Source organism: Butyrivibrio sp. WCE2006, assembly GCF_000701985.1.
Lineage (GTDB): Bacteria > Bacillota > Clostridia > Lachnospirales > Lachnospiraceae > Butyrivibrio.
On the sequence record NZ_JNKH01000025.1, the window covers coordinates 1 to 45998 of the forward strand.

The window sequence follows — 45998 nt, forward strand, 5'->3', positions numbered from 1 at the left end:
TGGGGTCTTAGCTCAGCTGGGAGAGCATCTGCCTTACAAGCAGAGGGTCACAGGTTCGAGCCCTGTAGGCCCCATTTTTGTGCATAACTATAAATAGATATAACATTTGACGCTTATTTTGGGAAACATCCTAAGATAAGCGTTTTTTAGTATTTAGCGATGCCAAAATAATCAAAATGAAGATAAAATCAGACAAAAATGGTATCATTAAAAATACGATGAAGTTATAGTTTGTAATAGAAACATAATGAGCATGCTAAAGGAAAAGGAAACACAGCTAAAGGAGCGTCTGGGAGAGGCAATCTCAATAATTCCCGGAAAAAGTGAAAGCTGGCTCATGCTTGCAATCGAGGGAGGTATCCCGATGTATTTCAGAGGGGATGATTCACAGCCCACAGCTTTTATTGAAGTTAAAATTTATGGGAACGCATCATCTGATGTATATGGAAAGATGACAAAGGAACTTACAGGTATATGCGGAGATGTTCTCGGAGTAGCACCGGATCATATGTACATCAGTTATTTTGGTTCGGATGATTGGGGATGGAATGGAAGCAACTTCTGAAAAACATTTTATTAATGTCGTTTTATAGCTGGAAGAATATTGTTTTGAGGCTATTTTATGTTGATAGGATTGGTGTAAAATAGCATGTAATTACATTATTGTGGGAGGTTAGGTATGAGAGAAATCATTGAAAGAAGAAGCAAATTATTAGTAGATAATCAAACCGCTATGTGTAAGGGCTTTATATTTGAACATAGTCTTACAAATGCTGTTGCAGCAGCTGCTTTTGTAGAAAAGGATAAGGCCGTAGATGTGGAGCTCATAAAGGAATCAAAAAAGCTGCTCAGTGAAAAAAAGGGGATTTTTTCAGAGTTCAGATCATATAACGAGATCATAATTTCTACGAAGATGGCATTAAGTGGTAATCCTGAAAGATATTTAGATGAGATTAGTGACGTCTATGATAAATTCAATAAGGGCAAGATTTTCGGTTCATCATACAAAGTGCTTGCTGCGATGAGCATAGTCGATCAGGGTAAATATTCAGAGGCTGATAGAATAATAGAAAAAACAAATGAAATTCTTGTTGGAATGAAAAAAGTGCATCCTTTTATTACATCAGATGAGGATACCTGTTTTGTGGTATTGCTTGCCATGACGGATAAGAGCGTAGAGGATATCCTGACTGAACTTGAAAAATCATATCAGATAATTAAGAAGGACTTTGCGTTCCATGATGATGCTGCATATTCACTGACACAAGTGCTTACAGCTTATGAAGGAAGCGTTGAGGAAAAATGTGAAAGGGCACTGAATCTGTATAATGCGTTTAAAGATGCAGGCGCAAAGTATGGAAAAGATTACGAGCTGGCATCACTTGGAGCACTGATAGATATCGATGTAGATAAAGAAGAGCTCGTTTCAGAAATTATCGAGGTTGCTGATTATCTTAAGGGTAAAAAGGGATTCGGTATGTTTGATATGGGCAGAGAGACCAGATTGATGTTTGGAACAATGCTGGTATCTCAATCATATCTTGCAGGTGAATACAAGGCAAATGCAGCTTCAATAGGTGGAGAAATAGGAAGAATAGTTGCGCTACAGACTGCCATCCTGATAACAATGATGCTTGTCATAACAGCGAGTGCAGCTGCAGCATCAACTTCACATTAAGGATTAGAAATCATACCTCTTTATTTCGCAATTTTTTATGCCAAAAGAGGAGAATTCTTCGTTAGTCATTTCTCTGAAATATGACTCGATGATACGGGCAAGACCATTATGGGCGACAAGGATATATTCTTTGTCGCTTTCTTTAATGTCATCCAAAAGACCATATATCCTGTGAGCGACCTGAAGCATAGATTCACCTGTGCCAAAGCGACTTGCCAGGTCTTTTTTTGCTTCATGAAATTCTGCACCATCCCTGGGAGTTGATTCATATCTTCCAAAATTTTGCTCAATAAGGCGAGGCTCGATTTCCATGGGTATCCTGGTAACTTCGGAAATATGTCTTGCGGTTTCTTTAGCCCTTATTAGTGGAGAGGTGATTATTAGGTCTGCTGTTACGCCCATTTCAAGGATTTTTCTTCCAGCCTCGATAGCCTGATCGTGTCCTTTTTCTGTAAGCTCTATATCTGTTGCACCACATATCTTATTTTCAACGTTCCACACAGTTTCGCCATGTCTTACAAAATAAAAATGGTTCATAAGTATTCCTTCCATATGTTACAGTAAAATTTTTGCATAATGATTATACTATTTTCCTGCAAATATAGAAATCTTGATTCTACATCTTTACTGTGAGATTAGGCAGTGAAGCTTCTCTTGTGCGATGAACCGACAGGTGCTCTTGATTCAGCTACTGCAAAGGAAACACTGATTCTTCTCGAAAAAATAAATAAAGAATTCGGCATCACTATGCTTATGGTCACTCATAATCAGGTGATTCCACAAATGATGAAGAAAAACTTAATCATGAAAGATGGAATAATAATTGAAAGCAAAAACAAATGAAAACCCTGTGCCTGCTGCAGAATTAGTAGGAATGTAAGAATTTCATAAATCTGCGGATTATCACATCAAATGCAAATACTGTTTGTTGCCCGGGACACTATAGTTCCGGGCAGTTTAGATATTGTCTAGCAAACCTTATATTCATGTTTGACATCAAATTTCTTTTCCAGTGCATTCATCATGATATTCACAGCCAGATTAGCTTTTTTATTTATATCATTATGTATGGTTAATGATTTTGGAGGCACTGTGTTTTCGCTATCTAGTGTTGAAATAACGATCAGATTAGCTTCAGAGATAAATTGCTTTACTTCAAGTCCAAGAAAAGTACCAAGAACGAGCACTTTTTTGTTTTCAAGTTTCTTAAAATCCTTATCAGACATCTCTGAATAAATAAAAAATTTGCCTTTAGGCATGGCCAGTGAGAGATACTGGAGATATCCCTCGTTGTAGTATTTATCAGTTATAAGATAGAAATCATTACCGAATTTTTCAGACGCGGTTTTTACCAAGGTTTCGATATCTGTGTGGATCTGATAAAAGAGAAAATCATTTATCATCATATCAAGACACAGGACAGGAACGTAATAATTACCGGACATTATCTTGAAATCATGTTCATTCAAATCTATGGCTATTATGCCATCAAGTCCGCTAACAGGTTCATAAGAATCAGCCGAAGGTTCCATAGGAATAAGAATAAATTTATATTTCATTCTTGCAAAGCGCTCAGCTAAAAGGCTAATGAGCTGCATAATCTCAGCACTTCTGGAAGGTGATTCGGGAGTTAAGGCGTAAACCACGCCGATAGAATATGTCTCCTTGCGTTCAGTTCCGGATTTGTATTTTTCGGGAATGCTGTAATTAAGCATATTAGCGACCTGAAGAACCTTTTTTCTGGTGGAGTCACTAATTTTTGCCCCCTTTTTATCGTTAAGTACATATGAAACGGTTGCAACTGATACACCGGCCTGTCGGGCTATGTCTCTAACGGTTGCTTTTTTTTCATTACTCATAAAGTGAAATCCCCTAATTATTTCGTTAAGTTAACAAGTTAACCCAATAATAGCAGATACATTTGATATTGACAAGTGGTTAATGCCGTGTTATTACTAATTTAACAATTAACTTAACAAGGTTAACAACGACGAACGGAGGATAAAAAATGAAAAATAATGTAATTGCAAAAAATCTGACAGTAGTATTAGCTGGGAGTTTACTGGCTACAGTGATCTTAGCAGGATGTGGGAAATCCACAGCAAAAGAGCCTGTGGCAGAGGATATCACAATAACCTTTATGAATCAGGATGAAACGTTAGGTACTGTATCTGCAAAAGCAGGAGAGGTTCTGGATGCAGCTTCTTATGAAAGCTATGAGGCAACAGATAATGGAGAGTTTAATGGCTGGTTTGAGACACCTACATATTTGGAATCAAGTAAGAAGGATTTAACGACTGATACTTTTACAAAGGATACAACTTTATATGGAGATTTCAGGGCAGACGAAGTTGCAGAAGATACAAGACTTTGGTATGTAGCAGGAACTTCTGCAAAGGGATCACTTGCTTTAAATAACTGGGCGGCAGACCTTAGCGATGACGAAAAAGCACAGTTTCAGTTAACTCCTACAGGGAATACAAATGAATTTTCATTGAGCATAGACTTGTATGAAGGTGATCAGTTCCAGGTCATTCATGACTGGTCATGGGACGGACAGAAGGGCTTTGGTAAGTTCACTGATATAGATCCTGAGCAGATGGAGAATGCAGGCGGTCTTGGCGGTACAGATGATACAGCTAATGTTCAGGTTAAGCAGGATGGTAATTACACAATTACTCTTAACACAAATCCCGATAATGAAGCACAGGATACTTTATCTGTTGTCAGAAATTCAGATCCGGTTACAGAAGCAGCAGAGTAAGGAGCAGGAATGAATCAGCACGCATTGCAACATATACCGGATTCATCATATTGTTTTCCTGTTTCTGACAATAAGATGATATTAAAACTAAGAGCAGCCTGTGATGATGAGATTAAGGTGTGGGTGCTCTACGAGAGCAAGTATAAAATAGGAGAATCCCATAAAAAGAAGCAGATGGAAAAAGAGCTGACAGGGAAGCTGTTTAATTATTATTCAGTGACACTGGAGCTTGCAGATACCAGACTGGCCTATGTTTTCTATATCTATGATGGAAAAGATTATTATTATTTTTCCGAGGATGGATTAACAAAAAGCTACGATTTCACCAAGGGATACTACAATTTTTTCCAATATCCATACATCAATGAAAATGATGTGTTAAAAAGGGTGGATTGGATAAAGGATGCCTGCTTTTATCAGATTTTCATCGACAGATTTGCCATTGGTGATAAAGACAAGAACACAGATTATATAAACCTGAAGTGGGGAGAAATCCCCAATCCTAAAAGTTTTGCCGGAGGTGATATAAAAGGCATAATTGAAAAGCTTGATTACATAAAGGATCTTGGCTTTAATGCGCTGTACCTCACGCCTATTTTTCAAGCTCCATCGAATCATAAATATGATACGGTTGATTACTTTGAGATCGATGAACACTTTGGAAATAAAGAGGACCTGAAAAATCTGGTAAGCGAACTTCATAAGAGAGGCATGAAGATAGTTCTGGATGCTGTTTTTAATCATGTGAGTGAGCTTAATGACAAGTTTCAGGATGTTATAAAAAAAGGAAAGGCTTCTCCTTATTATAAGTGGTTTGTCATAGATGGAGATTTCCCGTGTAAAGAGCCTCTAAATTACGAGGTATTTGCAGGATGTGATTACATGCCCAAGTGGAATACTTCAAATGAAGAGGTCCAGGAATATCTTATTTCGATAGCTACATATTATATAAATGAATTCGATATTGATGGATGGAGGCTGGATGTATCCGATGAAGTCAGCCATGATTTTTGGAGAAGATTTCGTAAAGATGTTAAAGCAGCAAAGGATGAAGTTGTAATTATCGGTGAAAACTGGCATGATGCCTCGAACTATCTTAGAGGTGATCAGTATGACAGCATAATGAACTATGCGTTTACCAAAGCGGCTCTTGACTATTTTGCATATAACAAAATGGATGCTAAAATGGTAGCTGCAAAATTAAATGATATTTTAGCAAGAAATACAGATACAGTAAATGACATGATGTTGAATTTGCTTGATAGTCATGATACCGACAGATTTTTCAGTGAAGTTTCAGAAGACAGGGATAAATTAAAAGCTGCTCTTTGTCTGTTATATCTTTTCCCGGGAGCGCCTTCTGTATTTTATGGGACCGAGGTTTATACACCGGGTGGATATGACCCTGATTGCAGGAGATGTATGGATTGGAAGGCAGCAACAGAGGATCTGGATGTTAAGGTTTTGATAAAGAAATTATCTGATGTCAGGCGTGAGTGTTTGTTTGAGTATGCAGGAACTAGAATTGAAGCGTCTGAAGACGGAAGAATTCTGGCAGTTAAGAGACACGGAAAAGTTTCAGATGCTGAACTTTTGATTAATCAGACTGATAAAGCAGGGATATATAAAAATATAGAAGTTAAGCCATGGAAATACAGGCTTTTTGTTGATGGAGGCGAAATATGATAAGACGGAAAAACAGAGCAGGGGTAGTAATGCTTGCAATGGTACTTGCAGGCGCTCTCACAGCATGTGGTAAAAGCGGGGCAACTAATAATGAGGCTTCCGCTGAAGGTGGAGAAATAACTCTTAGAATATTGGAAAACGACACTGCTAAAGAAAAAGGCTACCTTGACGAGCTTTTGAATGCATTCAACGAGGCATATAAGGACAAAGGAATAAAGGCTGTTGATGCAAACATGGAGGAATACAGTAATCTTGCAGAAAACGGCCCTTATGGTTATGGTCCTGATGTTATTTATCAGGCAAATGATAAGCTCATGGCTTACGCTGAGGACAAGCATATTCTTGCATTAAACAGAGAAGACTTTGAATGTGCAGATAAGATTCCTGAAGAAGCCTGGAATGCATTTACATTATCAGTTGACGGAAAGCAGTATACATGCGGAATTCCGGTTAATGTTCAGGAACCGATGCTTTTTTATAGAAAAGATCTTTTACCTGAAGGCTGGGAGAGTACTAATGATAGTGACAGCAATGGCACACCGGATTTTCTTGAGGATTGGAGCTCTCTTTACAAATATTCTGAGGAAATAGTAAACAGCTCTAATGGTGAAAAATATGGTCTGGTTGCACCCTGCAATGATTTGTACATGATGGCAGAGTTTTTCTTCTCCTATGGCGGATATGTATTTGGTAAGGGTGAAGATGGCACAGTGAATTCTGAGGATATAGGTTTTGATAAAGGAGATGCTGCAAAGGGCATGATAGCACTCAGACAGTTCGCAGGAATCATGAGCGAGGAGAGCCTTGATGATTCAATAAAGCAGAGCAGATATTCAAAGGTTGCAGATGGTACTTATTTTTGCTCAATTTCTACACCTGATACCTATGTGCTTTTCCATGACAGATTAAAAGAAGTATATCAGAACGAGGGTCTTAGTGAAAACGAAGCAGATGAAAAGGCGACCGAAAATCTTGGTATGGTGGAACTTCCTTCAAAAATGCCTTCTTCCGGTGATCTTTCCTCTGATGAAAAGGACAAGGATACTATCGTTATGGGAGGTGTAAATGGGTATGGAATAAGCGCCTATACCGAAAATAAAGAGGCTTGTATTGAATTCGTTAACTTTGCTACAGGCTATGACATGGTTGCAAAAAGGGCAGAGCTTTTGGGAATAGCTCCTACAAGATCTGATGTTGCTGGTGACATAGGTGGTGTAACATCAATGATATTTGAGAGCTTAAATGAAGGACATATTTATCTTATGCCTTCAGTAAAGGCTGTAGATCAGATCTGGGATCCTGTTGGAACACTCCTTAGCGATGTGGCCAAGGATGCGTTCAGAGAAAAGAAGAACGAAGCTGTAAAATACGCAGATGAAAATGCAATGCAGACTGCACTGGAGAGCACATCTAAGAGTATCTATGATGCAATCTATACATTGTCAAATTAAGGAGCAGTTGTAATGAAATCAAGTAGTATAAAAACTAAATGCTCCTATATAATAATGGGACTTGGGCAGTTCCTGTATGGTCAGCGCATAAAGGGACTGCTATACATGGGAATTTTGGGCTTATACCTGTGGTACTTATTCACCTCAGGTATAGGTGATATGACAGGTTTTTTCACTTTGGGCACTGTTGAAGCTGATCCATGGCTTGGAACAGAGGGCGATGATTCAGTTATCATGATGCTCCGGGGAATTCTCTCTTTTTTGATACTTGGTGCCGTTATAATTTTCTATTTAGCCAATATTAAAGACATAAAAGAGACAGAAAGACTTGCCGGAAGCGGCAAAATGTTGCCTTCCTTTTACAGATCAGTGCTGGCATTTGTGGATAAAAAGTTTTATGTTGTGGCGCTGTTTTTTCCTGTGATCGGGGTTCTGATATTTAATGTTTTGCCAATCATTTTTATGATACTCATCGCATTTACGAACTATGGTGGAAACATCGTTCCACCTAAGCTCATCGATTGGATAGGACTTGATAATTTCAGGCAGATATTCTCTCTATCAGGAATAAAGGGAACCTTTGTTAAAATTCTTGGCTGGAATATCACCTGGGCAATTTGTGCAACTCTGCTTAATTATTTTGGCGGACTTCTGTTGGCACTGCTGCTGAATAAAAGGTGTGTAAAGGGTAAAGCGATATGGAGAGCTTTTCCTATCATCGCCTATGCGGTACCGGGATTTATTACACTTTTAGGATTTAAATTTATGTTTTCCTATGGCGGACCAATTAACTATTACATCAAAGCTATGGGAGGAACAAGTATTGGATTTCTTGATATAGATGCCGGATGGAGAGCCAGAATAATAGGACTTTTGGTAAATGCATGGATATCAATACCTACATCGATGCTTCTCGCAACAGGTATTCTCTCCAACATGAATAATGAATTGTACGAAGCAGCTTCGCTTGACGGAGCAGGCAGATGGAAGCAGTTTACCAATCTGACATTACCGTTTGTTGTGTTTTCGACTACTCCGACGCTTATAACAAGCTTTGTTGGGAATTTCAATAATTTTGGCGTGTTCTACTTTTTAAGAGGCGGATTGTATCTTGATGATTATTTCCTTGCAAGTGATACAGACCTGCTTATTAACTGGCTGTACAACCTTTCCATAGATAACAACTATTATGGAATAGGTGCGGCTGTCAGTCTGATTATTTTCATTATCACGTCTGTAATATCACTTACAGCTTATGTAAATTCTTCAGCCTTTAAAAAGGAGGATACATTCAGATGAAAAAAGAGAAAATCTCTGAAGTTATTATTACATATTTGATTCTGATCGCGGTTTCATTAGTGTTTTTCTTTCCGGTATTCTGGCTGATCCTGGCTTCATTTTCTTCGTCAGGTTCGATATATGATTTTGACGGATTTTTTCCGAAGAGTTATAGCACGGCGACTTATGTGAAGCTTTTTTCAGATACTCAGATGTATGATTATCCCAGCTGGCTTAGGAACACGTTGTTTATAGCAGGCTTTTCATGTGTGATTTCTACAATTCTGGTGATACTCACAGCTTATACCATGAGCAGATTCAGGTTCAAAATGAGAAAACCACTTATGAAAACGACTCTGATATTAAGTATGTTCCCGAGTTTTATGGGAATGACAGCGGTTTATCTTATAATGATCAATTTCAATATGATAAATAACCTTTGGAGTCTGATTCTGATATATTCAGCCGGAGCGCCAATGGGATATTTGGTTCAGAAGGGATATTTTGATACTATAAGTAATTCTATATATGAAGCTGCGCGAATTGATGGAGCAACCAATCCGGAGATTTTTTGGAAGGTAACACTCCCTTTGTCCAAGCCGATACTTGTTTACACGGCTCTGACATCTTTTGCATGGCCCTGGAGTGATTTTATTCTGCCAAATATGCTTCTGAAAAACAGAGATCTATGGACTGTTGCTGTCGGTCTTACCCACCTGGGAGAGACTGAATTCTCAAGATTCGCTGCCGGAGCTATTTTTATTGCAGTTCCAATAGTAATTCTTTATTTTTCTCTTTCCAGATTCCTGGTTGCAGGAGTATCGGATGGTGCTGTTAAACAGTAAAAAAATACTTCAAATGTGGAGAACAGGCATAATAAGTTAAAACTTATGTGCCTGTTTTTTTTGTCTTTTGTGATGGACATAGCAGGCTGCTTGAAATTCAAACATTTCTAGTGTTTTGTCTGGGTGACTTTTGATTAAATTACGAAGTATCATTCTCAATAGGCTAGGAATCTGAATGAGTCGTAGCGGTGGCTACGGCGATTGAAGATGACGAAGCGTATTGAGAATTAGACAAGTAATTTATCAAATTGTCATTCAGACAAGACACTAGCCCCAATATATACTTCATCTGCTACAATAAAAATATTCATAGAAATTGTAAATAACCCTAATAACAGGAAGGGTGGTCAGGTGAACATCCTGATTTCCAGTGAGTATTGAAGGAATAGATTATGAATGAAAAGATAAGAGCACACTTGATATTCAAAGGATATGTACAAGGTGTTGGTTTTAGATATAGAGCATACCATGTTGCTACCGGATTGGGATTGACAGGATGGGTTAAAAATGAGTGGAATGGCTCTGTCACTGTAGAAGTTCAGGGGGACAGAGATTCCATTTATAGGTTTATCGAGCAGGTAAAGGAAGGTCGCTATATCGATGTGCTTGATATGACGATGGCTACAATACCCTTGGAAGAAGAGCATTCATTTCAAATAAAATATTAAACTGAAATTGTTTGGGCATATATAGACAAAAAGGTTGTGATAGGATAGTATAATTGCATCAAATATAATTGCGCATTTAAATCCCACAGTTAAAAACAGCTGTGGGATTCATTTTGTAAACATATAGTCGAGTTAATATAAGCAGCTACACTATACAGTAGCCGACAGATTACTGAACCAGGACTCTGTGAACTCCAAAAAAAGCTGTTCTTCAGGACTTAATTTTTTGTTTTTTGGATATGCCAAAGCCAGAGTCCTTGTGGGATGATTTTTTAACTGCATAAGAGATGCATATCCTGACATACTTTGGAGCCAGGATGTGGAAGGAACAAGAGCGATACCAAGACCCGCTTCAACCATGGAGCGCAGGCTTTTCATATCGTCAGCTTCAAAGGATATGCTTGGCTCAAATCCTGCATCTTTGCACAATGAGTCTGTGAATCTTCTTAGCTGATTATTCGGATCATATGCGATAAAAGACTCGTCAGAGAGTTTCTCTAAATCAACAACCTTTTTACCGGACAGATGATGAGATTTTGGTATAGCTGCCATTATTTCATCTTCCATCAGTACTTTATATTCATATTTATTGTCGTCTATTGGAAGCTGGAAAAAGGTAAAATCCGCTTCCTTATTTTTGACAGCATTCCCCTGCAAAAAGAAAATTCTTATACCGGGATAATTTTTCTCAAAATCAGGAACAAGATAAGTCATAAAATGTATTCCGCTTTGAATATTTATTCCAATACCTTTTACGGAAGGTTTCCTGAGGGAATTAATTCCTTCATCCAGAATGCTAAGTGAGCGGTCGACGGTTTCTAAAAAACGCTTGCCATTAGCATTTAATTTTATTGCCTTCCCGGATCTGTCAAATAGCTTGCAACCAAGCTCATTTTCAAGTTTTTTAATTGTAATACTTACAGCTGATTGCGGTATGAGATGATGCTCGGCAGCTTTTGAAAAATTCTCCAGTGTTGCAGCAGTTCTGAAATAGCGTAGTTCCAATAGATTCATTCGAGTCCTCTGTGAATATAAGTTTTGTGAAAAGGTGGTAAGTGCATTTTGTATTTAGCTCAGATATAAGATGAACTTAATACAGGATTAACCGCAGTATGGCTATAGATTTGCATATATATAAATATATATAAGATTATATAGGTTTTGATATTTTTTTTCAATTTTTCTCTTAGATATACTTTTATTGGCGCTTATAGGCAGCACATTACAGTAAAGTAGATGCACTTCCTGCGGGATTTTGCTGCCGAATCTGCGGTGGGAAGAGAAAAAAGGAGAAACTAATGTTTATGGGAGGAAAAAAGCGAAAGGGAAAACAACTTTTAGCGCGATTAATGCTTGCAATCGTCTTTGTGACGATGGTGTTACAACAGGGGACGTTAACATCATTTGCAGCAGAAAACACGCAGTTGGAAGAACTCGTGACAGGTAATGAATCACAGGATTTTGAGAATGTCGATGAAACAGGTATTTTTGATATCAATTCTCAAATAGGCGAAGAAGCCGAGTCTTACGAAACGGAAAGTGAAAAAATCGAAGAGAATGTCACATTATCCGGCACTGTGACCTCAGGAAATGGAGATGAAGTTATTACTGATGTTACTCCGGCAAATGAAGAAGTTGCAGAAAATGGAGAAGTTACAGAGACTGAAGAAACAACAGCAGATGATGCGGCAGAGGCTGAATCTTCAGGGGATGAAGAATTCACAACTCTGTCAGTCAATCTTGCTGATGATGAAGCTCCAGATACTGTAAAGATCCTCATGGTAGGAAACAGTCTTACCAGATATAACGATGTGGCAGGAAAACTGACAGCGCTTTATGCACTTGATGGAGTAACTGCACAGGTTGATACCAGAACACAGATGGGAGCATCCTTGTTTGATCAGGCTGATATCTTAAAGGATAGTACCAGAGAGGCTATTGTAAATGGTGGTTATGATTTCGTAATTCTTCAGGAAAAATCCTCAGGTTTTTCAGAAGCTCTTTTACGTCAGGGAGCAGAGGCTTTTTATCCATGGATTCAGGAAGCGCCTTCACAGCCACAGCTCGTTTTTTATATGCCCTGGGCAAATGAAGATGTTCTTAAAAGCATGCAGACAACAGTAACTGATGCTTACGTCTCAGTTGCAAAAGATTTTAATGCAAAACTCGCACCGGCAGGTGAAGCTTATTATGAGCTTTATTTTGATAAGAACAAAAAGTGGTACAGGAAGGGTGATAATGTTCATGGTAACGATCTTGCCAGCCTGATATCCGCAAGTACTATTTACTACACACTTACAGGAAAAGAAGAAGCATTCAGTTTTACTTCAGAAGATATCGATGCTTTAAAGGCTTTGGTAGAAAGTGCAGATTATAAAAATAACAGAGTTTCATATAATGCAGAAACTGTTAATCTCATTGAAGCAACATCACTTAAATATACAGGTATATATAAGGATCTTACAAATGTGCCGAGTCTTGAAGGAAGAGGCATGGACAGCAATACAAACCTTGCAAAGGGTAAGCAGGGTAGCGCTTCTTCTAACGGAAGAGGTTCAACGAGAGGAATCGGAGCAAGAAATGTTGGAAACCTTACAGATGGAAGCTACACATCATTTTTAGTATCCCATGAAGAGGATCCGGATATCTGGTATGCAGTAGATTTCGGAACGAGTACAAAACTTGATGAAGTAATTCTGTATTTTGGTGGAACAGGTACTTATGTAAACACTGAACATGCCGTGTTTACTGTAGAAATGTCTGATTCATATGACAGCGGCTATCGTGTTGTTGCAAGCGGTGAGAGTACTTCCACAGAACCACTTGATATAAAATTTGACGAAACAGAGGGAAGATATTTAAGAGTTCATGTTTCTTCATTCTCAGGACCTTATGTAAGTATGTTTGAGATAGAGGCATATTATCAGAGACCTGAGCAGACAGAGGAACCCGGGGAAAGTGAAATACCGGAAAATACAGATGAACCTGCAGAGCCTGAAAATCCTGCTCCTTCAAATGATGAGCATTCTGAGGAAGAAGAAAACGTAACAGTTAAGGCGTTTCCAGGTGATTTCCTTCAGGTTAAGGCAGGTGATCAGGTCGCAAATATGGCGCTTTATGATGGGAATATGTATGAAGCTATCCTGCCGCTTAATTCCGGAGATAACACCATCAGCATCATCGTAAACGGAAATGTTGTCAAGGAGAGACAGTGCACAGTTTCTGGCTCTTCGAAAAATGTAATTGTGAGATATTTTGCCGACAAGGATAAAATCGTGACTGGTTTTGACAGTCATAAGGATGCTAATGGCAATGTAGTTCAGGATATCAAGAAGACAGCGCATTGGACAGGAAACTTTTTCAACAGAACAGGCATAAACGAATTTAAAGAGTTTGGTGGCTGGGATCAGGCAAATACACCTTCCTGCCTTGATTATATTGGTGGTGGTGTGTTTAAGCGTACCTACACATACACAGTTCCTGAAAACTCTGTATCTTATGAGTTTAAGATAAACTTTGACGGGGCATGGAGTAACGGAGAGGTTCCTTCCTCGAATGCAACCGTAACATTCCCTGCAACCGATAAAGAAACAGATACATTTGTGTTATTTGTAAACTCAATTACAGGTGAGTGGTTTGACTCAATAAATAAAGGAAAGGTTACATATAAATTGGCAGATGGAAGCACATATGATCAGGAGGCAGGTAAAGCCAATGTAACTGTCAGCTTTGGAGAAGACAGAAAAGAAATGGTACAGACTTCTCTGAAGAAATACAGATTTACAGATTATCTTCCTGCAGGTGAGCATAATGTCAGCATCTATGTTGACGATCAGCTCCTTCAGACAACAGTTCTTAGCCTTAATGGGGCATCATCTGTTACAGCTGTATATGACACTGCTAAAGGACTTGAACTTATAAAGAAGGATGTGCCTGCTACTGAAGATAAGGATACGGATGAAGACACTGAGTCCGGAAATGATAATGAAAATGAAAATCCTGGAGAGCAGGGTACAATACCTGAAAACGAAAACCAGAATCAGGATGATTCGGCAGTAATTCCTGAAAACGGGAATGCAAGTCAGAATGATTCAAATTCAAACCAGAGTGGCTCTGAAGGAACTCCCGGAAACGGAAATACTAATCAGAACGGCTCCACAGGAAGAACAGAAGGTGGAAACGCTTCACAAACTGTACCTGAAGTAAAAACGCAGACCGGTAATGCACCTCAAAATGAATCTGTATCAAAATCAGAAGTTACTGAAGTAGTGCAGGTTCAGAATGTTGAAGAAAGCACTAAAGAAACCATTGATGAAAAGCAGAAGAAGGCAAGTGTTTCTGAGATAAGTGCCGGTAAAAAATCCTTTACGGTTAAATTCAAAAAATCAAAAACAAAAGTAAAGGGTATCAATGGATACGAAATTCAGTATAGTACAGATAAGAAGTTTGAAAACGGTACAAAGTCTGTTTTCGTAAAGAAATCCAAGACAAGCAAGAAAATCAGCAAACTTAAAGCTAATAAGAAGTATTATGTAAGGGTTCGTACCTACAAAGAATCCGGTGACCTGAAGATTTATTCTAACTGGGGAAAGACAAAGATCGTAAAAACTAAGAAATAAATCTCTAGAAGCAACTCCTAAGCGTTATGTTTAGGGGTTGTTTTCTTTTCATGTAGGAGTTTACATTGGTTTTCTATAATAAAAACGTTCCGATGGGATACACACTTAGCAAGGTATTATAAAACTACTATGAAAAAAACAGATGGAATGATATACAATATATTTGACTTTCTAATGTTTTTTACGATTGAATGGCATAAGTAGTCATCATATAAATTGGAGGATTTGAAATGGCAACACAAGGTGCGACTAAAGAGCGTTCCAAGAGTAAGATTAAGGAACCAAGACAATATAATGTGGTAATGCATAACGATGATTTCACTACAATGGAGTTCGTAGTGGAAGTTCTTGTTGATATATTTCATAAGGATGAGGTAACGGCAGAGGCTATTATGCTGAATGTTCATAAAAACGGACATGCTGTTGTCGGGAAATATCCCTATGATCTCGCAACAACGAAAGTAAATGCTGCCCTTACCAGAGCAAAAAATGAAGGTTATCCTTTCAGGATGACAGTGGAGGAGGCGTGATGAATTTATCAAAAGAAGCAATGGAAGTTTTGCAAAAGGCTGTGAATTTTGCAAAAGACAATAACTATGAATATGTCACACCGGAAATGCTGCTCCTTTTTATCCTGGAAACACCTGTGTTTACAGAAGCCTTTTTAGAGTGTGGTGGTGATATCAATCTGCTTTCGGCACAATTACTTTCATATTTGGAAGAATATGTTGAAAAAGTTAATGATAAAGATCCGGAGATTTCCTTAAGCCTTAATTATTTGATTTCATTTGCAGGACAGAGTGCTTATTCAAGCTCCAGCGACAAGATTCATATAAGACATCTTGTGCATGCCTTTTGGAATCTTGAGGAGAGCTATGCTTTGTACTACATGGAACAGCAGGGAATCATGGAGGCAGATCTTTTGCAGGAGATGGCTGATATAGAGGATTATCAGCTTGATATAGATCAGAGTATGCAGGATAAAACAGCCGTAGACAGGGAAAATAACTGGAAATTATATGCTCCGTGCCTTAATGAAACTTTGCAGGATGTTAATCCTCTTATAGGAAGGAAAGAAGAGCTGGAAAGGACGATTCAAATTCTTTGCAGAAAGGAAAAAAATAATCCGCTCCATATAGGAGAACCGGGAGTTGGAAAGACAGCAATAACTTACGGACTGGTAGAGCTTTTAAAATCAGGCGAAGTTCCGGATGCAATAAAGGGTGCAAAGGTATTTGCTCTCGATCTTGGAGGAATGCTTGCAGGAACCCAGTACAGAGGAGATTTTGAAAAAAGATTCAAGAAGGTTTTATCGGAAATAGGAAAAGAGGAGAAGCCCATCATATATATCGATGAGATTCATAATTTGTCCGGAGCCGGTGCTGTAGGAGAAGGCTCATTCGACGCTTCCAACATGCTAAAGCCTTACCTTTCTGATGGACATATACGATTTATCGGCGCGACTACATACGAAGAATATAAGAAATATTTTGAGAAAAACAAGAGCCTTATCAGAAGATTTCAGAACATTGAAATAAAGGAACCTTCCGAGGATGAGTGTGTCAAAATATTGAACGGACTTAAAGAGAAGTACGAGCTTTACCATGGAGTTAAATACAGTGATGATGTAGTAGAATACGCTGTAAAAATGAGCAGCAGGTACATAAATGAAAGATTCCTTCCGGATAAGGCAATAGACATAATAGATGAAGCAGGATCCTTCAGAAAACTTCATCCTGGTGTCAAAAATGACCTTACAGTAGATAAGAAAGTCATAAATGAGATACTCACAAAGATATGCAGAATCCCTATTGAGACCATAGAAACCGATGATCTTGCAGGGCTTGCAACGCTTGAAGAGAGACTTAAAAAGCGCGTTTATGGCCAGGATGAAGCTATAGAGCAGGTTGTAAATGCAGTTAAATTCTCAAAGGCGGGATTGTCTGAGGAAGGTAAGCCCCTGGCAAGTCTTTTGTTTGTTGGACCCACAGGTGTTGGTAAGACTGAAATAGCAAGGAGTCTTGCAGATGAGCTCGGGGTCAGGCTTGTGAGATTTGATATGAGTGAATATGCTGAAAAACACTCGGTGGCAAAACTCATCGGATCGCCTGCAGGATATGTTGGATATGAGGAGGGAGGAATTCTCACTGAAGCAATAAGGAAAAATCCTACAGCAGTACTACTTCTTGATGAGATAGAAAAAGCTCACCCTGATATTTTCAATGTGCTTCTTCAGGTTATGGATTACGCAACTCTTACGGATAATCAGGGAAGAAAAGCAGATTTCAGAAATGTCTGCATAATAATGACATCAAATGCAGGTGCAAATCTTCTGGGTAAAAGCGGAATAGGTTTTGTCAGTGACAATCACAATATGGGAGCCTTGATGGATGCGGTAAAGCAGACATTCCAGCCTGAATTCAGAAACAGACTCAGCAAAGTGGTTTCTTTTAACAGTATGGATGAAAAAATGGCGGAGAGAGTAGTAGAAAAGAAGCTTTCAGAATTGTCAGAGCAGTTAAAAGAAAAGATGATAGCAGTAACAGCAGACAAGAAGGCAAAGGAGCTTGTAAAAAAGCGCGGCATTAGTCAGGAATTTGGGGCCAGAGAAGTAGACAGAGTTATAAGAAATGATATAAAACCGCTATTTGTGGATGAAATACTATTTGGAAAGTTGAGTAAAGGTGGTAAAATTACTATTTCTGCTTCGAAGGGAGAATTTGTAGTTAAGACAAAAGAAATCGGTTCGTGAGGTTGATGAGCCTTTACAGATATTTTGAAATTTTATTGGAGCATTTAGTTAATGAATATTTTAAACGTAGAAAACATATCAAAAATATATATGTCAAAGCCTGTTCTCAGCGGGATTTCAGTTGGCATCAGTGATACGGATAAGATTGGAGTAGTAGGAACCAACGGAACAGGTAAATCCACACTTCTTTCAATTGTTGCCGGAGTTACCGAGCCTGACAGCGGACAGATAGTGGCAAGTAAAGGCCTTAGAATTGCGTATCTTCCACAGAATCCGGCTTTTGATATGAGCAAAAATCTTTTGGAAAACATCACAGATAAAATCTATGCCGGTGGAGATCACTGGGACAAAAAAGGTGAAATTAAAGCTAATCTTGCCAAGTTTGGAATAGATGATCCTGAATGTGATCCTTCAATTTTATCAGGAGGACAGAGGAAAAGAGCAGCACTTGTCGCTGCGATCATGACTCCTTCTGATCTTCTGATTATGGATGAGCCAACTAACCATCTTGATTCTGATATGATTGAGTGGCTTGAAGAGTATCTCAGACATTTCAGAGGCGCTCTTCTCATGATCACTCATGACAGGTACTTTCTTGATGAAGTTACCAATCAGATTTTGGAGATTGATAATGGCAATGTTTACCGCTATGAATCCAATTATTCCGGATTTCTTGAGTTGAAACAACAACGTCTTGATTATGAACAGGCTGCTGAGAGAAAAGCACAGGCTCTTTATAGAAAAGACCTTGCCTGGATGCTGAGAGGAGCAAGAGCACGCTCAACCAAACAAAAGGCACATATTCAGAGATTCGAAGAGCTTCGTGACAGGCAAAGACCTGAAGACGAAAGACAGGTAGAACTTAGTGCACTTCCCAGCAGAATGGGAAATAAAACTATTATCCTTGAACATATCTCCAAGTCTTACGAAGGTAAAACACTTTTTAAAGACTTTTCATATACTTTCAATAAGCTTGACAGAATTGGAATTATCGGGCCAAACGGCTGTGGTAAGTCAACACTTTTGAAATGCATAGTAGGTTTGATCTCACCGGATGAGGGTTCAGTAGAGATCGGACAGACTATAAAGATTGGCTATTTTGGGCAGGAAAACGAAGCCCTGGATGAAGAAAAAAGAGTTATTGATTATATAAAGGATACTGCAGAATTTATCAGAACATCAGATGGTCTAGTTTCTGCTTCTGTAATGTGTGACAGATTTTTATTCGGACCGGATATGCAGTATGCGCCGATTTCCAAGCTTTCAGGTGGAGAAAAGAGAAGATTATATCTTTTGAGAGTTTTGATGGAACAGCCGAATGTTATCGTTCTGGATGAGCCTACCAATGATCTTGACATTCAGACACTCAGGATCCTGGAGGACTTTCTTGACGGATTTGCCGGAATTATTATTACGGTAAGTCACGATAGATATTTTCTTGATCGTGTAGTTACAAGAATATTTGCTTTTGAATCTGACGGAACTTTGTATCAGAGTGAAGGCGGCTATTCAGACTATGCAGTTCATAAGAAAAACTCTGAGGAAGCAATCCGTACTGATAATGTAAATGCAGATAATCAGACAGAGAATAAGACAACTAAGGGAAAATACCGTGCGCCACGGGAAAAAACCAAGCTTTCATTTAAAGAACAGCGGGAATACGACAATATCGAAGCAGAGATAGAAGAGCTAGAAAAAAAGAGCACTGAGCTTGAGGGCAAAATAGCTGAAGCTGCCACGGACTATCCCAAACTGGTAGCACTGAGTAAAGAAAAAGAGGAGGTAGATGCTCAAATCGAGAATAAAATGAACAGGTTTGTTGAGTTGCAGGAGATGGTAGATAGGTTTGAAAGCATGAACCAATGATTATTTAAAGTATTAGACTTATGTGTGAAAAATAATGGACAGTAATAGAAAATTCAAAAATGTATAATTGATAATTGTTGAATGTTTTTTTGATTTATTATAGAATGTTTTCTTGAGGAAAGTTTATTTGGGAGGAAACTTAATAATGAAAAAATCTAAGCTGTTCACATTTTTATTTGTGCTGAGCATGTTTTTTTGTGTGTTTGGCACGTCTTCTATTACTGTTAAAGCTCAACATGAGTTTACTATCACCGATGCAACCACATCAACAATTTCATTTGATTGGAGCAAAGTTGCTAAGAGCTGGCTAAAAGATAAAGAAACTAAAAAGTATCAAGGAAAATTTAGAGATTTCAAGATTGATATATCTGAGTATAAGGAAAGCAAAAGGGCCTACGCAAAGCCAATAGTTCATACTGTAAAAAGTACGCAATTCCATCATACCGTAAAAAATTTAAAGGCTGGAAAAAAATATAGAATAGATATACATTTGTATATGGACTATAAAGGTGGCGGTGGCAGAGTCTGGGGAATATGGGATGAGGTATATACGACAAGACCTTCTTCCTATTCCATGAGAATTGCCGGTGTTACAGATCACAGTGTAGTTTTTGATTTTGCTGATGTTGTTAATACATTAAAATCCAATGTTGCTGCAGCAGGTGGTACAAATTTCTGGGTATCAGGGGTTACTTATTCATATGTTCCTCAAACCACAGATGCAGCTACTGCGATAAGGCAGGCCAGAAAAAAAGCTTTAGAAATTGGACCGATATATAATAACTACAACGTCAATAAGTCTGTATATGAAATTAGTGGATTAAATCCAAGTACCACATACGCATTTTCATGTTTATTTTCATATACTTATAATGTGAAGAACAAAAAAAATACCGCGGATTTCAAGATGGAATATGTGGAAGCAGGTAATATAGTAACAGCACCTAAAGAAGTGCCGAAGCCGGCACCCGCACCGACGCCTGCACCAAAGCCGAATCCGACACCTGCACCGAAGCCGAATCCGACACCTGCACCGAAGCCGAATCCGACACCTGCGCCAAAGCCAAATCCGACACCTGCACCGAAGCCGAATCCGACACCTGCACCGAAGCCGAATCCGACACCTGCACCAAAGCCGAATCCGACACCTGCACCGAAGCCGAATCCGACACCTGCACCGAAGCCGAATCCGACGCCTGCACCGAAGCCAAATCCTGCTCCAGCACCAAAGTCAAATCAGGAAACACAAAAGCCGCAGGAAGCAGCAAAGGTTAATAATACAGCATCCAGTGACAACAATTCTTCTATAATGGTTTTAGATCAGAAGAATACACTTGTTGCTGTAGATAAAGATCAGCTTAAGGCATCTAAGTTAAAGAAGAAAAAGCAGTCTATAACCATGAAGGTGACAAAGGATAAGGGTAAAATCAAGGTTAAGAATGCATCTTCTAAGAAGCTGAGAAAATATGCGAAGATTAAAATAAACAATTCAAAAAGAAAGATCAAGATAACCTTTAAGAAAGGTGCTCCTAAAGGAAAATACAAGTTTAATGTTGCAGTAGGATCAAAGAAAAAAGGAACAAAGAGTACAGAAACCTTCGAGGTTGTTGTTAAGTAATATAGAGGGACTGTGAAAAAATGGAAATCATTTTTTCACAGTCCCTATTAAGTTAGCAAATCACTTTACAATTAAATTAAAGGTCACATATTGTTGTGATCCACCCCAATAATACGGAACAAACTCAAAATACAGGTATGCTGTTTGATTTTTCTTTAGTTTAATTGTAGCAGTAGTGACTAATGGGTACTGACTGTTATTAACACCGATACTTCCAAACTTAGGTGCGTTTGTTTTAATACCTCGAGCCCACATATCCCTATAGGTCAGATATTTGCGTCTTCTTTTTTGTGTAGCCCGGGTCTGTAACATTATATGACCAAAGGTCGAATCTCCATTATCGGTATCAAGATTAGACAGTGTAATATTGTATCTTTTGGTTTTAGGTGCTGTAAACTTTACGTATCCATAATGCTTGCTCCCTAACTTGTATATGGTTACAGTATATTTCTTCTTGAGCTTTATCTTTTTTGCAATTTTTTTGACATTAGCTACTCTAATTACCCCGTCATGGGTTTTTAGTGTGATGTTCTTGGCCTGTGCTGTCACAGGATTTAACATCGTAATCAATGCAATAAACGCAAGTACCAGCCCAAAAGTCCGTTTCAATAAAGCTGTATTGAATTTTTGTTTCATAGTAATCCCTCCATATAAGAAAAAAACTTACATTGCAGCTAAATTATACAATCCTGAAATATGGCCAACAAGGTGTTTATGAACTTTTAATATTTCACCTTTTTAATAGGTATTGAAAAATTGAATAAAGAGTACAGAAACCTTTGAGGTTGTTGTAAAGTAATATAAACAGGTTATTATTAGTATATCACTGATAATAACCTGTTTTTTATCTTGTAGGGACTTCCCCCCGGATTTCCTGAATGATAAAAAAACGCTCCGCTATGGTAATTTCTTTTAATTTTATATTAAGATAGCAACCGATATTGAAAGGAGAATAAAGTGAAAACAGTTTTTATAACAGGTGCAACTTCAGGAATTGGAAGAGAATTTGCGAAAGTCTATGCATCAAAAGGCTACAGACTTATTCTTACAGGAAGACGTACTGAGCGTCTTAATTCCATTCGCAACAAAGTAGGAGAAAACTGCAGAATTATCACATCTGATCTGGCAGATGAAAATGGATGCAGACAGCTTTTAAAAGAAATCGAAGCTGAACATATAGATATTTTCATAAATAATGCTGGGTTTGGAACAGCAGGAACCTTTTTAGAAACGGATTTGGATAAGGAAATCTCAATGATTCGTGTCAATGATATCGCCATGCACATTCTGTTCAAAGGCGTCCTTCTCAAAATGAAAAACCAGGGAAAAGGAACAATTCTGAATGTTGCTTCATCAGCGGGACTGCTTCCTGCAGGGCCGTACATGGCGACTTATTATGCATCAAAAGCTTATGTTGTTTCGCTTACAAAAGCCGTAGCGCAGGAGCTTAAGGAAAACGGCAGTAATATTTATGTCTGCTGTTTATGCCCGGGTCCTGTGGATACGGAATTTAACAGCAAATCGGATGTAATATTTGCACTTAAGGGAATTACTGCGAAAACCTGTGTTACTGAGTGTCTAAGAGAAATGAAAAAAAGAAAAGTGGTTATAGTTCCCACGCTTAAGATGAAGCTTGCAGTTACGTTCCAGCATCTTCTTCCTGAAAATATGCTGATAAAACTTGTAGGACATCAGCAAAAGAAGAAAATTTACTGATAGTTACATAAAAACGCCGGACACCCCGGCGGAATGCTTCCTCTGACTGAAGCAGAAAAGGATACCTTACACAATCCAGCTTTACCATATAACCTCTATGTGGCAGATGCGACTATACTGCCAAAGGCTATGGGAAATCCGCCGATTCTGACTATCATGGCTTTGGCGAAAAAAATTGCTAAAATTAACTTGGAAATGTTCTTGTAAAGTGCCAGCAGGAAATCTGGTGCAATAATATAAAAGCAAAATGGCTTTTCTTTTAGGTAGATTAGTTTATAATTTTAAAAGGTATAGATTCTGTTTTTTCTGATGAAAAAACAAAAACCTATGACTTCTTGCGGGCAAAAGCGGAAATCGCCCGCAAGAATCCTGCTTTGCAGGACACGCCCCTCGCTTTGCGAGGACCTGGTCCAATACGATTCCCGTTTTTCTAAGGAAAAACAGGAATCTATGACTTTTTGTGGGCAAAAGCGGAAATCTATGAAAAATGTTTTGGGAGGAATTATAAATGTTTAGACCTGAGATTGCACCAAGAGGTTGGAATAGTTGGGACTGTTACGGAGCAGCTGTTACAGAGAAGGAAGTACGCCAGAATGCAGAGTTTATGGCTAAGCATCTTAAGCAATACGGTTGGGAGTATGTTGTAGTTGACATACAGTGGTATGAGCCAGGTGCTACAAGTCATGAATACAGGCCATTTGCAGATCTGTGCATGGATGAGTATGGCAGACTTATTCCGGCACCGAATCGTTTTCCGTCATCTGCAGACGGTAAGGGCTTTGCACCGCTTGCAGAATACGTACATTCACTTGGATTGAAATTTGGAATACATATCATGAGAGGAATTCCAAGGCAGGCAGTTCATAAGAATCTTCCTGTTCTTGGAACTGATAAAACTGCACGTGATGCGGCAAGATTTAACAGTATCTGCGTATGGAATCCCGATATGTATGGCGTGGTTCCGGATGAAACCGGCAGAGCATATTATGATTCTATTTTTAAATTATATGCACAGTGGGGTGTTGATTTCATTAAATGCGATGACATATGCAGAGAGCTTCCTCACGAAGAGGCAGAGATGATCATGCTCTCAGAATCACTTAATAACTGTGGAAGAGAGATGATTCTTTCTTTATCACCGGGACCTGCTCTTCTTGAAAAAGCTGAGTTGTATAAGCAGGTTGCCAATATGTGGCGTATTACAGATGATTTCTGGGATGACTGGAAGCTTTTGTATGCTATGTTTGAGCGTGCTGAAAAATGGAGTATACATGCAGGAGCTGGTCATTATCCTGATGCAGACATGCTTCCTATCGGACCTATCAAACAGGATTATGACAAGAATAATAAAACCGCATTTACAGAGGATGAACAGATTACAATGATGACTCTTTGGAGCATTATGCGTTCACCCCTGATAATCGGTGGAGAAATGACTGGATTTGATGATTTCACCATTAAACTGATCACGAATGAGGCAGTGCTCAGGATGCACGCAAATTCCAGAAATGCCCGCCAGATCTTCAGACGGGAAATAAACGGCAATGAGTATATACTTTGGACTGCAGATGATTGTGAAGGCGGAAAATATATAGCAGCCTTCAATGCCGGAGAAAAAGCCGGATGTCTGGAATTTGAACTTGCTGAGCTTGAAGACATATTGCCCGGTAGTAAGGCAACAGAGCTCTGGTCCGGAGAGAATACTGAAATAGGAAGTACATTTAGTACCAAGCTTCCTGCCCATGGTGCAAAAGTGTTTTACTTAGCTTAATAAAATAGGCTTTACCAGGTTGCCTACTCGCATTTACGTACCATGGAAGTGAACTTATACAAGGGAAAAGCTGGCGCCTTGTCACGGGAGTCGCCAGCTTTGTGTGTTGAAGAAAAGTTTCTGTTCTTTATGAGGGGTATCTAAGAGTGGGTATCTCTTTGATGGTTATATGATACCGCCAAAATCGTAACAAACAGTGATTAAATTGTGTACAATCTGTGAAATCAAAATATAAGTTGTAAAATCTACTTATTTATTACAGAATCACAAGAAAGTTAAATTATATTATCCTGCTTTATTTTTTTGAAAATAGCTTCTGCAAGAATTCTGTGATTATCTGCATCAATGTGAACTCCGTCTGCTTCACTTACCTCAACAAAATCTGCAGCATCAAGGAAATAAGTATTATACATTTCAGAAAGCTGCTTGTACCAGCCTGAAAGCTCCAAAGAAACCTTCCTGACATTATTTCTTCTGATGATTACTATAGCACTTTTCGCGGAGCAAAATAGTATGAATCAGCTTATTCTGGTAAAAAAGCAGTATTTGAGCAGTCTTTATTCATATGTGAATAGTAGGCCGTTTCATTTCTGGTTATAATTTATCTAAAATAAATTTAATCAATGGAGAAATGATATGGGAAATTGGGGCGACAATCTTGATTACGAGGCTATGTCAATAAAAGACCATGAGGGTCGATTTACGATAAATTTCAAAAAGATTTATATGGATGTGGATGAGATATCGCAGAGAACTCTTGAAGTAACTGATAAGCATCCAAAGGATTCCTTGCTAAAACTCTGGGCCGGTGCTATGACAGGAATATTTATATTCTTTATTTTTTCCTATCAGATACTTTTTCTGGTGACTATACCTTTCATTGTCTTTTATTTTATTGCGATTTTCAGGATAGCGGCTTGCTGGATCAGCTTTAAGTATAGTGCAACACAATTCTGGCTGATGACGATATTATCGGTTCCTGCATTATTTGCAGTATCGAGAGTTGTACAGTTTTTTATCGATAAATTTCTTTTGTGAATTGCATGTCATTATACTAGAGCTGCTGTCAAAAAAAGTCGAGTATTTGATGAGACAGCACTGTAAAACTCCCTCACTTTATGACAATATTATAAAAAGAGGAAAGCTGGCGCCTTGTCACGGGAGTCGCCAGCTTTGTGTGTTGAAGAAAAGTTTTTTATTCTTATGAGGGGTATCTAAGAGGGGGTATCTCTTTGATGGTTATATGATAGCGCCAAAATCGTAACAAACAGTGATTAAATTGTGTACAAATTGTGAGCTTGCTGAATGAAGGATAATGTTGGAGGATCCCGAGTCATATATATCAACTAATGAAAATCAAGGTTTGCAGTTGTGGTTTTTCATTTAAAATCATGTATAAATCAAAGCAGTTTTTAGCATAAATATGCAATCAAAACGATAATTTTTAGGAGAATATGATGGAAAAAGAGTTAAAGCGAGTATATAGATTTTATGGCTGGGAAGATGCTGACAAAGTATCTCCGGTTACTCCGGGATTTGAGAATATACGTGATTTGAGGGATATGTATGATTTGCTTACAGAGATATGGTCAAAAGAAACCTGTGCTCCCAGGATGCAGGATGAGTGGACGCCAAAGAATATGACGCTTGGGCAATGCTCTATAACAGCATTTCTTATTCAGGATATTTTCGGAGGCGGCGTTTACGGTATTGATCGTGAAGGTGGAAATTACCACTGCTATAACATAATAGACGGTAAGACATTTGACCTTACAAGTGAACAGTTTGGTGAAGAAGTACTTGATTATGAAAATAATCCCATTCAGTTACGGGAAATTCATTTTGAAAAAGAAGAGAAGCATCAGAGATATCTTACCTTGAAGGAAAAACTTGGAAAAAGACTGGATAAGCTCTCAATGCTTAAGTTGATAGACAAGGCAGCTAAAGGAGATATCGATGCGGCTGCAAAGCTTGCTGAGGCTTACTGTACAGGAAAATATGGTGATAAGAATCATATTAAAGCGAAAAATGGGCAGATTACGCTGTAAAACATGGGAGTAGTCGGGCCAAGGAGGTACTTTCAAAACTGTGAATACAAAGTATAAGTGTCAACTACCCATCACCTAAAGGTAATGGGCTTGCATCTACCCTGTAGTTTGTTGCAATAACTCCTACATTTTAGCGGTGTGACTTCCGTGGTGATGCATCATAGGGTGGTTGACAACACCCTTTACAGACAAGATATGCTCATCTGTAACTGTATCAGGTACTCTGTATGTAAACCTCACGGATTACATATTCCCATGCCATACAGTATACGCAAACGCTTGAGTATATTTTACGCCGTTGCAAGTCTTATAACGGCAACCTCATATATACTTGCCAATGTACGAAAGAGTGCCTTTGGCGAACAGCGCGCCTAACGGTTTTCTCTTGGAACTTGCTGTTATGTATATTATAGCACATATGTTCTTGGACAACAATTATGCGGTCATAACGGTTACGGATGGCTATGAAATCATCCCGGAGATCAAAGAGATAGAAGCGCCATAACCGAGGTCTCGGTTGCAAAGGCTGCAGCAGTTTACGATGATTACATATTCGGAATAGGAAGTAGTTATTTGCAGTTTCGGTCATATATCTTTTCCGGTCCTCTAGTTAATATATTTTTAAAGCTACATGACTGATGTATTAGTATGCCATGAGAAGAAAAGGGGATTTAAATTAATGATTAGATGTAATAAATGTGACGTTGAGATGCTTACTGCAAGTATTAACACGACATATCCGGTTTCACTTCCGGTGATGCTTGTAAACAGGGAGAAGGGACTCTTTGCAACTGAACACAAAAGTGAACTCTTATGCTACGTGTGCCCGGAGTGTGGTCATATAGAGTTGTATGCAAAAGATCCTCAAAAACTCAAAGAGGATTCGAAAAAAACTCTGTAAGCATGAAACTCAAAACAGGCACAATAATAGCATATTCTGTCAGAGGTTTTTCCGGGTTAAGGGGGTATGATACTAACGACTGTGTGCATAACCGGGAAATGTTATAATACAGGCGTTTCTTACTTTCATCGACTTACTGAAAGGATATGGAATCATGAAGAGTGTTGATCGCCGGAATCTGTCAGTCATTATATTCTACTTCAAAATCTTTAAAGAAAGCCTCTGTTCCGATTTCAGAAAAGAATCCTATAGATCCATGTGCATCTTTACCGTGTTTCATAAAATGAACCACAAGTACAGGATCTTTTTCTTCATTCAAATAAAACTGAGCTTTTTCATCATGAATAATGGCTGTCAGCTGTACCCACTCATTTAATCCATTATGAATCGGCGCTTCATAATTAGTGATTCCAAATTCTCTAAAATAAGCAAAAGTATATCCCGGATAAGAAAAGTACTGACATCCATGTGCCTTACGCACAGGATCATTTGTCGTCCCATTAGTTGGCCTTATATAAAAAGATTCGAACTCGCTATTATCCTGATTTACCCTAAAAACGATCCCTATGAATCCTCTGGCGAAATCCGGAGCGTCGGGAAGAAGCCTGCTCAACATTTTTACCCTGATGATACCATTATGGAAATCTATATTTCTCAGTTTGACAAAGGTATTCTCATCGAACTGCATGATTTTTTCCTTTTTTATGACCCTGAAAACCTTCTCTCCATCTAGCTTTTCCTGAGTAACTGTTGTGTGTACCGGAATAAATTCTTCCAAATCTTCATATCTTGTCATCATTGATGTGTTGTCCTTTCATCTATTTCGAGTAAATGTCTATAATCCATCAAATCACGATTAACTAATACTAAAATTTTAACCATTTCAACAATAAAAATAAAGCCCACTAATGTGAGCTTTATTCTGTATACAAATTTAATCTGTGAATAGTAACGAGGGGTTAAACAACTAAAAAATAATTAGCACTCTGCTTGACAGAGTGCTAATTTGGTGTTATACCATATATAGAACAAAGGAACAGAGAAGACCGTTAGGACTTATGAATTCCAATGATCCAAAGAGTGGAATCGCCCCCTCCTCATGGTCGGCGGCATATCGGTCGCCACATGAGAGTCAGCTTCGCTGATGGTGGCTCCCTCCCTCCGTCCCAATGCTCAAAAATAAATGTTTTTGATGCAAAGGAGGAAAAAACTATGTTAGCACCAAGTATTTTTGAAGAAAATCTATTTGACAATCTTTTTAATTTCCCTGATTTCAGAGAACAGAATAACATGGAGCGTAAGCTTTATGGAAGACATGCCGACAGGCTGATGAAGACTGATGTTAAGGAAGAGGACAATCAGTATGAAGTAAGCATTGACCTTCCTGGTTTTGCCAAAGAAGATATCAGCCTTGAATTAAACGACGGATATCTTACCATCAGCGCTTCGAAGGACATGAACAATGATAAGAGTGATAAAAAAGGCAGACTAATAAGGCAGGAGCGGTACTCAGGATCCATGCAGCGTAGCTTCTATGTTGGAGAGCAGGTCACAGAAGATGATGTAAAGGCATCCTTCAAACACGGAGTCCTCACGCTGATGATTCCTAAAAAGGAACAGCCTAAGCTTCCTGAAAAGAAGCATATTCAGATAGCATGAAAAGATAAGGCATCTTCTCATAGATAAACTCCTAAAATCCTCCCGGGATGCATCATTTCCGAGAGGATTTTTTTAGGAGTTTATTTATTATGATGTTTAGAACCCAGCAAGGGAGCCCCTACATAAGTCTCGCATATCATCCCTTACATCAAGTCAGGTACTGTTATTGCGACAGTTTGGATGAGACCGGTAAGAAATGTTGCAGAAAAGATCAGATTACACTATCAGATACTTTTTCTTTATTCCTTCTATTTATCAAGTTAGAGACCCCTGCTTTCTTTAATTATCACCTAAAAAATTTAATATGCATATTGAAATTTTGAGAAGTTAGATATATGATTAGTTTAACCGGTTAAACGAGCGAGGATACTAAATGAAACGAGCTACATTAAAAGACGTTGCCGAAAGGGCAGGAGTGTCTAAAGCAACAGTATCATACATATTAAATAATGCGGACAAACCAATTACCGAAGAGACAAGGCTAAAGGTAAAAAAAGCTATTGAAGAGTTGCAGTATGTACCTAACATTGGTGCAGCCTCATTGACTAATAAGACATCTAAGATGATAGGAGTAGTTATTCCGCAGACTGAACCTGGATCTCAGCTTATGTTTCAGAATAGCTTTTATAGTGAAATAATAAGCGCAATTGAATACCATGCAAGAAAGATTGGATATCACATCCTTATTTCCGGCACCGATGTGGACGAATCTTACATAAAACTGATTTATGAGAGGAATCTTGATGCTGTAATAGCTATTGGAGTTTATCCGGATGATTTTTTTGAACAGTTCAAGAAGATCGGGATTCCAACAGTACTTATAGACAGTTATTGTAAGGATGAGCATTTCCATAATATCAGGATAGATGATGAGCTTGGTGCATATATGGCAACAAAGTATCTGCTTGAAAAGCATCATACGAAGATAGGATTTCTTTCAGGAAAAATGAAAGAAGACGGAGTAATCAAGAAACGCCATGAAGGCTATAAGAAGGCTCTTGCAGAGTACGGAATACCTTATGACAAAGATAATATTTTTGAAGTTGAAGTTGATTTTAACAGCGGCATAGAAGCGGCAGAGAAAATAGTAGAGGAAAAAGTAGACATCACAGGTATAGTAACTACTGCGGATGTGCTGGCAATCGGCGCTATAAAAGGATTCCATCAGATGGGTAAGAGAGTGCCGCAAGATTATTCTGTTATAGGATTTGATGATCTTGAAATATCTAAATATATAACGCCGGGCCTTACTACAATAAAGCAGGATATATATGGAAAAGGAAAATGCGCTGTGGATATTTTGGAAAAAGCTCTCGAAGATAAGAATTATCCCAAGCAGGATGTGACAATGAAATTTGAAGTTATTGAGAGAGAAAGTGTAAGGGATCTTTCATGATAAGACTGGAAACTGATAAGACTTGTGAAATTATAAAAACAGACAGAGGTGACATTTCAATTTCATATACAAAAGATGAAGATATGTGCTATGCAGTTATTCAAAATAACTATAAGCATGTATATGGTATGGGAGAAAAATTCGACTATATAGACCAGAAGGGACATACCTGTATAAACCGTGTAGAAGAAAAATTCTGTGATCAGGGTGATAAGACCTATTGTAGCATCCCATTCTTTTTTACTGATTCGGGATGGGGAATATTTGTAGAAACCGACTGTGTGACTTCTTTTGAATTTGGAAAAGATATAAGGTTAACCTTTTCGATAGGTGCTTCGTTGTTTCTGTTTCAGGGAGAGCCTTTGAACATAATAAAGGAATTTAACAACTATATCGGACCTATAACCACTCCTCCCGGATATGCGTTTGGTCCATGGGTTTCAGCTAACAGGTGGAACAGTCAGAAGGACGTAGAAGAAGTTGTTACCAATTTGGAAAACTACGATTTTCCGGCGACAGTACTTGTGCTCGAAGCATGGAGTGATGAAGCAACATTCTATATTTGGAATGGTGCAAAATACAATGAGAAGACAGGAAAAGAACCCTTTAAGTATGAAGACTTTGATTTTTCAGAGAGCAAGTACTGGGATGATCCAAGACAAATGGTTGCAGATCTGAAGGAAAAAGGAATTCATACAGTATTATGGCAGATACCTGTCTATAAAAAAATGGAAGAAGGTATCAGCAATCTTCAGAATGAAATGGATGAGAAATATGCGATAGATAACAGGCTTTGTCTATATAAGAAGGATGACTCACCCTATAGGATTCCGGAAGGAAACTGGTTTGCCGGTTCCCTTGTGCCTGATTTTTCAAATCCAAATACGAAAGATGTATGGTTTTCAAAAAGACAATATCTATTGGACATGGGTATTTCCGGATTTAAGACAGATGGTGGTGAATTTATTTATGACGACTTAGTAGTAAGCTGTGACAATAGGACAGGTAAAGAGCTAAAGAATGCATATTGTCAGGAATATACGAGGACTTACTACGATTATCTGGGAAAAGAAAATGTACTGTTTTCAAGAGCCGGATATACAGGAGTTCAGAGAACCCCGATACTGTGGGCAGGAGATCATCAGTCAACGTATAAGGAACTAAAGAATGTATATACAGCTGCAATATCTGCAGCATGTTCCGGAATCATCTTTTGGGGATTCGATATAGGAGGATTTGCAGGACCTTTGCCTTCGGCAGATCTTTATCTTAAGTCAACACAGTTTGCATGTTTCTGTCCTGTAATGCAGTGGCATTCTGAACCGGATGGTGGACAATTTAAGGAAATTCTTAAAGGGGCAGAAGGAAACAATGAGAGAAGTCCATGGAATATTGCACGTTTCTATGGAAAACCTGAGCTGTTAGATGAGATAAGAAAATGGCACAAATTAAGGATGAAACTTATTCCCTATATCAATAGGGAAGCTCGGAAAGCTGCTGATAAGGGAATTCCATTAATGAGAACGCTTTTTATGGAAAACCCGGCAGATGAAAAAGCATATGAATATGAGGATGAATATTATTTTGGCGATGACCTGCTGGTTGCACCTTTATTGGAGAAAAACATAAATAGCAGAAAGCTTTATCTTCCAAAAGGAAAATGGATAGGAATGTTTAGCAAAAACCTGTATGAAGGCGGCAGTGTAGTAAGTTCAGACAATGAGGAATATCCGGTATTTATCAGGCAGGGAGCAGATTTTGATATTGACAGGGAATAGTTATATTTCCTGAAAATATAAAAAGCAAAAATGTATTTTTTAAGGGAGGTTCATAATGAAACGAAAAGCCATATCTGTTTTAATGCAACTATCAATGATGGCAACCCTTCTGTCAGGCTGTGGGAGTGCGAGTCCGGAAACAGCACAGACAGAAGCGCCTAATGAAACTGTGACCGAGAGCTCGTCAGTAGAAGAAACCAGCTCAGAGAGTACTACCGAAGAGGCAGAACCCGGAAAAGCGATCACAATCACTTATGCTAATTTTAATGCATCAGGTGGTAACGAGGCAACACTTGATTCAATGTATCAGGCATTTCACGAGCAAAATCCTGATATTAATGTGGAAATTGAGACAATTGCAATGGATGACTACTTTACCACATTGCAGACAAGAATAGCAGGAGGTACAGCACCTGACTGCTTCGAGATGAATATTGAAAACTTTGCTGCTTATGCATCAAAGGGTATTCTTGCCGAACTTTCAGATGCAGATACTACAGGTCTTAATCAGACTGCACTTTCAGCTTTCACATACGACGGAAAGCAGTATGCACTTCCTGAAAATTTCTCAACGGTAGTACTTGTATATAATAAGGATCTGTTTGATCAGGCAGGAATAGATTATCCTACTTCATCATGGACAAGAGAAGACGTCGATAAAGCAGCAGAAGCAATAAGAGGTCTTGGAGATAATATCTATGGTATTTATCAGCCGGTTACATACAACGAATTCTATAAGGTAGCAGCTCAGTATGGCGGAAGCCTTGTAAGTACTGATGGAAAGACATTTACTATAAATTCAGAAGAGAATATCAAAGCACTTCAGAGTATGGTAGACAGAGTACAGAAGACAAATGTTCAGCCCACAGAGGAACAGATGGGCGGAATGGGTGACTGGGATCTTTTTGAAAGTGGAAGACTCGGAATGATTCCTACTGGTACATGGTGCTTTAATACGTTCACTGATGCATGCGATTTCTCATGGGATATCTGTGTTGAACCCGGTCAGACAAGTAAGGCTACACATTTCTTTGCAAATGCTCTGGTTGTAAATAATGATGCAAGTGATGAAGCAAAAGAAGCTGCTAAGAAGTGGTTATCATTCCTGGCTTCAAGTGACGAGGCAGCCAAGATCAGGCTCGATGCAGGTTGGGATCTTCCGGCACTGAGTGATATGGATGCACTTTCAAGTTATCTTGAGATAACTCCTCCTGAAAACAGGGAAGCAGTGTTTGAATCCCTTGATTCACTTGTACTTCCTCCGATCATTACTGATTACAGCCAGATGTCAGATATCATTTCAGATGCAGTAAGCAAGGCGGCAAGTGGAGAAAGCACCCCGGAAGAAGCTCTTAATGAAGCCCAGAAGCTTTGTGAAGAGCAGATAAACTTACAGTAATAGTAATGAGCCTGCATCCGTATTAGGCTGCAGGCTCAAATTTTGCACGGAGAATGAGTGATGGCAACAATGTCAAAAGAAAGAAAAAAGATAATTCAGGCGATACCATTTATGTTTCCAAGCGTTATAGGAATGATAATATTCAGTTTGCTTCCGATAATAATGGCTACAGCGCTTAGCATGACAGATTGGAGCGGACTTGAGAAATTTTCGATACACACGATACCCGAGCATTTTGTAGGATTAAGCAATTACGCACATTTACTGTCCCATAAAGAGTTTTGGAGTACCTTATTACATGTTGTATATTACATCGTATTGTATATTCCTCTTGGATTTGTGTTTTCGATGGTAATAGCTCTTATCCTCAATACAGAGAAGAAATTAACGGGTGTTATGAGAGTGCTTTTCTATATACCGGTGTTAACATCCTGGGTCGCTGCCAGTCTTATCTGGAAATGGGTGCTTAGTTCTCAGTACGGAGTAATCAATTCTATCATTGGAATATTTGGAATGAGTGGACCGGACTGGCTTACCAACAAGTACTGGGCAATGCCCGGAATCGTACTGGCATCTGTGTGGAAGGATATGGGATATTATGGACTGTATATTTTTGGCGGTTTAAGGGGAATTGATCCTACGTACTATGAGGCAGCAAAAGTGGATGGTGCAGGAAAATTCAGGACCCTGATAAGTGTAACAATGCCACTCTTATCACCTACCTTATTTTACTGCCTGATAATGTCCCTTATAAATGCATTTCAGCTATTCCCACAGGTTCTCATCATGACTGAAGGTGGTCCTAACGGTGCTACACAGGTCATGGTTGAAAGAATCTATACATATGCTTTCAGCTATTTCAAGATGGGATATGCTGCTGCATATTCATGGCTGTTGTTTTTGATAATACTCATTTTGACTCTCATTCAGTTGAAGGTACAGAAAGTGTGGGTGCATTATGAATCATAAGACTCAAAAACTAATATATAATGTTTTATTCTACATAGGATCAGCATTACTCTTGGTTATAGTAACTATTCCTTTGTATTGGATGATATCGACATCACTAAAATCAAAAGGTGCATTGATGGCGCTTCCTATACAGTGGATTCCGAAAAAGCCGACACTTAATTCTTATAAAAAGGTGTTTATGCTCTTTCCCTTTGCAAGGGCAATAGCCAACAGCGCATTCATAACTATCGCTTATGTTGTGATCACAGTTTTGTCAGCATCCATGGCGGCTTTTGCCATCTCCAAAATAAGATTTAAAGGTGCAAATGTGGTTTTTGCAATGTATCTGACATCCATGATGATACCGGTTCAGATCACACTTATTCCAATGTTTATCATAATGAATAAATTTTCTTTGATAAATACATATACAAGCGTTATTTCTCCTGCTATTTTTAAGGCATTTGCAGTATTTTTGCTGGTACAAAATATGAGAGCACTTCCGGATGATTATCTCGAGGCAGCAAGAATCGATGGAGCAGGAATGTTCAAAATATATAAGGATGTGATAATGCCTATGATGATTCCAACAGTAGCCACATTAGCTATAACAACTTTCATGGAAGCATGGAATGACTACTTATGGCCACTTGTAATGCTATCAGATAAAAATAAGATGACGCTGACTCTTGCATTAAATACACTTAACGGCCAGTATGACACTGAATATAATGTGTTGATGGCAGGAAGTCTTATCTCAATGATACCAATAATAATCATATACATTATTGCCCAGACCCAGATGAAGCAGGGGATTACCGTAGGAGGAGTAAAAGGATAATGATAAAAAAATACAGGATAGGAAATCCGATCGAGACAGATTCTGTAGTAACCAATATAGATATTGAAAATAGTAAAATTCCTTACTTTGAAGCACTAAGCGACAAGAGAGAACTGACACTTAGTATGTCAAAAAAGGACAGAATATATGGACTTGGAGAGACAGTAAGGGGAATAAATAAAAGAGGATATATCTACACAAGCAACTGTTCTGATGATCCCAATCACACAGAGGATAAGAGATCCTTGTATGCAGCGCAGAATTTCTTTGTCTATTGGGGAAAAGAAATGGGCTTTGGAATGTATGTAGATACACCTGGACAGGTATCTTTTGATATTGGGTATACTGACAAGGACACCTTTTCCATATTATTTGAAGATTATGATGCATATATTTATGTCATAGATGGAGAAAGTATTAAGGATATTGTAAAACAGTTCCGCAAAATAATAGGTAAAAGTTATGTTCCACCAAGATGGGCATTTGGATTTGGCCAAAGCAGGTGGAGTTATATGAATGAGCAGGAAGTCAGGGATGTCGTAGATAATTATGATAAGCAAAATATTCCTATCGACAGTGTCTATCTTGATATCGATTACATGGAAAGATATAAGGACTTTACCATAGATGAGGAGAGATTTCCGAATTTTAAGGACTTTGTAAAAGAGATGGCAGACAAAGGTATCCACCTCGTACCTATCATTGATGCCGGGGTAAAGATCGAAGACGGTTACGATGTATATGAGGAAGGAATTAAAAATGACTATTTCTGCAAAAAAGAAAATGGAGAAAACCTTGTTGCAGCAGTATGGCCGGGGAAGGTACATTTTCCGGATTTCTTAAATGAGGATGCGAGACGCTGGTTTGGCGACAAGTATAAGGTTCTTTTGGATTATGGAATAGACGGTTTTTGGAATGATATGAATGAGCCTGCTATCTTTTATACAGAAGACCATTTAAAGGAAGTATTCGAGCAGTTAAAGGATTATGAAGGCCAAAATCTGGATATAAGATCATTCTTCAAGATGCAGGATATTGTCGGTGGACTTGAAAATAATGAAGAGGATTACAGAAGGTTTTACCACAACTATAAAGGAAAAAAATATCGACATGATAAAGTTCATAATCTTTTCGGGTACAATATGACAAGAGCTGCCGGAGAGGCTTTTGAAAGATTGTCTCCAAATAAACGAATATTGATGTTTTCTAGATCTTCATATATAGGAATGCATCGATATGGCGGTGTGTGGTGTGGTGATAATAAATCCTGGTGGAGTCACCTTTTGCTTAATATACAACAGATGCCGGCACTTAACATGTGCGGATTTTTATACAGCGGAGCAGATGTAGGCGGCTTTGGCGCAGATGTCACAGAAGATCTTATGATGAGATGGTTAGAATTTGGTATTTTCACGCCTCTTTTCAGAAACCATTCAGCAGAAGGTACGAGGAGGCAGGAATTCTATAGGTTTTCGGATACAGAGAGCTTTAAAAACATTGTCAGACTCAGATATTCGCTCATACCTTATCTTTATTCAGAGTTTATGAAGGCAGTTAACAGCGACGGAATGTTATTTACTCCTTTATGCTTCGAATATCCCGATGATGATATGGCTTATGAAGTAGAGGATCAGCTCTTTGTGGGAGAAAGCATCATGATAGCACCTGTCTATAAGCAGAATGTAACCGGAAGATATGTATATTTGCCGGAGGAAATGAAGCTTTGCAGATTCAGAAGTTATGATGATTACGATGTTGAGATAATAGATAAAGGACACCACTATATTAAAGCCGAGCTTAATGAGGTTCTGGTGTTCATAAGAAGAGGACATTCACTTCCTTTGACATCGCCTGCAGACAGGACGGAAAAAATAGATTATTCTAACCTGAAATATGTATGAGGCACCGGGGATGTTTCAGATTGACGCACTATAAATGAATAGCCTCAATTATTTATGCGGGACATTCCTTTTATGGAAAAAAGTGTATAATACCCCTTTCCCCAAGAACTACAAGGCCGGACGCCTATTTCTTGCAATATATTGTGTACGGAATTACAATTTTAAAGTAACGTAAACAAATCTGTCTATGCAGTTAAATATCGTTTGGGATTAATATAAGAAAGGCTAATCATGAAGACTAAATATCCCTTAGATAAAAAACTAAGAAGCTTAACGATGGCACATCTGTTTCCCAACATTCATGTCTATCCATTTGTGAATGTGTTTATGGGAATGATTCCCTGCAGATCTGATGAAAAAGTATACAGACACACCGGTTTTGGACACAGGCCTTGCAAAAATGTATTGGGATGAAATGCTGATAAATGGACTTCCCCGGCATATAGAGTATGCTTCTCCGATGGAAGCAGAGTCTTTTTCAGGATTCCCGACTACATATATAGAGATTGCGGAATTTGATTGCCTTCACGATGATGGGATTTTATTTGCGGAAAAACTGAAATCAGCGGATATACCCGTAGAGCTTCATGAAGTAAAAGGCACCTGTCATGGTTTTGAAGTTGCTCTTAAGAGCAGGATTGTCAGGGAGTCGATTGACAGGAGGATTGTCTGGATAAAGAAAACATTAGAATAAGATATGAGGAGGTTCATGTGAAGAAGATACTTGGCAGAATCATAATTGTAATACCGGCGATTGCATTACAGATAGCTTGGTTTTATCTTACACTGAGCTTTTTAAGGAAAATAACCGGCGGATATATTGTTGATATTGTAAATGGCTTATTTACTGTGCTTGCTGTGTTCTTTGTTACAAGACTCATCGCAAGAAGAGATGAAAGTACCTACAAGCTGCTTTGGGTTTTAGTGATAGTGGCACTCCCTGTTCTGGGTGCGATGCTATATTTTACCCTCGGAAATAAAACAACCGGCAAGGGTCTTCGCGTTAAACTTCAGGAATCTGCATCTGATTTAAACAGATTGTATGGCACAGACCGAATTAAGAATACCGAATATATCGATGAGATCAAAAAAGAAGATTATCGCCTGGGGCAGACACTGTCCTTTGTCAGCGAAACTACAGGCTTTGACATTGTGAAAAATGATACTTCAAAATACTATCCTTTCGGTGAAGATATGTTTGCCGATATGTGCAAGGATTTGAAGACTGCAGAAAAATTCATATTCATCGAGTATTTTATTATCCAGTCAGGAAAGTTCTGGGATACAATTACAGACATTCTGGGAGAAAGAGTTCAGGCCGGTGTGGATGTAAGAGTAATGTATGATGATCTTGGAAGCATTGCTACATACTCTGTAAAAGACATAGCTGAACTCTCCGGGAAGGGAATCAAGTGTATTCCCTTCAATCCCTTCTTTTTGATCAAGTCACAGCTCAATAACAGGGATCATCGAAAGATTATGGTTATTGATGGAAAAATCGCATACAGTGGCGGCGTGAATCTTGCAGATGAGTATATAAATGAGAAGCAGATGTTTGGAAAATGGAAAGATATAGGCTTCCGTGTAACGGGTGAAGTAGTTGACGGCTATACTTACATGTTCGCTGAATTTTGGAATGCGTTCTCTCATCAGAAAATTTCTGATGAAGAGCTTAGAAAAATGGCCATACAGGAAAGAACCTGCGCAGATAATGGCTATGTTTTACCATATTATGATTCTCCGATGCGAGATGAGCATACGAGCAACATTTTTTTTACCGAGATTCTTTCAACCGCAACGGATTATGTCTGGTTCTATACTCCATATCTTATGCTTGGTGATGCGCTCTTTGATGCTTTCATCAGGGCAGCTCGCAGAGGGCTTGATGTAAGGATTATTATGCCTGGGATTCCTGATAAGAAGCTTGTTTATCGTCTATCCAGGAGTTATTATGAGGATCTTTTGAAAGCAGGCGTGAAAATTTATGAATATACACCGGGATTCGTTCATGCGAAGGCATTCGTTTCAGATGACAAGATAGCAGGAATCGGAACGGTTAATCTTGATTACAGGAGTCTGTTCCTTCACTTTGAATGCAGCTCTGTCTTTTACAGAGCTGACATTGTCAGTGAATTAAAAGCAGACTATTTAAATACTTTAAAAGACTGCAGAGAAAGGCATTTAGAGGATATAAACCGAGGCTTTATCCACAATACCGTAAATAATTTCCTTAGAGTCGCAGCACCATTATTGTAAAATGAGGAACACTAATGAAATATAATTGTTTTTTGATATATATAAAGGAAATAACCGATTTAGATAAAAATTTTCAAGCAAGGCTTAATCTCATCCCTTATGACGGTTTCCCAGAGGTTAAAAAGAATAATAGCGGAAGTGTGGCTTTATTATTTTTTTACAAATGAAATAAATGCAAAATGGTAAAATGTAACTGATATGTTGTTTGTAAAAATTTACTTCGGGACGAGGTGGAAATTATGATTAGAGTAACAGCAGGAGATGCATTGCATTTATATGGAAATGTTGGACGTGGAAGCTATTCGGTTAGACTGTGTATCCGAATGGATGAAAATATAGATGGCAAGCTCCTTGCCAATGCTTTGAAAAACACTGAAAAGAGATACCCATATTTATGTGTACGACTTATGAAGAATGACACTGAATATTACTACGAAGAAAATGACAACCCGGTGTGTCTCTTTAATACAAGTGAACAGATAACGTTAAATGCTGCAGAAACTAATTACCATGTCTGGGCAGTCTGTTATAAGAATGATTACATTTACCTGGACTTTTTTCATGGTATATGTGATGGAACCGGAATGTATTATGTCCTGAGCACACTGCTTTACTATTATCTGTCAGAAAGATATGGACATATCAGCCACGAGGGAATAAGAACGCTTGATGATCCCATTGAAGAAGGTGAATATCTTGATCCTGTGGATACACTTCCGGAAGTTGATCTGTCACAGATGCCGCAAAGTCTTAACAGGTTTAACCCTGCATTTTCAATTGTAAAAGACGGAAAAATGACCATTATTGATAAGCCAGTGGTAAGGGATGTTATCATTCCTGAAAAAGAACTGCTTAAATTCACCTCTGCAAATGACGCTAGTCCCGGAACTTTCATAGCGGTTCTTGTTGCAAGAGCTATCGATAAGCTAAATCCTGAAAGAGAAAAGGATATCATTGGATCATACATAGTAAATGGAAGACCAATGCTCGGAAAGTCCTGTACGCACCATAACTGCGTTAATACTACCATATTAAAATACTCTGATAAGCTAAAGAAAATGCCGCTGGACAGGCAGTGCACAGCTTATAGAGGAATGACTTTCCTTCAGAGTGATGCGGAAAATGTTCAAAAAATAATGACTTTTTCATCTTCAAGGAGCAAAATGATCATGAAGATGCCTGACCTTAAAGGTAAAAGAGAGGCCTTTTCCCAAATGATAGATGGTGGAAGGTTGTTCTTTACATATATGGTCAGTTATGTAGGGCAGTGGAAATATGTGGATATTGCAGCACATATCCGAGAGTTCTGGACACATGTACCTGTTGCCAACGGTTTTCTTACAGAAATTGCTGCCGTTAACGGGAATATATTCCTGTCCATACATCAGAATTTCGGAGAGGATATTTATTACAAGTCTTTGCTTAAAGAACTGGAGGATAATGGAATCCCATATACAGAACGAGCAGTTATAATCAATGATATAGCAGGTTTTGCCGAACCATGAAGCAAGGTGGTACAGACAGTGCAAGCAAAGAATATTGAGGAATGTGGTAGCTATGCCATTGCTGAAATGGAGGATAATCAGAATGAAGAATACATTATGCAGGCTATAACGCATGCATGATTCGCACAAAAAAGTAAGTGTAAAACAGACCTTTATCAGTGTAATTGATAAGGTCTGTTTTTCTCTGTAGTAGTGTATTTTTGGGAGTGGAGGTGACTGAGTTGAAAAAGAGAAAAAAGAAACCTATTGGAGTGATCATTACGACTACTGTGTTGCTGGTAATGGTAGTCTGCGGTCTTGTGTATAGCCATTTTGGCGCATCCTACTAAGACAAGACCCAAAACAGGAGATACACTATGAAATTAACAAAACTTGGTATATGTGGAATTATCAGCCTGCTTTCATATACGGCGATGGTTGTGTTTTCGCCTCTTGCTTATCCGGGATATGACTGGCTTAGCATGGCGGTAAGTGATCTAAGTGCTGTTGGAGCTCCATCTGCGGAGCTTGCCGGGCAGCTGAATGCCTTGTATGGACCGTGCGGGCTGGTTTCTATCATGGCCGTCTGCGTGGCTTCTCAGAATCTTAAGACTAAGGTTTTGAGGCTGGGAATATATTTCTTTGCTGCTATGGAATGGATTTCGGATGTAGGATACAAGCTTTTTCCATGGGTGGCAGATGCTGACAGTAGTCACCCCCAGAACATAATGCACCTTATAGTAACTGCTCTAGTGGTGATCTTTTCTCTGACAGCGCTTATCCTCTCAATAATCGGAGCTAAAAAAGAGGGGATGAAATCTCTTTTTATATGGGCCTGCGTGTGCCTTGCTGCGATGCTCCTTGGGCCTGTCGGAACAGGAATCATGCCAAAGGCAGTATTCGGGTTGTTTGAGAGATTCAGTACCTTTTCGGCAGTAACATTTAACGCAGTGTTGGGAACATTCTTGTTTCTTGGAAAATTCGGTAAGAGTTTTGACTGATCTGCAAAATATAATAAAGTAAGTGAAAAACAGACCTTTATCAGTGTAACTGATAGGGGCTGTTTTTTATTGTGATAGATTAGGGTGTGAAAGGGGAGTGGCATCAAGTAAAGCTTTGGTATGGTTATTGAAAGGAGTAAGAAAATGAATAGAAAACATGAAATTATATGTAATAGCGAAAGAGAAATGGACAGACGGGCAGATTCCTTGATAGAGCAGGGATACACGGTTGAGAGACATTCAGGTGTATTGCCTCTTCAGCCGGTTAGCATCCCCACATATAAAGTAGTATTTTGGGGGTGAATCAGCGTAAAACAGGAAGAGAAAAACATATTAGGAAAAGGAGATTGGCCATGACGGATTATATCGCATTCTGCGGACTTGAGGGTAAATAAACTCAGGACTTTGATATAATGTGTTGTAGTTAAAGATAATCGCGCTATGACAGGGGAATTTATGGAAAACAAGGATTTTATTGAGGGTTCTGAATTACGTATTGCTATATGTGATGATGACAAGTCTGATCGGGAAAAGGTACATGTTCTTCTTCAGGATTACTTGAAGAAAAACTCTATAAAAGCTCAGGTCAGAATATTTGATCATCCTGACACACTTATAGAGGAGTGCGAGCATTACAGACCTCATATTTACATTCTGGATATAGTTATGCCAATGGTTACAGGAATACAGGCTGCCAGAGAACTTCGGTGGAATCAGCCGGATGCCCAGATCATTTTTGCAACTTCTGAGAGCTCATATGCGCTGGAGTCTTTTGATGTAAATCCCATAAATTATATTTTGAAGCCGATTGAAAAGGAAAAGTTCTTTTCAACTCTTGATCTGGCTATTTCCCGCGTGGATATCGGTAGTGATAAAAGCGTCTGTATAAAGATAAAGGGTGGTATGCAGACCCTGCACCTTAGTGACATTCTTTATATAGAATATCGTAATCATGTGGTTTCATACCATATGGATAATGGTGAGATCATATCAACCCCAACCCTGAGAATAGGATTTGCAGAATATCTTTCAGAAAATCATTCCGGAAAAGATTTTGTAAGATGCCATGAATCTATAGCTGTGAACATAGCAGCAATTGATAAATTGACCAAGATAGATATTACACTTCGCGGTGGGGAACAGATACCTGTCACAAAGAGTAGATATTCTGAAGTTATGGATAGTTACATGGACTTTAGGCTGTAAGAACCTAGCGAAGTACTTTTGAGCTTGGTTCGCGCGTCTTCCGGCGAGCGAATGCGAGAGCGGAAGTTCATTATAAGGAGAGTTACTGATAATGGATAACAAAGCAAACAATTATGATATTCCCAAGAGAGACGGAAGTGTGTGGCCAGAAGATATCTGCCCTGCATACACACCAAGAGAGGATGCAATTCCAAGCTTGAAAGGCTGCTGGTACTGTAAATATGCAGATTTTCATCTTAAAGAAGAAAGGGCACTTGAGGTAGGCATCTGCAAATGGCCAAAAAAAATTATTGATTAAGATGGAAATGAAAAATGATTTTTATAACACCAGTGCTTGGAATTATAGGCATAATAGGAGGACTGCCTGGAACTTGAAATGGTATTATGAAAGACCGGAAAAATTAACGATGCTATAATAATTTAGAAATACATAGTATCAAGGGGGGATTAGTTATGGCTGACCTTTTGTCCAATCCATATACATTGCTGCTATTAGGGGATATAGTAGCTCTTTTTGTGTACTATGCCATACATTTGAGTTTTTACGTGATGCGAGAATTCTTTAAGAAGCATAGGATTCTCGTATTTATGATATATGCATTAACTGTGCTGTCTTTCTTTTACGCCAATACGCTGGGAGTGATTTATATAAATCTGATAGCATCATACCTGGCATTCCTCATTCCATTATTCATTTGCTATAAAGTTAATAATATTCGAGGCATAATATATTTCATTTTCTATTTTGCTGCCCAGAGCGCAATTGAAGTATTCATCACGATTTATGTTCAAGGCGTTCAGAGTATGGATATGGTTAAGATAAACTATGACTTTATGACTCCTCAGAGCTATGGAATTATCTTGTCTTTGCAGATTATTGTGGTCAGAGTCATCTGTCTTTTCGGAAATAAGGATAAGGACAAGGACAAGAGGCTTGATAAGGAAATGCTTCCATATGTTGTGCTGCCAATCGCTACTATCATTATTTTGGTTCTTGATGGCAACAGATATCTTAGAGGAGAGGAATATAACCTTTCCCAATATACTGAACTTATGGTGGTTCTTGTAGCTATTAACATACTTGTCTTTGGATTTCTTGAAAAACACACAAGACTCATGAAAATGGAGATGGAAGCAAGGCAAAATGAGTTAAAGCTTCAATCAGATGCGGTTATTATGGAGATTGCAACCAAAGCCATGAGGGAACGACTTGCTATTTCTGAGAGCATCATGCAGCAGGACAGAGCCATGCGTCATGACAGAAGACATTTTGAGGCTCTTCTTCAAACTCTTTTACAGGATGGTAAGACGCAGGAAGCCCTGGATTGTCTTAATGAGAGGCTCAAACAGGAACCCCACTCTGTAAAAAGATATTGCGATAATACTACACTTAATGCGGCAATCACACATTACCTGTCTATGGCCGAAAAAGAGAATATAAAGGTAAATATATCTGCTAATATCCCTGCAAATCTGAATGTGGATGAGATGCAGCTTGCCATAGTGATCAGTAACCTTATAGAGAATGCTATCCATGCTTGCGAAAAAGTTCCTGAGAGTGAGAGACGGATTGACATCACGGCAAGGTATAAAAGTCAGCTTCTGTTTGAGATCACGAACTCATGCGCTGAGGAAGTAAAGCTGGATGAGGAAGGACATCCGTTTAATACTGAGGAAGAGCATGGAATAGGAACAAGAAGTGTTCTTAACTTTATAAATCAGACAGATAGCGAGATTAGATATATAGCAGAAGAGAAGACTTTTAAGGTCAGGATGCTGATAAATTAAAGAATAAGTGTAAAACAGACCTAAATCAGTGAAACTGGGGTGGTCTGTTTTATTTTTGGGGGATAATAGTATTGTGAAAGGGAGAAACTGATTATGGTTACGAAGAAGGAACTAAAAGAATCACTAAAAGCACTTGGGATAGAAAATGGGATGACCTTGGAGGTACATTCTTCACTAAGCAGTTTCGGCGAACTAGAGGGTGGTGCAGAAACAGTGATAGATACGTTAAAAGAGCTTGTTACAACAGAGGGCAGTATTTTCATGCCTGCACTACGCCTAAGCCCAGAACTGCCGCTATCTGAGGAAGATAAAAAGCTTGGTGTTACCGTGAAAATAAAAGTACTTCCAGCTGATGCAGACAGGACAGCCATGGGAATAATTGCTGATACATTCAGGAAAATGCCAGACACCTATACGGGAACAGATACGATCAGCACTTCCGGTTGGGGAAAGCACGGAAAAAAGGCGGTGGAAAGCGGCCTCGATTATCCAATCCACAATGGAGGAAAAGCTCTTTTGCTGGGAGTTGATATATATAAATTGACAGCGATGCATTACGTGGAAAGTATCACACCTGAGGATATCAATAAGAGGTTTGAACCAATGTCATTTACTTTAGCAGATTTTCGTAAATAACGAAGATCTGCTTTTTTCTTACCCCTAACAAAAATTATTAT

At 38.6% G+C, this 45998-nt stretch carries 42 protein-coding genes and 1 tRNA gene; 37 read left to right on the forward strand and 6 right to left on the reverse strand.

What is annotated here, in order from left to right; genetic code table 11:
- Position 1 precedes the first annotated feature (1 nt).
- The 3 genes from T501_RS13630 to T501_RS13640 all read left to right on the forward strand — a co-directional run bounded on the left by T501_RS13630 (position 2) and on the right by T501_RS13640 (position 1678).
- Positions 2–74: transfer RNA gene (locus T501_RS13630), tRNA-Val, on the forward strand.
- Between the two features lie 173 nt (positions 75–247).
- Entirely contained in the window at positions 248–565 is a 318-nt protein-coding gene (locus T501_RS13635) for a phenylpyruvate tautomerase MIF-related protein (RefSeq protein ID WP_044915390.1), read from the forward strand.
- Between the two features lie 114 nt (positions 566–679).
- Complete coding sequence (locus T501_RS13640; protein WP_044915392.1) at positions 680–1678, forward strand: DUF4003 family protein; 999 nt, start codon at positions 680–682, stop codon at positions 1676–1678.
- A gap of 3 nt (positions 1679–1681) precedes the next feature.
- Here the strand turns inward: T501_RS13640 and T501_RS13645 are convergent, their stop codons facing one another.
- A complete protein-coding gene (locus T501_RS13645) occupies positions 1682–2215 on the reverse strand; it encodes a histidine phosphatase family protein (protein WP_155994864.1) in 534 nt (177 codons plus the stop codon).
- A gap of 105 nt (positions 2216–2320) precedes the next feature.
- Between T501_RS13645 and T501_RS13650 the strand changes: the two genes are divergently transcribed.
- Entirely contained in the window at positions 2321–2521 is a 201-nt protein-coding gene (locus T501_RS13650; protein ID WP_044915395.1) for a P-loop NTPase family protein, read from the forward strand.
- A gap of 125 nt (positions 2522–2646) precedes the next feature.
- Here T501_RS13650 and T501_RS13655 read toward each other — a convergent pair whose 3' ends face one another.
- The gene (locus T501_RS13655; RefSeq protein WP_026512260.1) at positions 2647–3537 is read right to left on the reverse strand and encodes a LacI family DNA-binding transcriptional regulator; all 891 of its coding nucleotides are present in this window, start codon (positions 3535–3537) and stop codon (positions 2647–2649) included.
- Positions 3538–3686: 149 nt separating this feature from the next.
- Between T501_RS13655 and T501_RS13660 the strand changes: the two genes are divergently transcribed.
- From T501_RS13660 to T501_RS13685, 6 genes are all read left to right on the forward strand, one after another.
- On the forward strand, positions 3687–4442 hold the full coding sequence (locus T501_RS13660) for a hypothetical protein (protein ID WP_026512259.1): 756 nt from the start codon (positions 3687–3689) through the stop codon (positions 4440–4442).
- A gap of 9 nt (positions 4443–4451) precedes the next feature.
- On the forward strand, positions 4452–6128 hold the full coding sequence (locus T501_RS13665) for a glycoside hydrolase family 13 protein (protein ID WP_044915397.1): 1677 nt from the start codon (positions 4452–4454) through the stop codon (positions 6126–6128).
- On the forward strand, positions 6125–7579 hold the full coding sequence (locus T501_RS13670) for a sugar ABC transporter substrate-binding protein (RefSeq protein WP_050008313.1): 1455 nt from the start codon (positions 6125–6127) through the stop codon (positions 7577–7579). The genes T501_RS13665 and T501_RS13670 overlap by 4 nt, the downstream gene beginning before the upstream one ends.
- Positions 7580–7591: 12 nt before the next feature.
- A complete protein-coding gene (locus tag T501_RS13675) occupies positions 7592–8878 on the forward strand; it encodes a carbohydrate ABC transporter permease (RefSeq protein ID WP_026512256.1) in 1287 nt (428 codons plus the stop codon).
- Positions 8875–9702 (forward strand): sugar ABC transporter permease, encoded by an 828-nt coding sequence (locus T501_RS13680; RefSeq protein ID WP_026512255.1) that lies wholly within the window; start codon positions 8875–8877, stop codon positions 9700–9702. Before T501_RS13675 ends, T501_RS13680 begins: the two co-directional genes overlap by 4 nt.
- Positions 9703–10094: 392 nt before the next feature.
- Positions 10095–10370, forward strand: coding sequence for an acylphosphatase (locus T501_RS13685; RefSeq protein ID WP_026512254.1), 276 nt, complete (start codon positions 10095–10097; stop codon positions 10368–10370).
- Positions 10371–10520: 150 nt separating this feature from the next.
- Here T501_RS13685 and T501_RS13690 read toward each other — a convergent pair whose 3' ends face one another.
- Positions 10521–11384, reverse strand: coding sequence for a LysR family transcriptional regulator (locus tag T501_RS13690; RefSeq protein ID WP_044915399.1), 864 nt, complete (start codon positions 11382–11384; stop codon positions 10521–10523).
- A gap of 290 nt (positions 11385–11674) precedes the next feature.
- Between T501_RS13690 and T501_RS13695 the strand changes: the two genes are divergently transcribed.
- From T501_RS13695 to T501_RS13715, 5 genes are all read left to right on the forward strand, one after another.
- The gene (locus tag T501_RS13695; protein WP_197027963.1) at positions 11675–14989 is read left to right on the forward strand and encodes a discoidin domain-containing protein; all 3315 of its coding nucleotides are present in this window, start codon (positions 11675–11677) and stop codon (positions 14987–14989) included.
- 230 nt (positions 14990–15219) lie between these two features.
- Complete coding sequence (locus T501_RS13700) at positions 15220–15519, forward strand: ATP-dependent Clp protease adaptor ClpS (protein ID WP_026512251.1); 300 nt, start codon at positions 15220–15222, stop codon at positions 15517–15519.
- Complete coding sequence (locus T501_RS13705; protein WP_044915402.1) at positions 15519–17741, forward strand: AAA family ATPase; 2223 nt, start codon at positions 15519–15521, stop codon at positions 17739–17741. Before T501_RS13700 ends, T501_RS13705 begins: the two co-directional genes overlap by 1 nt.
- A 51-nt stretch (positions 17742–17792) precedes the next feature.
- On the forward strand, positions 17793–19607 hold the full coding sequence (locus tag T501_RS13710; protein WP_044915403.1) for an ABC-F family ATP-binding cassette domain-containing protein: 1815 nt from the start codon (positions 17793–17795) through the stop codon (positions 19605–19607).
- 145 nt (positions 19608–19752) lie between these two features.
- Positions 19753–21225 (forward strand): fibronectin type III domain-containing protein, encoded by a 1473-nt coding sequence (locus T501_RS13715; RefSeq protein ID WP_044915404.1) that lies wholly within the window; start codon positions 19753–19755, stop codon positions 21223–21225.
- 60 nt (positions 21226–21285) lie between these two features.
- Here the strand turns inward: T501_RS13715 and T501_RS13720 are convergent, their stop codons facing one another.
- Positions 21286–21861, reverse strand: coding sequence for a hypothetical protein (locus T501_RS13720; protein ID WP_044915406.1), 576 nt, complete (start codon positions 21859–21861; stop codon positions 21286–21288).
- A gap of 321 nt (positions 21862–22182) precedes the next feature.
- Here T501_RS13720 and T501_RS13725 point away from each other — a divergent pair, with 321 nt between their 5' ends.
- Together T501_RS13725 and T501_RS13730 are read left to right on the forward strand one after the other, a co-directional pair.
- On the forward strand, positions 22183–22941 hold the full coding sequence (locus T501_RS13725; protein WP_044915407.1) for an SDR family NAD(P)-dependent oxidoreductase: 759 nt from the start codon (positions 22183–22185) through the stop codon (positions 22939–22941).
- A 508-nt stretch (positions 22942–23449) separates the two neighbouring features.
- Complete coding sequence (locus T501_RS13730) at positions 23450–24712, forward strand: glycoside hydrolase family 27 protein (protein ID WP_044915409.1); 1263 nt, start codon at positions 23450–23452, stop codon at positions 24710–24712.
- Positions 24713–24987: 275 nt separating this feature from the next.
- Here the strand turns inward: T501_RS13730 and T501_RS21370 are convergent, their stop codons facing one another.
- Entirely contained in the window at positions 24988–25161 is a 174-nt protein-coding gene (locus tag T501_RS21370) for an SGNH/GDSL hydrolase family protein (protein ID WP_155831589.1), read from the reverse strand.
- A gap of 187 nt (positions 25162–25348) precedes the next feature.
- Between T501_RS21370 and T501_RS13735 the strand changes: the two genes are divergently transcribed.
- From T501_RS13735 to T501_RS13745, 4 genes are all read left to right on the forward strand, one after another.
- On the forward strand, positions 25349–25750 hold the full coding sequence (locus tag T501_RS13735) for a hypothetical protein (protein ID WP_044915410.1): 402 nt from the start codon (positions 25349–25351) through the stop codon (positions 25748–25750).
- A 416-nt stretch (positions 25751–26166) separates the two neighbouring features.
- Positions 26167–26760: a YunG family protein gene (locus T501_RS13740; protein ID WP_242845530.1), complete on the forward strand. Its 594-nt coding sequence runs from the start codon at positions 26167–26169 to the stop codon at positions 26758–26760.
- 337 nt (positions 26761–27097) lie between these two features.
- A complete protein-coding gene (locus tag T501_RS21375; protein WP_155994865.1) occupies positions 27098–27265 on the forward strand; it encodes a hypothetical protein in 168 nt (55 codons plus the stop codon).
- Positions 27266–27439: 174 nt separating this feature from the next.
- Positions 27440–27661, forward strand: a complete 222-nt coding sequence (locus tag T501_RS13745) for a hypothetical protein (RefSeq protein ID WP_050008314.1) — start codon at positions 27440–27442, stop codon at positions 27659–27661.
- A 181-nt stretch (positions 27662–27842) separates the two neighbouring features.
- Here T501_RS13745 and T501_RS13750 read toward each other — a convergent pair whose 3' ends face one another.
- Positions 27843–28460, reverse strand: coding sequence for a hypothetical protein (locus T501_RS13750; protein WP_026497807.1), 618 nt, complete (start codon positions 28458–28460; stop codon positions 27843–27845).
- Between the two features lie 413 nt (positions 28461–28873).
- Here T501_RS13750 and T501_RS13755 point away from each other — a divergent pair, with 413 nt between their 5' ends.
- The 16 genes from T501_RS13755 (at position 28874) to T501_RS20350 (ending at position 45957) form a co-directional block, all read left to right on the forward strand.
- Positions 28874–29320: an Hsp20/alpha crystallin family protein gene (locus tag T501_RS13755; protein ID WP_026524004.1), complete on the forward strand. Its 447-nt coding sequence runs from the start codon at positions 28874–28876 to the stop codon at positions 29318–29320.
- Between the two features lie 373 nt (positions 29321–29693).
- A complete protein-coding gene (locus T501_RS13760; protein WP_044915412.1) occupies positions 29694–30716 on the forward strand; it encodes a LacI family DNA-binding transcriptional regulator in 1023 nt (340 codons plus the stop codon).
- Positions 30713–32494, forward strand: a complete 1782-nt coding sequence (locus tag T501_RS13765; protein WP_050008315.1) for a glycoside hydrolase family 31 protein — start codon at positions 30713–30715, stop codon at positions 32492–32494. Before T501_RS13760 ends, T501_RS13765 begins: the two co-directional genes overlap by 4 nt.
- Positions 32495–32549: 55 nt before the next feature.
- Entirely contained in the window at positions 32550–33893 is a 1344-nt protein-coding gene (locus T501_RS13770) for an ABC transporter substrate-binding protein (RefSeq protein ID WP_027205197.1), read from the forward strand.
- 60 nt (positions 33894–33953) lie between these two features.
- Positions 33954–34862: a carbohydrate ABC transporter permease gene (locus tag T501_RS13775; RefSeq protein WP_044915413.1), complete on the forward strand. Its 909-nt coding sequence runs from the start codon at positions 33954–33956 to the stop codon at positions 34860–34862.
- Positions 34852–35685: a carbohydrate ABC transporter permease gene (locus T501_RS13780; protein WP_044915414.1), complete on the forward strand. Its 834-nt coding sequence runs from the start codon at positions 34852–34854 to the stop codon at positions 35683–35685. The genes T501_RS13775 and T501_RS13780 overlap by 11 nt, the downstream gene beginning before the upstream one ends.
- Positions 35685–37586, forward strand: a complete 1902-nt coding sequence (locus T501_RS13785; protein ID WP_044915416.1) for a glycoside hydrolase family 31 protein — start codon at positions 35685–35687, stop codon at positions 37584–37586. The genes T501_RS13780 and T501_RS13785 overlap by 1 nt, the downstream gene beginning before the upstream one ends.
- A gap of 352 nt (positions 37587–37938) precedes the next feature.
- On the forward strand, positions 37939–38280 hold the full coding sequence (locus tag T501_RS13790) for an alpha/beta hydrolase fold domain-containing protein (RefSeq protein WP_050008316.1): 342 nt from the start codon (positions 37939–37941) through the stop codon (positions 38278–38280).
- 17 nt (positions 38281–38297) lie between these two features.
- On the forward strand, positions 38298–39842 hold the full coding sequence (gene cls / locus T501_RS13795; protein WP_026512236.1) for a cardiolipin synthase: 1545 nt from the start codon (positions 38298–38300) through the stop codon (positions 39840–39842).
- Between the two features lie 239 nt (positions 39843–40081).
- Positions 40082–41347 carry a hypothetical protein gene (locus T501_RS13800; protein WP_044915418.1) on the forward strand — a complete coding sequence of 422 codons (1266 nt, stop codon included), beginning with the start codon at positions 40082–40084 and terminating at the stop codon, positions 41345–41347.
- A gap of 356 nt (positions 41348–41703) precedes the next feature.
- Positions 41704–42327 (forward strand): DUF998 domain-containing protein, encoded by a 624-nt coding sequence (locus tag T501_RS13805; RefSeq protein WP_044915420.1) that lies wholly within the window; start codon positions 41704–41706, stop codon positions 42325–42327.
- 144 nt (positions 42328–42471) lie between these two features.
- Positions 42472–42630 (forward strand): hypothetical protein, encoded by a 159-nt coding sequence (locus tag T501_RS21380; RefSeq protein WP_155831585.1) that lies wholly within the window; start codon positions 42472–42474, stop codon positions 42628–42630.
- Between the two features lie 153 nt (positions 42631–42783).
- A complete protein-coding gene (locus T501_RS13810; RefSeq protein WP_026512233.1) occupies positions 42784–43533 on the forward strand; it encodes a LytR/AlgR family response regulator transcription factor in 750 nt (249 codons plus the stop codon).
- A 91-nt stretch (positions 43534–43624) separates the two neighbouring features.
- Positions 43625–43831 (forward strand): hypothetical protein, encoded by a 207-nt coding sequence (locus T501_RS13815; RefSeq protein ID WP_029319651.1) that lies wholly within the window; start codon positions 43625–43627, stop codon positions 43829–43831.
- A 155-nt stretch (positions 43832–43986) separates the two neighbouring features.
- Positions 43987–45321: a sensor histidine kinase gene (locus T501_RS13820; RefSeq protein ID WP_044915424.1), complete on the forward strand. Its 1335-nt coding sequence runs from the start codon at positions 43987–43989 to the stop codon at positions 45319–45321.
- 93 nt (positions 45322–45414) lie between these two features.
- Positions 45415–45957, forward strand: a complete 543-nt coding sequence (locus T501_RS20350; RefSeq protein WP_050008317.1) for an AAC(3) family N-acetyltransferase — start codon at positions 45415–45417, stop codon at positions 45955–45957.
- Positions 45958–45998 lie beyond the last annotated feature (41 nt).

Coding starts and splice junctions, on each gene's coding strand:
- T501_RS13805 (WP_044915420.1), top strand. CDS start 41,704: ATGAAATTAACAAAACTTGGTATATGTGGAATTATCAGCCTGCTTTCA.
- T501_RS21375 (WP_155994865.1), top strand. CDS start 27,098: ATGTACGAAAGAGTGCCTTTGGCGAACAGCGCGCCTAACGGTTTTCTC.
- T501_RS13755 (WP_026524004.1), top strand. CDS start 28,874: ATGTTAGCACCAAGTATTTTTGAAGAAAATCTATTTGACAATCTTTTT.
- T501_RS13790 (WP_050008316.1), top strand. CDS start 37,939: ATGAAAAAGTATACAGACACACCGGTTTTGGACACAGGCCTTGCAAAA.
- T501_RS13760 (WP_044915412.1), top strand. CDS start 29,694: ATGAAACGAGCTACATTAAAAGACGTTGCCGAAAGGGCAGGAGTGTCT.
- T501_RS13685 (WP_026512254.1), top strand. CDS start 10,095: ATGAATGAAAAGATAAGAGCACACTTGATATTCAAAGGATATGTACAA.
- T501_RS13820 (WP_044915424.1), top strand. CDS start 43,987: ATGGCTGACCTTTTGTCCAATCCATATACATTGCTGCTATTAGGGGAT.
- T501_RS13635 (WP_044915390.1), top strand. CDS start 248: ATGAGCATGCTAAAGGAAAAGGAAACACAGCTAAAGGAGCGTCTGGGA.
- T501_RS13690 (WP_044915399.1), bottom strand. CDS start 11,384: ATGAATCTATTGGAACTACGCTATTTCAGAACTGCTGCAACACTGGAG.
- T501_RS13780 (WP_044915414.1), top strand. CDS start 34,852: ATGAATCATAAGACTCAAAAACTAATATATAATGTTTTATTCTACATA.
- T501_RS13765 (WP_050008315.1), top strand. CDS start 30,713: ATGATAAGACTGGAAACTGATAAGACTTGTGAAATTATAAAAACAGAC.
- T501_RS13775 (WP_044915413.1), top strand. CDS start 33,954: ATGGCAACAATGTCAAAAGAAAGAAAAAAGATAATTCAGGCGATACCA.
- T501_RS13800 (WP_044915418.1), top strand. CDS start 40,082: ATGATTAGAGTAACAGCAGGAGATGCATTGCATTTATATGGAAATGTT.
- T501_RS13730 (WP_044915409.1), top strand. CDS start 23,450: ATGTTTAGACCTGAGATTGCACCAAGAGGTTGGAATAGTTGGGACTGT.
- T501_RS13680 (WP_026512255.1), top strand. CDS start 8,875: ATGAAAAAAGAGAAAATCTCTGAAGTTATTATTACATATTTGATTCTG.
- T501_RS13745 (WP_050008314.1), top strand. CDS start 27,440: ATGATTAGATGTAATAAATGTGACGTTGAGATGCTTACTGCAAGTATT.
- T501_RS13810 (WP_026512233.1), top strand. CDS start 42,784: ATGGAAAACAAGGATTTTATTGAGGGTTCTGAATTACGTATTGCTATA.
- T501_RS13785 (WP_044915416.1), top strand. CDS start 35,685: ATGATAAAAAAATACAGGATAGGAAATCCGATCGAGACAGATTCTGTA.
- T501_RS13710 (WP_044915403.1), top strand. CDS start 17,793: ATGAATATTTTAAACGTAGAAAACATATCAAAAATATATATGTCAAAG.
- T501_RS13695 (WP_197027963.1), top strand. CDS start 11,675: ATGGGAGGAAAAAAGCGAAAGGGAAAACAACTTTTAGCGCGATTAATG.
- T501_RS13645 (WP_155994864.1), bottom strand. CDS start 2,215: ATGAACCATTTTTATTTTGTAAGACATGGCGAAACTGTGTGGAACGTT.
- T501_RS13715 (WP_044915404.1), top strand. CDS start 19,753: ATGAAAAAATCTAAGCTGTTCACATTTTTATTTGTGCTGAGCATGTTT.
- T501_RS13660 (WP_026512259.1), top strand. CDS start 3,687: ATGAAAAATAATGTAATTGCAAAAAATCTGACAGTAGTATTAGCTGGG.
- T501_RS13640 (WP_044915392.1), top strand. CDS start 680: ATGAGAGAAATCATTGAAAGAAGAAGCAAATTATTAGTAGATAATCAA.
- T501_RS13665 (WP_044915397.1), top strand. CDS start 4,452: ATGAATCAGCACGCATTGCAACATATACCGGATTCATCATATTGTTTT.
- T501_RS13815 (WP_029319651.1), top strand. CDS start 43,625: ATGGATAACAAAGCAAACAATTATGATATTCCCAAGAGAGACGGAAGT.
- T501_RS13735 (WP_044915410.1), top strand. CDS start 25,349: ATGGGAAATTGGGGCGACAATCTTGATTACGAGGCTATGTCAATAAAA.
- T501_RS13655 (WP_026512260.1), bottom strand. CDS start 3,537: ATGAGTAATGAAAAAAAAGCAACCGTTAGAGACATAGCCCGACAGGCC.
- T501_RS13670 (WP_050008313.1), top strand. CDS start 6,125: ATGATAAGACGGAAAAACAGAGCAGGGGTAGTAATGCTTGCAATGGTA.
- T501_RS13740 (WP_242845530.1), top strand. CDS start 26,167: ATGATGGAAAAAGAGTTAAAGCGAGTATATAGATTTTATGGCTGGGAA.
- T501_RS13705 (WP_044915402.1), top strand. CDS start 15,519: ATGAATTTATCAAAAGAAGCAATGGAAGTTTTGCAAAAGGCTGTGAAT.
- T501_RS13750 (WP_026497807.1), bottom strand. CDS start 28,460: ATGATGACAAGATATGAAGATTTGGAAGAATTTATTCCGGTACACACA.
- T501_RS13675 (WP_026512256.1), top strand. CDS start 7,592: ATGAAATCAAGTAGTATAAAAACTAAATGCTCCTATATAATAATGGGA.
- T501_RS13700 (WP_026512251.1), top strand. CDS start 15,220: ATGGCAACACAAGGTGCGACTAAAGAGCGTTCCAAGAGTAAGATTAAG.
- T501_RS20350 (WP_050008317.1), top strand. CDS start 45,415: ATGGTTACGAAGAAGGAACTAAAAGAATCACTAAAAGCACTTGGGATA.
- T501_RS13720 (WP_044915406.1), bottom strand. CDS start 21,861: ATGAAACAAAAATTCAATACAGCTTTATTGAAACGGACTTTTGGGCTG.
- T501_RS21380 (WP_155831585.1), top strand. CDS start 42,472: ATGAATAGAAAACATGAAATTATATGTAATAGCGAAAGAGAAATGGAC.
- T501_RS13770 (WP_027205197.1), top strand. CDS start 32,550: ATGAAACGAAAAGCCATATCTGTTTTAATGCAACTATCAATGATGGCA.